We start from the raw sequence: 57671 nt of genomic DNA, 5'->3' as shown, positions 1-57671 counted from the left end.
AAAGCCCCATTTGTCCATGTAGTCCAGCGCTTTTACCATTCCGGCATCCTCGTCCATGCCACTCATATTGGTTTCATCATTCTGAACATCCGACGGATTACCTTCATTTGCAGTTATTAAGTCTGCGGGATCCCATGAAGTATACTCTGTGAATGTCGCACCCTTGTCCGCCATATCTTCAGGGACAGGATCCGTCACCGCAAGCTGGATAGAAAATCCCTCATCTGATATCCACGACAGATCATAAAAATACAGTATGTATTCAACTCCATCTATCTTCCCAATAAAATAATCCTTGCTATAATCCACATCGGCACCCTTATGAGCGAACAGTTCATCTCTCTGCTCCTGTGTCACACTGTCCTTCATATCATATGGATACTCGAAAACTCCATCCTCCTCGTCAAATATGCTTTTGAGTATCGTCTCCCTGTCTTCAGCTCCTATGCTGCCCATGGTGAACTTCTTCGTATACATCTTATCGGCATCCGGAGTCTTGATCTCCGACGCTTTGATGCTTGCAGACTCCAAAGTTCCGCAATTTTCAACAGGAATATCAACATTTACACTGGTCGGAATGCTGAGTGTTCTGGCAAGTCCGCCCACACTGTCATCATAATCTGCATCCTTCTCGGTGTCCCCGGACGTGTCCGTTCCGCTGCTGTATTCCTTGATATCATCGCCCTCTATGACCGCCGTGTTTGCTTCCTTTTTCTTATCCGCGCAGCCACCGCACGCCATCGCAAGGCAAACCAAAGCTGCACATATCATCCATCTTCTTTTCCTCATATTTACTCTCCTTCACCAAGATATATTGTCATATACTCATAATAACCTGCCATTGAACTGCTCGGACTTACCTGCATGTAACAATCCTCAAGCTCACTCTCGTCAACAAGGAAATACACCGTCAGCAAATGTTCTTCGCCATCCCTCTTCAGGCAGCAGTAGCCATCCACGCTCTTTTCAGCAATCTCTGTGCCGTCATCTACTACATACGCAGGTACTCCATATGTCATCCGTCTTTCATAACTCGCACGAGGCTCACCATCTCCGCAATAATAATTCGTGTCAACCGGTGGCGCCAGCTTGTCCCCCGAGAGTTTTTCTCCCCTCTCAAGATCTATAACTATATCGTCATACGGATATGCTCTGTAGTCCGCTTTATATGTGATATCCACCGCAACCATCCGCAAGCTGCTGTTATTATAATCTCCCCAGCTTGTAAAGCTGTTATCTGTCGCTTCGTTCATCCTCCGACATCTGACATCCACAAAGTTTCCGTCCGTATCCACCAGACCTTTCTCCTCGAGATCTCCCACAACACAGAGCATATCCGCAGGATCTATTCCCTGGGTGTCATCGTATACGTTCACACTGTTTACAGTCATCTCTACGCCATCCACAACAAACGGCTCGTCCAATCCTATAAATGTGTACTTGTCATCCACCTGGATCGTATCAACATTATCCGGATTGTCATCATAAAATGTTGAGTCAACTCCGACCCAGTTAGATGGATCATCGCCCTCAGCATCCTTGACATTTATTCCGGTCACGATCTTGTCCAGCTCCTCATCCGTTATATCGCAGCCGATATACACAGTCAGAATAACGGACTCTTCTTTTATCGGAACGTACAGCACTCTATCAAATCCCCAATCAACTCCTCCCCTCTCAAACAACAGGTACTCATAACTTCCCGCCTGTCTGACTGTGGCATCCTCGATGCTTCGGTTTATCACAGTATTCGACTGTCCATTCCACTGGGTTGCCGCTATGGATATTCCCATATATCCTTTCCTGTCCGGGCTGTCATACTTACTTTCCTCGACCTGAACCACGCCTTCCGGCAGATAATCAAGAGTGATCTCCACGTATCTTTTGCCCGAATTTATCATGTATGAATTACCATCGCTTCCTTTCATTATGCTCTGTGTTCCATTTTCTTCTTCCTCCGCCATCCTCTTTTTCATCGCGTCCAGAGTCTCCGTGCTCTCGGTGTCATCTGCAGCTGTGGCAACACCATCGTCATTGAGCTCTATCGTTCCACTTGCATAACCACCATTCTTCTCGATCGTAAATCTATACACGCTGACCGCAGCATGGATCGATACCGGTATAAGGATCACACCACACAGCAGCAGTGCTGCAACCTTGATAAATCTCTCCATTCCTCCATGTCTTTTCCTGAGGCCTGTCGGTCTGCCGGACTCCTCCATGTCTCTCATTCCGGCGAGCAGACTTTCCTTTTTAGCTTTGTATTCTGCCGAAAATTCATGTTCAGACAGCTTGTCCATATTATCCGTATTGTCCGCGTTATCAACATTCTCCATATTCCTATTCTCCATCCAGCATCATCTCCTTCATCAGCAGTTTTCGCGCTCTCTTTACTGCGCGCTCATATTTCTTCCGGACCGCAGCCTCTGTCAGCCGCATCAGATCAGCCGTCTCTCTTACACTGAGCTGCCGCACTATCCTTAGCTGGAGCACTAGGGCATCATCATCAGATAATCTTCCAAGTATGCCTGTTATCAACTGCCTGTTCTCCACCTCATCAGCCATATTGCTCTTCACCGACGGATCGGCATGACTCCACAGGATGTTGTCTGCAAGTTCCGAGGAATCGTCATCCCCCTGCAGACTGCACACAGCCTCTTTATCTCTTTTATTTTTCCTGTACATATCAACAGCGATATTTCTTGCAGTCTTGGTTATGTACGCCGATCTCTTCTCCTCCGGCATCCTTTTTATCATATTCCTGTATCTTATGACTTTCAGAAATGTCTCCTGTACAGCCTCCTCCGCCTGCCATATATCTCCCAATACGGCATACGACAGCCTGTATAACTTCTGTTCGTACTTGTCATAATATTCTGCTATCAATTCGCTGTCTTTCTTATCATTATGCATAATTTCCCTATCCTTTTTCATGTGTTCCCCGCCATGAACACCCCTTGATATTCTGTCTTTTTGAACGTTCACTATATATAACGATTACATTATCATAAATGTGACACTTTTTCATAAAAAAAGAGGTTAAAGATTTCTCTTTAACCTCTTTTATGGGAAATATCACTATCTTCAGGCTTTATGCCTGTTCCGAATCCAAGTCTTCTTTATTCCCTGTATCCTCTTTATTCTTTTCTTCAGCTTCAGCCTCGGCTTCTAACAGTTTCGCAGCAGCTTCAGCCTCCTCCTTTGCCTTCTTCGCCTCTTCCTCGGCTTTTCGGGCGGTTTCCTCCAGTTTCTTCTCGTTGAGTCTGAATATCTTCCTCATCGTCGTACTGGTTCCGTATGCAATCGCACCAAATATGAATAAAACCCACAGGTACCATATATTCACAAATATAATAGGGTATCTCACGCATATAAATATAGGTGCAAACCATGCGATAAATACTTTTAACCATGATCCCTTATATGTGATAGCCAAAGCCAGTGAGTTTCTCACCGTGGTTCCCAGCTTATTGTTGTATCTGGCTATCAATGGGAACAAAAACGGAACAATAAGTCCCATAAATATAAGTTCTGTCACAAGAATTCCTGTGTAGAATGTAGATATGAATCCCGTCACTCTCTTGACAAGCAGGAATTCAAAATACATTACAAATATCGCAAGCAGAATAAAGAAATACGCTATGGTCGACTGTTTAAAGTTTCTCTTAAACTCATGGATAAATCCGGCGACAACCGTCTCTTCCTCATCCTCCTGCAGTCTTATACACATAGCATAAAGAGCTGACAGCGATGCTCCCACTGTAAATATAGGTATACAGCCAACTACAAAGCACACATTAAGTGCAAATATAGTTCCAAACGCATCCATTGCCCGTCTCAGAAGTGGTTCTTTCTCTTTTCCCCTGTCATTCTCTCTGCTCTCTTCCCTGTTGTTTGATATCTCGCTCATTCAAAATGTCCTCTTCGCTTATTGTCTCGTTAGAAAAAAAAATAATATAATGTGGGTATCGATCAACCCGAGAGTCATCGATACCTACATTATATTTAATTGATTACAATATATATTACTCCTTTACACCACCAAGTGCAACACCTGCAATAATATACTTAGAAAGGAAGAAGTACATTACGAGAATTGGAAGAACTGTTGTGAAAAGTCCACAATAGATCTGACCCCAATCTCTTGACTTATCATTTGCCTTTAACGCCTGAACGTACATTGGCATTGTCTGCTTCTTTCTCTCTGTAGCAAGTATGATAGAAGGTGTATACAGGTTATTCCATGATGCAACGAATCCGAAGATTGCCTGAGTTGCCATAGCCGGCTTCAGAAGAGGAAGTACGATCGTGTTGAACGTATGAATTTCTCCTGATCCATCAATTCTGGCAGCCTCTACGATCTCTGTCGAGAGACCTGTCTCCATGTACTGCTTCATAAAGTAAACAGTTGTTGGTGCTGCGATCGCTGGAATGATCATTGCAAGATATGAACCATAAATATGTGTGAGGTTACATACCTTGATAAAACCTACGATAGATACCTGCTGAGGAATCATCATGATAGCATATATGAAGCCCCATGCAAACTTCTTTGCCTTGAAATTGTAAACTGTAACTGCGTAAGCTGTCAGAGAACCGAAGTAGATCTGAAGAGCTGTTGCAGGTACTGTGATAATCAATGAATTGAGCATAGCCTGAAGTACGTTTACTCCACTCGTCTTAGCACTACCCTCTAAAAGTCCCTTGAAGTTAGTGATGAACTGTGATCCAGGAACAAGCTTTATTCCTGTAAGAATATCACTGGACTTAAGTGTTGAGTTTATTACCAAAATATAAAACGGTATGATTGACAGGAAACAAAGTATGATACAAATGACATATCTAAAAACTCTCGTTCCTGTTGCTTTTGATTCTGTCTGATCCAACTTTGTTCACCTACTTTCCTTGTTTTGCTGTTTTCTCTGATGTCAGCTTATAGAACAGTAAGCTTATTATCAATGTGAATGCGAAAAGCATTACTGAGTAAGCTGCAGCTTTACCATAATCCTGTGTAGGACCTGCACTTACATACTTCTTGATAAGCATAACTACTGTTGTTGTAGAATTGACATCTGATCCACCTACTCTTACAACTGGGTTACCTTCGTTGAACAGCTGTGGAATATCGTACATCTGCAGACCACCGATAGCTGATGTTACGAGTGTGTACTGTAAGATCGGCTTGAGCAGTGGAAGTGTTATTTTGAAGAACTGCTGCTTTGATGTAGCACCATCAACACTGGCTGCCTCGTAAAGTGATGGATTGATACCGAGAATACCTGCACAAAGGACAATCATTGTATTACCATACCACATCCAGAACTGGATAAAAGCAATGATTATAAGTGATGCCCAGCCGTGATTCAGGATACCACCATCATCACACCATCCCCAACTTCTGAACAGGCTCGTGATAGGTCCCTGAACCTCGAACATACTGTAGAAGAGAACGGCGATTGTAGCTGCTGTAATGATGTTAGGCATGTACATGATTACCTTGAATGCACCCTGACCCTTTAACTTAACCTTGATGTCTGTGAACCAGGCAGCAAGAACAAGTGCGAGAAGGATCTGAGGGATGAAGTTTACTATCCACAGAACAACTGTTATAGCAAGTGCCTGCCAGAACTCACTTCCGGTCTTTGCAAACACATAATTGGTAAAGTTACCGAGTCCTACGCTTGTTGTCACATATCTACCATTCTTAGCTGAGTAGACAAGTGAATTGTAGAACGTATAGATAAGTGGATACAGCTGAAAGATAAGGAAAACAAGGAAGAACGGAATGAGGAACATCAAACCATACTTGCCGTATTCAACTGTCTTGTTCTTTTTCATAGTGTGATACGCCCCCCTTAAAATATTGGTCTATAGTACACACGCACCAGCAACTTTCATTACTGATGCGTGCATTTTGTTACTTTATAGTTTTATCCTTTATTTTAGGGATAGATTACTTTGAGATACCAAGCTCTGAAGCACACTTGTCCTCGATGTACTTAACAGCATCATCAACTGATGTGTATGTACCTGAGTTGTAAGCTGTAGCTGCCTCATCGATGAATCCCTTGATTGAAGCGTCATTGTATGTTACGTTGCTGAGGTTGATTCCCTCTGCTGCTGCTGCCCATACCTCGATTGGGTTCTGTCCGCCAAGGAATTTCTGAGCTGCATTGTCGCTTGAAAGCTCACCATTGATAAGTCTCTCGTTAGCTGCCTTGTTGTTTACACAGTCACCTGTCTTGTTTGTGATCTCAACACCAACATCTGGATCACATGTTAACTCGTAAAGAAGGAATGCACAAAGCTCTGGGTTTGGTGTATCCTTACCAACCATTACGTATGTACCGCCCCAGTGGTATGATGTAGGGCCTGTAACAGCTCCCCAGTTACCATCTACAGCGCCGTTACCCTGCATTGAACCGATGAACCAAGGACATCCGAAGTAGCAGAATACCTTTGAATCATTTGTCATATCAGCAGCCCATGATGAATCCCAAAGGGCTGTGTTGTTTGAATATCCACCATCATAGATCTTCTTACCTGTCTCAAGGTACTCTGTAACTGCACCATCAAGTGTAAGCTTCTCTGATGAACCGTCATCTGTTACCCAAGGCTGTGACTGAGTATCCCAGATAGCGTACTTAACATCTGAAGGACCAGATACGATCTTGTATCCAGCATCCTTTAACTTGTCTGCTGTCTCGAAGAACTTGTCCCAATCAGCAAGAGCTGCCTGAACTGTCTCAGGATCATCTGATCCAAGAACTTCCTTAGCAATGTCTCTTCTGTAGAATACAGAACCTGCTGTAGCCTGCCATGTAACGCACTTAAGCTGTCCATCTTTTGTTCCATACTGCTTAGCGAAGTCGTATGAATTAGCCATAACATCATCTGTAAATCCAAGATCTGTAAGGTTTGCTGTTGCGTCTGTCTCTGACCAGTACTTAGCTACATCGTTATCAGCTGGGATAAGTGAAGGATACTTGTCTCCACTTTTAAGAGCTGTGTCGATAGCTGTCTTGTACTCATCTGATGTTCCACCAACACCAAGTGTTACGAACTCAACATAATCCTTGTACTCTGGGAACTTGTCAAGAACGACGTTCATCTTCTTTGAGAAATCCTCATCCCATGAGTAAGCGTAGATCTTCTTGCTGTCATCCCAGCCATCTGTGCTAGGTGCTGCAATTGCTCCTGTTGCTGAAGCGCCTGCCTCTGTTGCCTCTGTAGCATCATCTGATGCTGCGTCTGTTGCCTCTGTTGCCTCTGTCTTAGCCTCTGTCTTAGCCTCTGTTGTAGCATCATCATTTCCGCCACATGCAACGAGTGATAATCCCATTGCCATAGCTAATGAAAGTGCTAACGCCTTTTTGATTTTTCTCACAAAAAAACCCTCCTTTTAAATATGTGTGCTATTCCAATGTTATGCTCTAAAATCGCCTTATCGAGCATATCCGGAATGCCGTGTCATGCTTTTCCATGACCTCTGTTGTGATTTTATTGACAACGTCCTTGTCAACATAGGCTTATTATAGGGCATATTATCTAATTTGGCAACCCCTTTTTTGAGTTTTTTTATCTTTTTTGCACATTTGCCTTTTTTTAAGCTTAAAAAATAACTAATTAAACTTTATCTATAAGGCGTGTATTTTATCATTTTTGTCAAATAGCCTATTTTTCGTACATTCCGTGCGCCTTTCCGGCTAATATGGCAACTGTACTTTATATATAGAAAACAGCTTATTTACAAGGTTTTCTTTTAGTCATTATGTATAGTGCATGCAAAACCGATCTGTTTTATTGTGCAATTTTAAATTTTAGACTTTTTTCACTATTGGAGGGGTTCTGTTCTACTCTTCTATATGTTAGTATACTATTATTAAATATATTTGACGCGGAAGACCGGACGCCCTCCGGCTCTTTTCGTGCAGAGGAGTTTTGAATGAGCAAAAAAGATAATACACAGGAAGAGGTGCTGGAAAGCACACAGAAGGATGCCCCGGATGACATTTTGATCCAGCCAAGGGGTGTCAAGCGTGAGGTGGCCGACGGTTTCTCAGATCCTAGATCTGCAGCGCCCAAAGCGGACCTTGCGACCGAAAACAGTCTTGAGCTTCACGCCATGACGAGATCAGAGCGCCGCAGATACAGACGGGCGCAAAAAAAGGCTGAGACAGCGGACATGACACGCTCACAGCGTTTTCATTATTTTATAGACTGCAACAAATGGAAGATCACGGGAATACTGATGATCGTAGTGTCACTGGCCTGGATCTCACTGGCGGTATATTCCAATACCCGGCCGACGGTATTTGCATATGCGGTGGTCAACAGTCCTGATCCATGGAGCGTGGACACATCCGTTATAGACGACTATAAGAGCTACTATAATTATAAGGACTCGGACAAGATCAAATATATGCAGAACCTGCATTACGATCCGACTACATTTGACGCTGACTACGATGCAAATGGAACGGAATACTCTTCCTTCCCGCTGCTGTGCGAGGACAATGTATATGATGTGCTGATATCCGACAAGGCCGGAGTTGAGTGCTGCAGTTGGATAAATCTGATACATCCGCTTGATACATATGATGGCACTCTCAAAACTCTCTTCGAGGGAGAGCTCAAGGATCGTGTAGTAACGGCGCAGGATTCCGCAAATCACACTTCCGCATACGCAATAAACATCAGCGGAACGGATTTTGCCAACCGCATGAACCTGGGATACAACGATGTGTATCTCTCATTCCCGGGCAACAGCGAGGAGAATGTTGACCACATTATCAAGCTGTTGAATTACATTTTTGATCTTGGTATAGAATAAGAAAAAATGGCTGTGACATATTGTTGTGTCACAGCCATTTTTTCTGTCATGATCTGTATTCAGGTGATCATATATCAATATATCAGTCCTCAGAATCCATATTCATAACCTGTCTCTTTCTTGCAAGCTCGTCATTAGCAAGATACTCATCATATGTAGTCTGCTTGTCTATGAGACCGGTGTTTGTTATCTCTATAATTCTATTGGCTGTTGTCTGTACAAACTGGTGATCCTGTGAGGAGAACAATACGACTCCAGGGAACTTGATAAGTCCGTTGTTGAGCGCTGTGATCGACTCCATATCCAGATGGTTTGTAGGCTCATCAAGAATCAGGGTGTTTGACCCCATGATCATCAGCTTGGACAGAAGACATCTTACCTTCTCTCCTCCAGAGAGGACTTTGACCTTCTTAACTCCATCCTCACCTGCAAAGAGCATTCTTCCAAGGAAACCTCTTACATATGTGGCATCCTTCTCATCTGAATACTGAGTGAGCCAGTCTACTATCACAAGGTCGTTGTCGAACTCCTTGGTGTTGTCCTTAGGGAAATATCCCTGTGAAGTTGTAACACCCCACTTGTAACTTCCCTCATCAGGCTCCTCCTCGCCTGCAAGTATCTTAAAGAGCATGGTTGTTGACTTTGTATTTGGTCCTACAAATGCTATCTTGTCGTCATGTCCAACTGTGAATGAGATATCATCTAGAAGCTTCTCACCGTCAACTGTCTTAGAAATATGTGACACGGTAAGCACTTCATTTCCGATCTCTCTCTTAGGTCTGAAATCGATATATGGGTACTTTCTGCTCGATGGCTTAATATCATCCAGCTCGATCTTCTCAAGGGCACGCTTACGGGATGTCGCCTGCTTGGACTTTGAAGCATTTGCCGAGAATCTCTGAATGAACTCCTGAAGCTCCTTGATCTTCTCTTCCTTCTTCTTATTCGCTTCCTTCATCTGCTTGATCATAAGCTGACTTGACTCATACCAGAAATCATAGTTTCCTGCGTAGAGCTGGATCTTGCTGTAATCTATATCTGCTATATGTGTACATACCTTGTTAAGAAAGTATCTGTCATGTGATACAACGATGACTGTGTTCTCAAAGTTGATGAGGAACTCCTCAAGCCATGCAATAGCATCCATATCAAGGTGGTTAGTAGGCTCATCTAGAAGAAGCACATCTGGATTGCCGAAAAGAGCCTGTGCAAGAAGTACCTTGACCTTGAGTCCGCCGTCCAGATCCTTCATCAGGCTGTAGTGATACTCTGTGCCTACACCAAGGCCATTCAAAAGTGTTGAGGCATCTGACTCAGCCTCCCAGCCGTTCATCTCAGCAAATTCAGCCTCAAGCTCTGCAGCCTTGACTCCATCCTCGTCTGAGAAGTCCTCCTTCATATATATAGCATCTTTTTCCTTCATTATCTCATACAGACGCTTGTTACCCATGATTACTGTGTCAAGCACCTGGTACTCATCGTATTTGTAGTGATCCTGCTGGAGGACTGAAAGTCTCTCTCCATCATTCATGGTCACATCACCCTTTGACGGCTCTATCTCTCCTGACAGGATCTTCAGGAAAGTTGACTTGCCGGCACCATTTGCACCGATCAGTCCATAACAGTTACCCTCTGTAAATTTGATATTTACATCCTCAAATAAAGCCTTCTTACCAAATCTCAATGTTACGTTATTCGCACTAATCATCGACGTATATACCTTTCACTATTTACTCTGTCTGCACACGCAAACGCCTCCATTTTCAGTGATTAAGTATATCAATACATGTCAGATGTGTCAACTTTACTTTATGTACAGAGCGGCGCTTTTCCTGCCCCGCTCCACTCTTCCATTCTGATATCCTTTACCAGAAATTTCTGGCTGCCAGCTAGAGATTCTTGACTATAGGATCATACAGATCAAGCTCACAGTACTCTGTGTCTGTAAAATGATCGCAGTTAAGACAACTCTTACCCGTCACATCGTTTGAAAGACCCTTACAAGAACACTTCTTCTCATACGCACTGCATCTCTCTGCAACTTCTTTGTAGGTTTCTGTTGAACTTCTCATGATGTTCTCTCCTTTTTGCTATGCATTTTTCTGCTGCCTTATTATTGTGTGTCTTTTTCTGCTTTTTATTCCCCATTTCATTCTTCGCTGATTCTTTGCCACATCAAGGTACGGATTCTTGACAATATGCTATATATTAAGTACAATCAGAATTAAAAATTTTTTAAATGATTGGAGATGAAATCTTGGACGCAGGTTCCATAATAAACATTATCATTCTGGTGGTGCTGATTGCACTGTCCGCATTCTTTTCTTCAGCTGAAACAGCACTCACAACGGTGAGTAAATTCTCGCTCAGGTCTCTTGCAGACAACGGCAACAAGCGGGCCTCACGGGTTCTCAAGGTCACAGAGAATTCAAGCAAGCTGATAAGCACTATTCTTATAGGAAATAACATTGTCAACATATCAGCATCTTCTCTCACGACCACATTCGTAACAAAGGCATTTGGAAGCTCTGCTGTCGGTATTGCAACCGGAGCCCTGACACTGATCGTTCTCCTCTTCGGAGAAATCACGCCAAAGACCCTGGCTCAGCGTTATAACCTGAAGATATCGCTGTTATACATTGACATAATCCAGTTCCTTATGATAGTGCTCACACCTGTGATATTCATAGTGAATAAGATCGCTGATTTTATATTCTGGATCATAAGGCTCGACAAGGACGGCGGGAACCAGAAGATGACCGAGGATGAACTCATAAGCATGGTGAACGTCAGTGAGGAGGAAGGCGTCATCGAGGACAAAGAGAAGGAAATGATAACCAATGTGGTGGACTTCGGAGATTCCATTGCAAGGGATGTCATGATCCCAAGAGCAGATATGACCATCGCCTCTGTTGATATGGCTTATGATGATCTGCTGAAGCTCTACATGGAAGTACCGTATACGAGAATTCCTGTATATGAGGACTCCAGAGATAACGTGATCGGTATCCTTCATGTTAAGGATCTCTTCTTCTACAAGGCAACCCATGATATCAATAATTTCAGCGTTCGTAACATCATGAGAAAGCCACTGTATGTATATGAATATCAGAAGACCAATGATCTTCTGCACTCCATGAAGTCGGATTCCAATACCATGGCCATCGTGCTCGATGAGTACGGAATCTGCATAGGACTTATTACCATTGAGGATCTCATTGAGGAAATCATCGGAGACATCAAGGATGAGTACGACACGGAGGAACACAACAACATCATCAAGATTGACGACACCCACTACAACGTCGATGGCTCCATCAAGCTGGATGATCTGAATGATGCACTGAATCTAAAGATAGAATCAGAGGACTACGACTCCCTCGGCGGTTACATAACCGAGCTGCTGGATCACATTCCAGCCAAGGGCGAGTCCGTCACCGACATCTCATGCATCTACAAGGTACTTGAGATGGACAAAAAGCGAGTCGCCAGAGTGCTTATCACGCTGGCTCCGCAGGAGCCAGGCGACGCCGACGGCGAGTAAGCCAGCGCCGGGTGGCGGGGTTATGCGCAAACAGACATTTTCGTTGAAAAAGATACAATTTTGTGATATTTCTCGAAGGAATTTACGAAAAGCACACAGGCTTGCGAAAGCTTGTGTGCCTTTCTCTTTTTTCGGCTCAAAAAGATACAATCGTCAAGCTTGCAGCCAGCTAGCGTCCTGAGCATTCTCTTTCCTCTTGATTTTTTAACAAATTAATACGTTTTATAGTAAAACAACCTTGTAATGTAGTTTTGAATACTATATAATATGTCGTGTTGATTCAAAATCAACTGTTTATATGCAGTATTACACACTGCATAAACAACACATACTGCACAAAACAGCACATGCTGCGTAAACAATGCATACTGCATACACAGCACGTACAACTGTTGGAATATGTCAATTTGTGAACGGTATTTATGAACAGCATTTTCGCACAGCAGTTCCTGTGCGTGCTCCAACTAATATAAGAGGTGTCTATATGGATAAAAAGACAAATATTAAAGACATAATATCAATGGCCGGCGGCCTTGATTATATAAACCCTAAGGATATTCCTTCCATTGACCTGTACATGGATCAGTTGACCACCTTCATGGAGGATCAGCTTGGAAAGAACAGGCGCAATGACGAGGACAAGGTGATGACCAAGACCATGATCAACAACTACACGAAGAACAATCTTCTGCCATCGCCTAACAAGAAGAGATATTCTAAGCAGCACCTTATACTGCTCATTTATATATACTACCTGAAGAACATGCTCAGCATCAACGATATACAGACTCTGCTTGAGCCTCTTATAGATGGTTATTTTGATTCCAACAAGGACGGAAAGGATATTTCTGATATATACGCCCACTTGTATGAGCATCTATCCCAGCATTACGGTGACATCATCAAGGATATCGTGAGAACAGCCAACAAGGCTGATGCCATGTACGATCCTGAGAAGGACTCCTATCTCCACGATCTCAGCATGATCTCACTTCTCTCAGTTGATATATATGCCAAGAAGAAATATGTGGAGCATCTGGTAGACAAACTCAGACAGGAATCTGAGGAAGATGCCAAGGCGAAGGCTAAAGCCCAGGCACAGAAAGCCAGAGAGCAGGCAGCAGCCAAAGCCGCAAAGGCTAAGCAGCCACAGGCAAACGCCGCAGCCGAGGGCAAGAAAAAATAGTCAGCTTACGCACAACCAACAAGTATTGCGACCAGATTTCACAGGACTCCAGCCTGTAACACAAATAAAACCCCTGAACGATAAAATATAATCGTTCAGGGGTTTTGTCTGACTACTTGTCGGTTTTCTCGTTGCTCTGCTTGTCATTCTGCTGGAAGCTCTTCATTCTTGAAAATACAAGCTCATATCCGTCCTTGCCATAATTCAGGGATCTGTTGACCCTGCTTATCGTGGCTGTGGATGCTCCGGTCTTCTCCGCAACCTCCAGATATGTGTTGTCTTCCTTCAGCATCTTGGCCACTGCAAAACGCTGTGCTATAGATAACAGTTCATTCACCGTGCATACATCCTCAAAGAAATTAAAGCACTCCTCTTCTGTCTCCAATGTAAGTATTGCCTCAAACAGATCCTGTACTGCCTCTGTATGTACTGTTTTTCCCATGTCTAAGCTCCTTTTTGACTTTCACGACTTTAGCGTGATAAAGTAATATATACTATATACCACTTTCTTATAATTTGCAATCTTTTTTGATCCAGACTGAAAGGCCTCTTCTGTTGACATAGAACTCGCCACAGCCCTCGTCATCTATCTTGATGTCATACTTGGCATTACCCATGACATCTGCAAAATGTGCTCCCGCAAACTGTCTGCCCACATACATTCTCTTGGTGCCGCCCATTCCATCGGACATGACAACCGCAAGTCCTGAATCCTTGTGCTCCTCGTCGCCCTCTCTGGTCCATCCAACAACCTCGCTGTGATCAAAGTAGTCGTGCTGAGTTCCGTATGCATATTTCTTTCTGAGCTTGAGCAGCTTATTCAGTATCGTCTTCTTCGACTTTACCTTAACCTGTGGTATTCCCGCATAGTCGCCGATATACAGGCACGGATAGCCCTGCTCTCTGAGCAGTATGACCGCATACGCCAGAGGCTTGAACCAATCCTCAACGTACGATTCCAGAACTCCTCCGACCTGGGATTCGTGGTTATCTACAAATGTAACAGCCTTCTCCGGATTGCTCATCATAAGTGAACCCTTAAGCAGATCTGCCATGTTATACTCTCCATCTGCCACAGATGCATCGTGGAAATTGAAGTGCAATGGCACATCGAACATGGATGCCTCATTGTCTGTGGCCTTGATATAGCCATTCAGATATTCTGTATTCCAGTGCCAGAAATCACCGACAGCAAATATGTCCTTATGTACATATTCCGGAGCCTCATCTGTGCCCTTCTTCTTAGCGGCTGCAGGGACATCAGATGTCGCTTCAATAAAATCCTTCACAAACCATGCAGGGATAGCCTCCGCCTCCTGGAATCTGAATCCGTCCACATCAGTGGTCTTCTCGTACCACTGAGCCCACGCCATGAGCTCGTCATACACTTCCTGATTGTAGAAATCAATCTCGCTTCCAATTATATAGTCATACTTGGAATATTCCTTGTCCGCCTCGTCATAATCCTTGCCCTCAAGAGCGCACACACGCTTCTTGAATTCTTCCTGCTTCCAGTCTATTCCCGCAAAATGCTTCCAGTTCCACTTGAACTTGGAATACTTTGACTTTCTTCCAGGGAATGTAAACTTTGAAAGTGCTCCCACAGTCTTCTTATTGCCGATCATCTGTGGAATATCTTTGGTGTTGAAGTCGGCTGCTGTAACCTTCTCTATCCTGTCAGCGCCGAGCTTCTGTCTGACCGCAATGTCCGCATAGACATTTATCCCCTGATCCTTCATAGCCTTTATAGCAGCTATATACTCATCCTTAGTTCCATATCTGGTTCCAACTGAACCCTTCTGGTCAAACTCTCCCAGATCATACAGATCGTACGGAGCATACCCCATATCTTCTTTGCCCTGTGCTCCCTTTGTAGCAGGCGGAAACCATACAGCCGTAGCCCCCATCTTCTTCAGAACCGCAGCGTCCTCTGCTGCCTTTTTCCACAAATCCTGGCTGTCGGTCGTATTCGCTGTAAAATACTGTACCAAAAGTCCGTTATCCTTCATCTCAATACCTCCGTTATTGGCTTTTAATCACCCTTATAAGTCATTATATCAAATCTGAATATATGAGTAAAGACCGACAAATAACAAAAAACATGCCCGCAGACTCCCCTTACCGGAGTGCCTGCAGGCATGCCAAAGACACTATGTACTGTAACGTATATATCTCGGATCACACACGCTGATCCATGCATGTATACACCACAGCTTATAGCTGTATTACATATTCTTGATTCTCTCTATAGCCTCAACTGTATTCTCATAAGTTCCGAATGCAGTAAGTCTGAAATATCCCTCACCGCTTGGTCCGAAGCCTGAGCCTGGTGTTCCGACTACATTTGCATTCTCAAGCAGATAATCGAAGAAATCCCATGATGACATGTTGTTCGGTGTCTTAAGCCAGATGTATGGCGCATTTACACCGCCTGATACAGTGTAACCCGCATCCTTGAGTCCCTGTGAGATAACCTTTGCGTTGTTCATGTAGTATGCGATCTGAGCCTTTGTCTGAGCCTTGCCCTCGTCTGAGTACACTGCGTCTCCTGCTGCCTGAACAATGTATGGAGCGCCATTGAACTTTGTTCCATGTCTTCTTGCCCACAGGCTGTGCATTGACACGCCATCTGCGTCCTTCAGATCCTTTGGAACTACAGCATAGCCAAGACGTGTTCCTGTGAATCCTGCGTTCTTAGAAAAGCTCTTGAGCTCGATAGCACATGTCTTTGCGCCCTCGCACTCATATATTGTATGAGGAACATCCTCCTCGCTGATATATGCCTCGTATGCAGCATCGTAGATGATGACTGCTCCGACCTTATTTGCGTAATCTACCCACTCCTGAAGCTGATCCTTCTTGATCGTTGCTCCTGTAGGGTTGTTTGGGAAACACAGATATATGATGTCAGGTGTCTCCTTTGGAAGCTCTGGCGCAAAGTTATTGTCCGCAAGACATGGCATGTAAATTACATCGCTCCACAACTCTGTGTTCTTGTCGTATGTTCCTGTTCTTCCTGCCATTACATTTGAATCAACATATACAGGGTATACAGGATCACATACTGCGATCTTGCTGCCTGCTGTAAATATCTCCTGGATATTTGCTGAGTCACTCTTTGCCCCGTCGCTGACAAATATCTCATCAGCAGATATGTCCACGCCTCTGTCAGCATAGTCGTTCTTTGCTATGGTGTTTCTGAGGAACTCATAGCCGAGATCAGGAGCATATCCCTTGAATGTCTCCGCAACTGCCATCTCGTCTACAGCCTTGTGAAGGCGCTCTATGATAGCCGGTGCAAGTGGCTGAGTCACATCACCGATACTGAGTCTTATAACCTTCTTGTCCGGGTGTGCTGCGCTGTACTCTCTCTGCTTTCTTCCAACTGTTGAGAAGAGATAACTTCCCGGAAGCTTTAAATAATTTTCATTTGCCTTAAACATATCTTTCCTCCTAATATATATCAGTCCAGCCTTCAAATACTTCCCTTGCCGGTCCTGTCATGTACATAGTTTCATTCTGCCTGTCGTAATCAATATCCAAAGTTCCTCCAAGCAATGAGACCTTTACCGAATCTCTCGTCCTGCCGGCAGCTATCCCCGCCGCCACAGCCGCACACGCGCCTGTACCGCACGCAAATGTCTCGCCGGATCCGCGTTCCCACACGCGCATCCGCATATGATCTTCGTCAACGATCTGGACAAATTCTACATTTGTCCTGTTCGGGAACATGGGATGCGCCTCCATCTCAGGCCCCAAAGTCTCCATCTGACAGACATATATATCATCCACCCACACAACCGCATGGGGATTGCCCATGGATACCCGGACAAAATCCACAGTTTCATCAGGCAGAACAGCCGTCTCGACAGCCGCACCTATATCAGGTCTGCCCATATCCACACACACCGCAGCCACTCTTCCATCCTGCAGAATGCATCTGAGCCGTTTTATACCCGCCTGTGTCTCCACAGTAAATTCCGTCTTCTCCGTCATTCCATGGTCGTATACATACTTGCCAAGGCATCTTATGCCATTTCCACACATCTCTGCCCTGCTGCCGTCCGCATTGTATATATCCATATTAAAATCAGCCCTGGCCGAAGATCCTATAAGTATCAGTCCGTCGCCCCCAATGCCCCTGTGCCTGTCACTGACAAGCCTGGCAAGGATCTCCGGATCATACACCTTTTCTCTGAAGCAGTTCACGTACACGTAGTCATTTCCAAGTCCTTCCATCTTCGTGAATCGCAATAGAAAGCCTCCCTCTTGATCTGTTTTAGAAACAATCTGAATTATCCAGTATCATATATGCCATCTCGACTATATTTATACCGTTATCCATGCTCTTCTTTTGCAGATATCTGTGAGCGCCCTGTTCATCATACTCAAAGTCATGCATAAGCTTGAGCTTTGCCGCCTTAATGACCTTCTTCTCTTCCTCGGTTCTCTCCTTTGGCCTGGACTTTCTCTTTTTTCTCTCCCACAGAAGATTCTCTATTGTGAGACTTACGGTATTCACAAAGTCCATGGACTTTATCGGCATAGACAGACATACCACGCCGCTATCCCGGACTTCCTCATAATTCTTCTTGCTGCTGAGCACGATCATGTCAAAATATTTTGGAATATAATTCTCAAGATCTGAATACATCATATCCAGGAATTTATATCCACATATTATGACTCCATCGTCACACGCATCCGCAGCCTGCGCCGCCTGGGCTCCGGTTGTACACACCTTTGTAACACTTATACCATTGCGAATGAGCAGGTTCTTTATACTCTTTGCTTCCTCTATTTTCGGAAAAACTATTATAACATTTACCAAATCAAAGCCCTCTCAATCGTGTACGTATAGCTATTATCAAATATATAGGTAAGCAGACCTTTCGCTCCGCTTACCTATACTACTCATCATTTTATATTGTTCGTGTATAAGATCAGACTTTGTACAGATAGTTTGAGATCTCCCAGTCTGTAACCTGTCTTGTGTACTCATTCCACTCATCCATCTTGGCACTTGTATATCTCTCGAAGATGTGTGAACCAACTGCCTCCTTCATGAAGTCGCTCTCGCTCATGGCAAGAGTTGCCTCTCTGAGGTTTGCAGGAAGGCTGTGGATATGACGTGCCTTCTTCTCCTCTGCAGTGAGGTTGAATATATTTGTATCTACACTTGATGGAACTGGAAGCTGACGCTTGATTCCGTCAAGTCCTGCTCTAAGGCATACTGCCATGGCAAGGTATGGGTTAGCTGTTGGATCCGGACATCTGAGCTCAACTCTTGTTCCTGCACCACGTGCACTTGGAATTCTGATAAGTGGACTTCTGTTCTTTGCTGACCATGCGATGTAAATAGGAGCCTCATAGCCTGGAACAAGTCTCTTGTATGAATTTACAAGTGGGTTGGTGATGGCTGTCATCTCCTTCATATGCTCCATAATTCCGGCGATGAACCAGTAAGCCTCCTGGCTAAGTCCGAGCTTATCGTTCTCATCTGCAAATATGTTCTTGCCATCCTTCTGGAGCGACATGTTCATATGCATACCTGAACCGCATACGCCATACTTTGGCTTTGGCATGAATGTTGCGCAGAGACCATGTCTCTTGGCAATAGTCTTTACAACCAGTTTGAATGTCTCGATGTTGTCGGCGGTTCTCAAAGCCTCACCGTACTTGAAATCTATCTCATGCTGTGCAGGAGCTACCTCATGGTGTGATGCCTCGATCTCAAATCCCATCTGCTCAAGAGTAAGAACCATATCTCTTCTCGCATTCTCACCGAAATCCAGTGGTCCGAGATCAAAATAGCTTGCTCTCTCGTATGTGTTAGTTGTAGGCATTCCGTTCTCATCTGTCTGGAAGAGGAAAAACTCACACTCAGGACCTACATTCATAGTGTAACCCATCTCTTTTGCCTCAGCCAGAGCTCTCTTAAGTACATATCTTGGATCGCCCTCAAATGGTGTTCCATCAGGCTTATATACATCACATATAAGTCTTGCAACCTTTCCCTGCTGTGGTCTCCAAGGGAATGTCTCATATGTATCATAATCAGGATACAGATACATATCTGACTCCTCAATTCTCGCAAAGCCCTCTATAGAAGAACCGTCGAACATGATCTTGTTGTCAAGTGCCTTCTCTATCTGGCTTGAGGTTATCGCTACGTTCTTAAGGTCACCAAAAATATCTGTGAACTGAAGTCTTATAAACTCAACATCATCTTCTTTGACCTTTTTCAGTATGTCTTCCTTTGTGTATTTTCCCATCGTTATACTCCTTTTCTACACATTGTTTGATCCTCTGCATGTAAATCCCTATGAGTTTTTCTCATAGCTAGAGTTATAATAAACTTTGACAGAACTTTTGTCAACACAGATGAACGGTTGAGCAAATGTATATTCTGTCATAATTCTCTATCGAAGATCTCTCTTTCTGAATGTCAGCCATGTTGCCACGATCATCACCGTGCCGTATGCAGCAGCCACCGCCAGCGATATTCCAGCATGGCTCCAGTCTATATCGACCTGGCTCATCTCCCTCACAGAGCTGAACGGCATATAGCCCAGTATTTTCTCCAGAACATCCGACTGGAACAGCACAGGCATGATCTGCACGCCGAGATCCACCAGGAAAAACAGCAGCAGATTCACGGATACGGACGCTGCCTTGGACGTCAGCGCAAACGCAAGGAATACGCATGTCATATATAACATCGTAAGCACAAAGCCCTCGCACGCTATCGATCTCAGCATATATCCCGCCACATTCAGGGTAAATGCCTTTCCGAAGCCTCCACAAATGCATCCTCCTACGGTATATACAAGTATGTCCTCAAGAGAGAGTATCCATATCGCCACTATATATACTATGATCTTCGAAAACATTATATGTGCCCTGCTGTGTCCCTGGGCTATCGCACACTGGATATCCCTGGACTTGTAATCGCTGGTGATGAGCGACGCCGCAATAAATCCAAACAGCATGCCGGACACCGAGCTTCCAGAAAACGAGCCCAACAGATACTGGAACTGAAAATCCCCCGTGAGTTCTATTCCGAGAATATCTCCAACCAATCCCACCGAGATCAGATATATTATATCCTGGACAAAGAAAACTATCAGGCACACCCTGAAGCCCAGGCTCTTATACAGCTTATAAAATTCAGCCGACAACAGTTCACGCATAATGAGCACCCCCTATCCTGTGAATAAAGTAGTTCTCAAGGCTCTCCTCCTCGAGATGGTACTCACTGACAAACACCCTCTCATTGTAGAGAACCCATGCCAGCTCGTCTGAATTTACCGGCTGGTCCACGATTATCTCATCACCATTCACATACACATTCACTATATTGTATCTCATAGCAAGTATATCAAGCACCTTCTTCACATCATTGGTGCGCAGTCTCAGTCTTCTGTGACACTTCGCATCAAGCTGCGCTGCGGAGAGGCAGTCTATGATCTGTCCTCTGTCTATCATTATGTAGTCCGTTGCCAGCTCGTGAAGCTCTGTGAGTATATGGCTGGATATAAGTATCGTCACGCCAAACCTCTGATTTATCTGCTTGAGAAGATTTCTTATCTCAACTATTCCAACCGGATCAAGCCCGTTTATAGGCTCATCCAGGAGCAGAAGATCCGGACCTGACAGCATGGCACAGCCAATTGCCAGTCTCTGCTTCATTCCCATCGAATAGTTTCTGAATTTCTTCTTACCAACACCCTGCAGTCCAACGTTTGCTATGGTCTGGTCGATGAGCTTGTCGTTCTTTATCCCCCTCAGCTTCATATTAAGCTTTATATTGTCTCCAGCATTATAATTGTCGTGCAGTCCGGCATGTTCACACACCGTTCCTATCCTCTTTCTGGCATTCACCAGCCCCTTACTGTCACTGGCGCCAAATAACTCTATCTCTCCCTCGTCAGGAAACAACAGACCATTGATATGATTGATCATGGTCGTCTTTCCTGCCCCGTTCTGTCCTATAAAGCCATATATCTTTCCCCTTTCAAGAGATATATTGACATTGGACAAAACAGTATTCTTTCCAAATGTCTTCGTGAGTCCGCTTACTCTCACAACATTCTCTGCCATTTATTCCCCACCTTTCTGTCCTCATAAAATACGCCTACAGGAAATAATATTCTATGAATTTACACAAAAACCCGTCATCCAGCACATAGCTGAATAACGGGTCCTTTATATACTTATCAATGATAAGAATTAATCCTGAACGTATGGTAATATTGCGATCTGTCTAGCTCTCTTAACAGCAATTGTGATTGCTCTCTGATGCTTAGCACATGTTCCTGTGATTCTTCTTGGAAGGATCTTACCTCTCTCTGAGATATACTTTCTGAGTGCGTTTGAATCCTTGTAATCGATCACAGCCTCTTTATTAGCACAATACTCGCAGACTTTCTTTCTTCTACGGATATTTCTTCTCTTCATTGGAGCGTCAGCTCTATCAGTCTTATTGTAAGCCATTGTATTTACCTCCTATTTTACTTGAATGGTAAATCGTCCTCAATACCTTCCGGTATACTCATGAAGCCCTCAGCTCCTGCATTGCCAGGTGCCGGTCTTCCTGCTGGCTGATATCCACCGCCTGATGCCTGTCCGCTTGCAGCCTTGCTCTCAGCAAACTCCTGCTCCTCAACAACAACATCAGTTGTGTACACCTTGTTACCATCCTTATTCGTATAGCTTCCAGTCTGGATTCTACCTGTTATAGCAATCTTCGTTCCCTGCTTCAGGTACTTCTCTGCAAACTCAGCGCTCCTGCCAAATGCAACGCAGCCGATGAAGTCTGCACTCTGGTCGCCATTTCTATTGAATCTTCTGTCTACAGCCAATGTGTATCTTGCAATAGCCATCTGGCCATCACCTGTGTTTGACTGTGAATATCTAACTTCCGGGTCTCTTGTGAGACGACCCATCAATATTACCTTGTTCATTATAGAATACCTCCTATTACTCGGCGTCTAATCTAACGCAAAGATATCTAAGAACTGATTCCATAATACGAATGTTAGCCTCAAGCTGAGCTGGAACTCCAGCCTCTGCATCAAACTGAATGAAGTAGTAGTATGCTTCGCCCATCTTCTGAATCTCGTAAGCAAGCTTCTTGAGTCCACACTCGTTAACTTCTGTAATTGTTGCGTTAGCCTTCTCAATATAAGACTTAACCTTATCAACTACAGCTGTTCTGGCTTCCTCATCAATCTTTGCACTAACAACTAAAGTTAATTCATATTTGTTCATTACATTGCACCTCCTTATGGTCTCTGGCCCACAGTCATCTGTGAGCAAGGAAAATATGATTAATACATCACAAGTTCAGATACTATCATATTTTTCCAGCCAATTCAAGCATTTTTTCTATGATCATCCCAAAAATTCTGTGGCATGCTTTCTCGACCACAAAGGGAACATGCTTCTCTGGCATCTGTAGTTCTCTCTCTGCTCCACGCTCACCGCGCTGAAGAATGTTCTCCACATATCTGTGTAATCATCCTCCATATATTCTGCACTGCCCAGCGTCTCCATCTCCTGATCTGTAAGCCGCCTCACATACATATCCGAATCCACCGGATGCACCACGGCGTAACGTCTGCCATCATCCACTATCAGCCAGTATTCTGACGGCATCCTGTCCGCAAAATGACTGGCGACAAGAAGCGCAACATCGTCCTTTGGTTCTATATGACATACATACACCCGCCCCTGGACAGCAGTGAATCTGGCTATCTCCCTGAATAGATGTGCCTCGTTGCTCACACTCCGCCCAAGCTCCATGATACGCATCACCTCCGGACTTATGAGCATATGTTCCACCTTTCGGCCCTCGGCAAATGCCAGTATCAGATATCTGTACACAGTGTCCAGTGCATCCTCCTGATGCGACAATAGTGCATTGAATACGTTGCGGTACACCAGCCAGGATACCTTCTTCACAGACCGGGTAAACTTCTGCACCTTGTCCGCATCCGGCTCGACATGTATATAGTCAGCGAACATATCCAGTTGTTCCACAGGCTCCTTCATAAGCATCACATGGTCGTGTCCGACCTGCAGTGCCATACTCCACGCCTCATATATGCATGTAGCCATATCGTCATATCTGTCTCTGCATGTGAAAACCTTCATATTGTCCATAACTTCCACCTTCACGCCTTCATTCCTATATCAAATAAAGTCATCTGTCTATACTGTTCATTGCCGTGTGATGCCTGCCAGTTCTCTCCCCGGCTCAGATCCGTCATCTCCCTGACAATGTAATCCCTCTCTATAGGGATCCTGTACATCATACGTCCGCCACACGTTATAAAATAATGTGCTCTCTTAAGCACCACCCCCATCTTCTTCAGATTATCGAAATCCAGACTTCCGTATCTGCGGGCTCTCACTATCCTGCCCGCCGACTTCGGCCCTATGCCGGGAATCCTGAGAAGCAGATCATACGGTGCCGTCTGCACCTCCACCGGGAACTGGTCAAGATGCCTCACTGCCCAGTTGCACTTCGGATCCATTCTCTGATCGAGGTTCGGCTCGTTCTCAGACAATATCTCCTCAGCGTGGAATCCATAATATCTGAGCAGCCAGTCCGCCTGATACAATCTGTGCTCACGGAGCAATGGAACCGCCGTATCCAACGCAGGGAGTGCCGAGTCCTCGTTGATCGGTATATACGCGGAGTAGAACACACGCTTCAGATCGTATCGCTGATACAGTCTCTGGGCTGTGTGTATGAGCGTGTAATCCGACTCTCCGCTGGCTCCAACTATCATCTGTGTGCTCTGTCCCGCCGGGGCAAATGCCTGTCTCCTGTCTGTATCTCCAAACATGACAGGGAGGGGCGAAGAGGCAGCACCGATGTCTCTTTTATCAGAGGTCATTCCATCTGTGAGTGCCTCTGCTGCTGACATCTGCAGAGCACCATGTCTTTCCTGCCCTGCCAGCTCTGCTTTGTATGCGGTCAGATCCTTCTGCAGATTCTTCTCGTTGAATATGCTTCCAGTAAGGTATCTGTTGATACCGCTCCTCTCCATACGCGCAGTCTTGCCCACCGCTAGTCTGTGAGATTCTATAGTGCTGGTCAGCTTGCCCATGGGATCAAGTATGGTGTCAAAGCTCTTGTTCGGGGCAAGCTTCTTCAACCCCTCCTCAGTCGGCAGCTCCATATTAACACTTATCCTGTCCGCTAAATATCCCACCATGCTTATAAGCTCATCCGATGCCCCCGGAATGGTCTTCACATGGATATATCCATTGAACCTGTACTTCGTCCTGAGAAGATACAGAGTCTCACACATCCTCTGCATGGTGTATGTCGGATCCCTGAGCACACCGGAGCTCAGGAACAACCCTTCTATATAATTCCTCTTGTAGAACTCTATGACCAGATCGCACAGCTCCTCCGGTTCAAATGTCGCTCTTGGCACATCATTGCTTCTGCGGTTCAGACAGTACTTGCAGTCATATACACAGTGGTTCGTCATAAGGACCTTAAGCAGCGATATACATCTTCCATCCGCTGCAAAGCTGTGACATATACCACATGATACACTGTTGCCCAGGGCTCCCTTCTGTCCCTTCCTGTCCACTCCACTGGATGTACACGCCACATCATACTTCGCCGCATCCGCCAGTATATTCAGTTTTTCTTTCGTTGTAAGTCCTGTAATTATCTCGTTCATGCATAATATTATACGAACATTTGTTCGGTATTGCAAGAGGTAATTTCTGGTTGCCGGTTAAAGCATAATATTACTTATGGATGGCGCAGACAAAAAAGACCAGACACACTCTGAACGAATGTATCCGGTCTTCTCTATGCGAAAGGCTCTGGACTATGACAGTTCCTTTCTTCTATATGATCCTAAGCTATATCTTAGAGCTGTGGGCCTGCTGCAACTAATGCCTTACCTGCTGCATTCCCCTCGTACTTAGCAAAGTTCTTCTGGAATCTTGCTGCAAGATCCTTAGCCTTTGTCTCCCACTCTGAAGCATCAGCGTATGTGTCACGTGGGTCAAGGATTGCTGGATCTACGCCAGGAAGCTCTGTTGGAACCTCGAAGTCGAACATAGGGATCTTCTTTGTAGGAGCCTCATTGATAGCACCACTGAGGATTGCATCGATGATTCCTCTTGTATCCTTGATTGAAATTCTCTTGCCTGTTCCATTCCATCCTGTGTTGACAAGGTATGCCTTAGCACCGCTCTTCTCCATCTTCTTAACAAGCTCCTCTGCATACTTTGTAGGATGCAGCTCGAGGAATGCCTGACCGAAGCAAGCTGAGAATGTAGGTGTTGGCTCTGTGATACCTCTCTCTGTACCAGCAAGCTTTGCTGTGAATCCTGACAGGAAGTAGTACTGTGTCTGCTCTGGTGTAAGGATTGATACTGGAGGGAGTACTCCAAACGCATCTGCTGAAAGGAAGATTACGTTCTTTGCAGCTGGTGCTGATGATATAGGTCTTACAATGTTCTTGATATGATCTATTGGGTAAGATACACGAGTATTCTCTGTTACGCTCTTATCAGTGAAATCGATCTTGCCGTTTGCATCAAGTGTAACGTTTTCAAGAAGAGCGTTTCTCTTGATAGCGTTGTAGATGTCTGGCTCTGAATCCTTGTCAAGATCGATAACCTTAGCATAGCATCCACCCTCGAAGTTGAATACGCCGTTGTCATCCCAGCCGTGCTCATCATCACCGATGAGGAGACGCTTTGGATCTGTTGAAAGTGTTGTCTTACCTGTTCCTGAAAGGCCGAAGAATATAGCTGTGTTCTCACCGTTCATATCTGTGTTAGCTGAGCAGTGCATTGAAGCCATTCCCTTAAGTGGAAGGTAGTAGTTCATCATTGAGAACATACCCTTCTTCATCTCTCCGCCGTACCATGTGTTAACTATAACCTGCTCATGGCTTGTGATGTTGAATGCTACACATGTCTCTGAGTTAAGTCCTAACTCCTTGTAGTTCTCAACCTTAGCCTTCGAAGCATTGTATACTACGAAATCTGGCTCGAAGTTCTTAAGCTCTTCCTCAGTTGGCTTGATGAACATGTTTGTTACGAAATGAGCCTGCCAAGCAACCTCAACGATGAAACGGATAGCCATACGAGTATCAGCATTTGCTCCGCAGAATGCATCAACTACGAAAAGTCTCTTGTTTGAGAGCTCCTTCTTTGCAAGATCCTTAACTGATGCCCATGTCTCCTCTGTCATTGGATGGTTATCGTTCTTGTACTCATCTGATGTCCACCATACAGTGTCCTTTGAATTCTCATCTACTACGATATACTTATCTTTAGGTGAACGGCCTGTATAAATACCAGTCATAACGTTAACTGCGCCAAGTTCACTAACCTGTCCCTTCTCGTATCCCTGAAGGTCAGCCTTTGTCTCTTCCTCGAATAACAATTCATATGAAGGATTGTGTACGATCTCTGTTGTGCCTGTAATGCCATACTTAGTTAAATCAACTGTTGCCATTTTTCTTAACTCCTTTTCTTTAAATGTATTTCATTGATAGGTGCATGTCGCCTGTACCCTGCCGGCACCGCAACTATACAGCACTCAATAATCTGAAAATAAATATGAACACTTTCTCTCATATTCAGTTGAAAGTATACCCAATTAGTCAAAATAAATCAATATGATTATTGAGTTTTTTTTGTAGTTTACAGAAACTTCTCATTTATAATCTCAATTTTATATTTATTACTTGCATAAACTAAGATAATGAGCTTCCACGTCTCTTCTCAAGGAATTTTGACTTCACTATCAGAATATCACCTGTCTGTATCTCCAGATCACCTGTCGGCAGTATAGACATATTATCCCTGAGTACCATATATATATTCACACCATACTCCTCCGTAGCCTGGAGTATGGTCCTGCCGCAAAACTTGCTCACATCATCTACGAGCAGTTCTCCAATCTCGTCCACATCAACAACTTTGGACTCCTCGTTGGCATTGTTCTGATACTGCTCTACAAATCCGGCGCTTATGATACCTGTAGGTATCGCTACCAGCAGAACTCCCATAAATGCTATGACTATCGCCATGCATTTGCCCAGCAGCGTGATCGGGTAAATGTCTCCATACCCCACGGTAAGGACTGTCGATACCGCCCACCATATGCCGCTGAAGGCGTTGCTGAACACTCCCGGCTGTGCGGCATGCTCAGTGCTGTACATACACAGGCTGCTCGCCATCATCAGTATAAATATGATGAACATGGACGATATGATCTGTCTGCTCTTTCTCAGCAGGACTATCTTGATGACATTGAAGCTGTCGTACTTTGAATTGATCCTGAAAAGATGGAATATACGGATCACCCTGAGCATCCTGAACGCCACGAAGCCAGACAGAAAGAACACTGGTATGATCGTGAGCAGATCCACAACTCCGTCATATGATATGAGGAACTTTCCTATAGCCTTTCCTCTGGTGCATGTGGGATACAGGAAATCCGCCGTCCATATGCGGAGAATGTACTCAACACAGAATATGCCTGTAGTCACCCACTCGATAACACTCAGCAGCCCATAATATGGTTCAAGCTGATCGTAGGTCTGCAGGAACATCACCGATATGTTCGACAATATGACACCCACTATGAATATGTCAAATGCCCTGCTCGCCAGATTGCTTTTGTCCCCTATCTGTATTATGTCAAATATTTGCTTTTTGAATTTTGTCTTGTTTACCGCCATTGCTCTCCTCTTATATATCTATTTGTCCTTGAGAATGTCCATCATCTCATCTATCATCTCTTCGTCCTGAATCCTGAACTTGATCTCCACGCGTCTCGACGCTGCCATGTCCACTGCTTATGATGCCGTTGCTCTCCGTCAGACAGTACTTTGCCACTGAGAACGCTCGCTGCTGTGAAAGTTCAAGATTGTATATGTAGGAACCATTCGTATCCGTGTGTCCCTCTATGATTATCTCCGAAACGTATTCCCTGTAATCATCGCGCAGAAGCACACTGCAGTACTTCGGCAGGAACTGGTTGATGGTAAGCATACACGAATATACCACCCGTTATGGCAAACATACACACACTTATAATCGCCCTATCTCCTATCATAATTAAAAAGAGGCTGTTTTACCAGTTGAAATACTTACTCCTTTACCTGTTATTTACATATTTACGCGGGATTTACATGTTTTTACAAGGCTCTGTGCATACAGCACAAATGGCCATTTTCTTTTTGTGCACTTTGAAAAATGTGTCATAAAATCTTTAAATTTTGAAGATTTTATTTTGCAAAACGTTTTTTTTCTGTACATATTCTGTTCATATTTTGTGTATATACTGAACTCAGTTGTTCAAGAGAAAGTAATTTACTCTTAGTTGTTTAAGTTGTTGTTTAAAAAAGAACCGCCTAGCAATTCAGGTGGTTCTTTTTTTGCGCACAAAATTATCTCTTATTTAGCAAAAAAGGCTGAAAAGATACAATTTCTTCAGATTTTGTATCTTTTCAGCCTTTTATTTTGATTTAGAGATAATTTTGTGTGCAGACGAACTCATCCGCCACCAAAAGATCCCAGCTTTATAACTAACTCTACACTGCAAATTACTCCGTAGGAAGCTTAGCCTTCTCGAATATCTCAACAACCTTGTCGTCAGGCTTCTTTGTGAGAAGTGATACGACGATAGCTGTAATGAACGCTGCTGCAAATCCAGGAACGATCTCATAAAGTCCTGTTGGTGTTGCAAGGAACTTGTACCAGAGCATGTCAACAGCAAATCCGACTATGATAGAAGCAAGTGCTCCATTGTAATTCAGTCGCTTCCAGTACAGTGACAGAACGATAACCGGTCCAAATGCCGATCCGAATGCGCCCCATGCATTTGACACGAGTGCCATGATACCCTCGCAGTCTGGATTCATCGCTATGGCAAGTGCCACAACTGAGATGATGATGACCACAATTCTTCCTGCCCAGAGCATCTCCTTGTCGGATGCACTCTTTCTGAATATAGGCTTGTACACATCAGACGAAAATGCTGATGATGAAGCAAGGAGCTGTGAATCAGCTGTACTCATGGACGCTGCAAGGATAGCTGAGAGAAGTATACCAGCTACAAGTGCAGGGAACACGCCTCTTACAAGTCTGATGAATACCTGTGAGTTATCTGTAAGTCCACCGCCAAGATACTTAAGGCCGACCATACCAACTACGGATGCCATAACGAGGATGATTCCCGTCCAGCAAGTACCGACTATTCTGGACTTCTTCATCTCCTTCTCTGACTTGATCGAAATGTATCTTATAAGAATATGTGGCATACCCATATATCCAAGTCCCCATGCAAGTCCTGATATGATATTGATCACACTGTTCTTGTCAAATGAACCACTTATAAGGGCATTGTAATAATTGTCTGGAATGACAACATCAGGTGCTATAAAGCCAGCGCCCTGCATGGTGATGACCGCAATGATAGGTGCGATCATGAGAGCTGCAAGCATCAGAAGTCCCTGGAAGAAATCCGTCCAGCACACTGCATTAAAACCACCAAGGAATGTGTACACGATGATGATGACTGCAGCGCCAATCATGGCTGTATTCCTATCGATGCCCATAACAGTGTTGAACAGGGTACCGCAGGCCGATATACTTGACGCAGCGTATATACAATATGCAACCACAAATATAACTGCACATATTATGAGAAGCAGCTTATTGTCTGACTGAAAACGATTTGTCAGATACTGAGGTATAGTGATCGAATCGTTGTACGCTATCGAGAATCTTCTGAGTCTCGGTGCTATGAATATCCAGGCACATGCTGTTCCGATGAACAGACCAACTGATATCCACATGTTGCTGAGTCCTGTCGCATAGAATGCTCCGGGCAGTCCCATGAGAACCCACGCACTCATATCAGATGCTCCGGCGCTGAGTGCAGCCACCAGACCATTCATATCTCTTCCTCCAAGAAAATAATCCTTCTCTCCGGCATTCCCCTTGGATTTGAAGAAGAAATAAATTCCTACACCGATTACCAGGACAAAATACGCTATAAACGCAATCATCTCGTAAACATTCATTAGTTAATCCACCTTCCATAATAATTATAATTTATCTGCTCCGCACCAACTTTACCACTGCAGTGCAGTATCTCACTGTCAGTGCACATAACAAAGCAAATTCTACACGGAAACTTGCCAAAATGCAAGATTTTTCAGCATTTGGCTATTATAAACTGAGGCCAGCGCTCTCCAGAATAAAAAAGCGGCCCATGGTGGCTTGTCCGGTCATGATCCCGGAAAGCCCACCATCGAGCCGGCTGTTTATATTTGACTACCTGATCTTATAGATTAGAATCCGATATGTCTGTTATCTGTGATTCTCTTTGCCTTGCCCTCTGAACGTGGGATGGTCTTAGGCGGAACCAGCTCAACCTTTGCGCTGATAAGCAGTGTCTGCTTGATATCAGTCTTGATGCGGGCTGCAATAGCCGCAAGCTTTGCTGCATCGTTCATATCCACATCTTCCTTGAGCTCTACCTGAACTGTCAGCTTGTCCTGTGAATTCACACGATCAACCACGAGCATATAATGAGTTGAAGCCTCCTCCACACCGAGGAGAACTGACTCTATCTGACTAGGGAATACATTTACACCACGAATTACAAGCATGTCGTCTGTACGGCCTGTGATACGACTCATCTTGACAGTTGTTCTTCCACATGCACATGTGCCGTGTGTAAGTGTACATATATCATGTGTCCTGTATCTGATCATAGGAGTACCAGTCTTAGTAAGAGTTGTAAATACAAGTTCTCCCGGAACTCCGTCCGGAAGCGGTTCTTCTGTGACAGGATCAATAATCTCCGCGAGGACATGATCCTCGTTGATGTGCATTCCATTCTTCTCAAAGCACTCAAATGCAACTCCAGGTCCACCTATCTCAGTTAATCCATATATATCAAATGCATCAAAGTCGAGGAGCTCCTCAAGATGCTGTCTCATCTCCTCAGTCCATGGCTCAGCGCCAAAGCATCCGGACTTAAGCTTAAGTTCGGACGGATCAATACCCATCTCTCTAATCGTCTCTGCAAGATATGTAGCATATGATGGTGTACAACAGAGCATTGTAGCACCAAGCTCTTTCATCATCGTGATCTGTCTCTGTGTATTACCTGATGACATCGGTACCACCATGGCTCCAACCTCGGTAGCCCCCTGATGAGCACCGAGTCCGCCTGTGAACAATCCATAACCGTAAGCTATCTGGATGATATCATCCTCTCCGGCTCCGGCACACCTGAATGCCCTGGCAACCATCTCTGTCCATACATCAATATCATTACGTGTATATCCTGTTACGATAGGCTTTCCTGTGGTTCCTGATGAACCCTGTATTCTGATGATATCCTTCTTGTCCGCAGCAAACAATCCAAATGGGAAATTATCCCTGAGATCTGTCTTCTGTGTAAACGGAAGCTTTGTTATATCATCTATTGTCTCTATATCCTCCGGCTTTACCCCAGCTTCATCCATTCTGGCTCTGTATGCCGGAACATTTGCATATTCAAGTTCTACTGTCTTTCTAAGTCTCTCCCCCTGAAGCTTTCCTCTCTCCTCAGGATCCATACACTCCATCTCTTTATTATAGATGTAATGAATCTTCTTCTGTCTCATAACTTCACTGTCCTCCATAAGATAAATCAAATCAGCATTTGTGCAACCTGCTGATTTTGTATGACACTTTAGCGCGCCAAACAACTAAATTGTACATACATATGTGGGCTGTGTCAAGGAAAAGCCATCAATCGCAGTACATTTTCCGTATATTTTTGAGAGAGCTTCGAATATTTGCGGTCAAATGGCATATTTGCCTGATAGATTACTCTTGCATTCCGGGTTTTCAGGTCGTATATTATTATCTGACAACAAAAAGAGGACGCGGGAGCTTGTAGTACAGGCTGAGAGGAAGGTGTGACCTTCGACCGGAAACCTGATTTGGATAATGCCAACGTAGGGAAGCCTGATAGCAGTCGTTTGTTAAAGTGCAGACTTTATTGGAGTTACCAGATCGGTAACTCTTTTTTTGTGCAGATAAAAGACTTTGGAGGAAAGGGCTATGGTAACAGTGAACGGAAAAGATCTCGACGTTGCCGGGCAGAATCTGGCGGCATTTCTTGAAGAATCCGGCTACAAACCGGTGCGCATAGTTGTTGAGATCAACGAGGAGATCATACCGAGAGAGACATACGCAGACATTACATTTAACGACGGCGACTGTGTGGAGGTCGTGAGTTTCATGGGAGGAGGAGCATTATAATGAAAGAAGACAAGCTGATAATCGGAGGACATGAATTCAATTCAAGATTTATTCTGGGTTCAGGAAAGTATTCCATGAAGCTGATCGAATCAGCTATAAAGGACGCAGGAGCAGAGATCATCACTCTGGCCGTCCGCCGTGCAAATACAAAGGAAGAGGAAAATATTCTCGATTTCATCCCGGAGGGAGTTACTCTCCTGCCAAATACAAGCGGCGCGAGGAACGCCGAGGAGGCCGTGCGCATAGCAAGGCTTGCAAGGGCTCTGGGCTGTGGAGACTTCGTCAAGGTGGAGATCATGCGCGACAGCAAATATCTCCTTCCCGACAACCAGGAAACGATAAAGGCAACCGAGGCACTGGCAAATGAAGGATTTGTGGTACTGCCTTACATGTACCCGGACCTGAATGCCGCCCGTGATCTGGTAAATGCGGGAGCCGCAGCGGTCATGCCACTGGCATCACCTATAGGTTCCAACAAAGGACTGGCTACCAAAGACTTCATCCAGATCCTCATCGACGAGATCGAGCTTCCGATCATAGTTGACGCCGGTATCGGAAGGCCATCCCAGGCATGTGAAGCCATGGAGATGGGCGCTGCCGCCATCATGGCCAACACTGCCCTCGCCACAGCCGGAAATCTGCCACTCATGGCATCGGCATTCAAGGACGCGATAAATTCAGGCCGAAAGGCTTATCTGGCAGGTCTTGGAAGAGTTCTCACCAGAGGGGCATCCGCTTCAGATCCACTGACCGGATTCCTGCATGACTAAGGGGGTGCACTCAGATGGAAAACCACTTTCTGATAGATTCGGAATATCTTTCGCCGGAAGCGCTGCAGATCAAACACCGTCTGGAGACAGATCCATCGTCAAGGAAAAGCCATATGGAATACCTTCCGGGCATGGAGGTTATTGAATCTGACATCCGCAGCAAGGTCATGGAGCACATGAACAGCTACGACTACAGCAGTTACACAGGCAGAGACGTCATGGCTGCCCTTGAACACGAGACGTGCAGCATAGAGGACCTCAAGGCTCTGCTCTCCCCCGCCGCCGAACCATTTCTTGAGATGATGGCGCAGCGCGCAAGCCGCGAAACAAGCAGGCACTTCGGCAACACGGTCTACATGTTCACGCCGCTCTACATAGCCAACTACTGTGAGAACTACTGCGTATACTGCGGCTTCAACTGCTACAATCACATCAACAGAATGAAGCTCTCAGCAGAGCAGATCGAGAAGGAAATGAAGGTCATCGCCGACAGCGGCATGGAAGAGATCCTTATACTGACCGGCGAGAGCCGCAGCCAGAGTGACGTAACGTATATCGGCGAGGCATGCAAGCTTGCAAGGAAATACTTCCGCATGGTAGGCCTTGAAATATATCCGGTGAACACCGATGAGTACCGCTACCTCCATGAGTGTGGTGCGGACTATGTGACAGTGTTCCAGGAGACCTACGACGCAGACAAATACGAGACTCTTCACCTGATGGGTCACAAGAGAGTATGGCCATACCGTTTCGACTCGCAGGAGCGCGCCCTCATGGGCGGAATGCGGGGCGTTGCATTCTCAGCACTGTTAGGGCTCTCCGACTTCCGCAAGGATGCACTGGCAACAGCCCTTCACGCGTATTTTCTCCAGAGGAAATACCCACACGCAGAGATGTCACTCTCCTGTCCAAGACTGAGACCGATCATCAACAACGATCAGATCAATCCTCTGGACGTACACGAGAAGCAGCTCTGCCAGATACTGTGCGCATACAGAATATTCCTGCCATTTGCCGGAATAACGGTATCTTCAAGGGAGAGTGCAGACTTCAGGAACGGCATAGTGAAGATCGCAGCGACCAAGGTATCGGCGGGCGTGTCAACCGGAATCGGCGATCACGAAAGCAAATACAGCGGCAAGACTTCCTGCAGTGAGCAGGGCGACGAGCAGTTCGAGATCAACGACAACAGAAGTCTTGAGCATATGTATTCAGACATAGAGGGCGAGGGGCTGCAGCCCGTACTCAATGACTATCTGTATGTGTAACAACAACTATCAGATCAAAACGATCTGAACTATACAGCATACCGCCGTCTGCCGGCGGAGAAAGAAGTTTGAAATGTATACATTTGATCCTACTTTATATTTTATAACGGACAGCACAGGGTTGTCCGAGGAGGAATTTCTGTACAGAGTGGAGTGTGCTCTGGACGGCGGTGCGACACTCATGCAGCTTAGAGAAAAGGAAAGAACTACCCGTGAGTACATACATCTTGCGGACAAGGTGCACTCAATTGCGCGCCGCTACAACGTGCCACTCATCATAGATGACCGGGTAGATGTGGCGCTGGCAACTGATGCCGAGGGTGTCCATGTGGGACAGACAGATATGCCAGTCTCCATAGCCAGAAAACTCATGGGGCCCGACCGCATCGTGGGTGCAACCACCAAGACTGTTCCTCAGGCCGTGGAGGCGTATGAACAGGGAGCTGATTATCTGGGAGTTGGAGCCATCTACCCAACCACCACCAAGGTCAAGACAGTGCTCACATCCACGGATACACTGAGAGACATTTGCAAGGCAGTTCCCATCCCGGTAAATGCCATCGGAGGACTCAATCCGACCAACCTGGATGTCCTCTCGGGCATACCTATCGCCGGCATCTGTGTGGTGTCCGCCATAATGAAAGCTGACAATCCAAAGGATGCTGCCAGCCGTCTATTGGCATTATCCAGGCAGTTACAGTCAAAAATCTCTCTCAAATAAGCAAAAAATTGCAAAAATACGCAACTTATTTTAATTTTAATGAAAAGAAAGGTTGCAATTAAATGATTTTGCAATTACAATCAATACAAAGTATAACTATTTTTTGTATGAGGTGGTTTTAATGGAAAACGTATTAAGTAGCATAGCTCCTGGCAATGTTCTGATTCAGGATCCAACTAAAGACGCAGCAAAAGAAGCCGCAATTGAGGCAGTACATGCAAGAGTCGTTGCAAAGCCGAACTTTATCAGAGGATCCGTGGAACTCCTTGTGCTCTATCTGCTCAGCCAGAAAGATTATTACGGCTACGAATTGTCACAGCTTATGGACTCACTATCCGACGGCGTAATAAAGATTCCTATCGGATCACTCTACCCTGCACTGTACAAACTGATTGAATATGGTTTCATCTCCGATCACAAAGAGCAGGTTGGAAAGAGAATGACCAGAGTATATTATCATCTGGAGCAGCCTGGATTCCAGCGTATGCATATTCTTATAACTGAGTATACAAAGGTTCACAAGGCTATTTCATCCATACTTGACTATACTCCAGAGCCTGAGAAGAAATAACTTCTTTCAGAATTAAAAATACCGTTGTCCATATTTTTTTATGAACAACGGTATTTTTTTATTTTACTATTCTGTACTTCTTTGAAACTGTGCCCTTATACCTTCCGGAAAACTTTATCTTCACCGTATATGTTCCGGCTTTCTTTCTCGCCTTAGGGTATGTCACCTTGTAGTATTTTGATGATATTATCTTACCATCGCTGTCCTTCACAGTCACCTTAGGTGTCTTTGTCTTGCCATCATACTTATATCTCGTCTGTGATAATGTAACTCTCTTTATCTTCTTGACAACGATATACTTCTTCTGGCCGCATTTTCTGCATGTATGTAACACCTTGCCATCGTTTCTGGTAGTTGCTGTTTTTACTACCTTGCCGGAATATACATGCGCACATTTTCCTGTTACTGTTACCGTATATGATGCTGAACGTGATCCAACAGTGGCTGTGATCTTCACAGTTCCCTTTCTGAGACCTGTTACCACTCCTGTAGATGACACCTTTGCAATAGCGGAATTCGATGTTTTCCACTTAGCTCCCGCAAGCACCTTATACGATGTACTTCCATACTGTCCAAGGACTGCCTTGAGTGTGAGGGTTATCTTCTGTCCCTCCTGCACGTTCTTATTTCCGGTCATCTTAACCGATGTGATATTGTCCTTCTGCACCTCCACCGTAACATCGCTCTCACCAGTGGACTTAGCCATAGTCTCAGCCTGACTGCCGCTTCCCATGAACTGGGCTGCAGTCGTGTTCGGATAAGATGCATTCTTATTTATAAATGTACCAACGCCCACATACCTGTTAGCAGGTTTTATCATGGATGTGTAATGTCCGGTCACCGCTCCAGGAGTTCCCTTCACATAGGCATCCTTCTCGCTGTACCACTGCTCAATACCCATGAGCATGCTCTCTGACCAGTTCCACGCAAGCACCTCGGAAGTCGGCCAGCCATTTCCCGGATATTTGAAATCAAATACAGACTTTCCGTTGAGTCTTGAGTGATACATTGTAACACTCGCCTCCGCAGCTCTGATCCTTGCTATCTTCTCAAGTCCTGCCGACCACTTGATCGGCACATAGTCGTCAAGCGTCAATTTCCGTCCATCAATCTTAACGCCCTGCTTACATGCTTCATAACGGATCTGATTGATCCTCTTCACTGCAGCCGAAGCCTCCGACACATACTTGCCCTTCATTGCTATAAACACGCAATTGGCAGATGTTTTTGTCACATCCGCAGGTATTGTCGCCGCTTCAGCACTTGTTCCTCCCGGCACGATCACTGACAGTCCAACCGCAACTGCGATCGCCAGAGCCATTATCCGGTGTAACAACTTCTTCTTTTGTACTCCCATAGTTTGAATTTGTCCTCCTCTTATAATATATATCAGCCTATTGATATTATTATAACTCACTATGGGATTTATTGCATGCCTATTTGTCTTCCGTGACACATTTTATATAATATTTATGTGTCAGTCAGTTAGATACTTGTTCGTAAAGATATACTCTTCCTCATCTATATAACCGACGCAATATACTTTTTCTATCTGTTCATGATTGAATAGAAAATTCTGATCGACTCTGATATTTCCCTCTGGATACAAACAGCCTATATAATCCCATATTTCATCTGTATCCGCTTCTTTCTGCTTTCTACCATAAATCATCAGCCTTTTCTTTGCACCTTTTAACAATACGATTGAACCTAGCGGTAGATATTTTTCATATTTAGCCATATCACCCTCTATACTTTCTCAATTATGTTCAACAATTACCTGTCTATCAGCTCAATACATTAGCTGGCAATCCGCCAATAGCCGATATATTGCTTTTTTCTGCTGCCGAATATCTTTTGGCAGTTTCAAGAAGGTCTGTCACATGATTATTTATAAGTTCTCCCATTTTGTCCATATCTTTCTGAAGGCCCTTAAATTGGCCTATGTACTCTTCTGATGCTGAACCTGTCCAAACAGACGATAACCCCATTATCGTTTTCATCATATCTGCAGTAAGTGTATTTGTCTGGTTCATAACATTTCGAAACTCATTTGCCCTAGCTTCCAACTCAGCAGGTGTAACCTTTATATTTATATCTGACATATTTATATCTCCTCTCTATCCTCTTTTTGCCATCTGATTAGCGTTTTCTGCCTCTGCATTCTGATAATTTGTCATAATATTTTTTAATGCCGAACAATACTGCTCAATAAGTTTCATAAAATTATTCATCTTTGCCACATCATTGTCCACTGTCGCACTAAAGGTATTCTTCGCAACACCATCCCATGTTGCGTTGAGCGCCTCTTTACTCTCCTGCATCTTTTTTATCTGAATTCCAAGTTCTTCATTTCTCCTTGATAAACTATCGATTCCATTCATCAGTCCCGTTGACTCTACTGAAAATGATTTCATTAAATATAACCTCCTGTTTCTAATCTACATATTGGTTGTTAATCTCTATCGACATATTTTCCACAGCTTCATACACAGATTTTACCGTGTTCAATATCCAATCTCTTAAAGCTTTCATTCTTAAAATATACTCATCCGATGCCTCACCCTGCCACACTTTGGTCAATTTTTCTACCATCTTATCCAGTTCAGCAACCGTATCATTCTTCATTTCGTCTGCAGCAAATTCAATCTGATTTACTACTGACATTATTTCATTATATTCATCCATGCTCATTTTTTCTTTCGTATCCATATTCTTAAAATATTATATGCAATCTCAACACACTCTCTACAACAATAAAGCTGTAATCTACTGCATTTTAGGCGATCATGTTTAAATATATTTTTGCTTTTCTAAATCTTTTTATCTGACAAATTATAGCTATTAGCTACAATTTGTCAGTTTTTGTTATTTCATGTCTAAAAAATTATTGATTTTATGATATTATAGTATAAAATAATATTAGTTTATGTAGAAAATATAATAAAAGGAGAACAAAATTTGAACGAAGAGCTGATATTTAAAGAGAATGTAAAAACAATAGACAAATATATTAAATCAATTAAAAAAGAGTTTCCAATATGTAGAAAGGGGGAAAGAAAATATTTAAAGCTGTTGCGTAGCAATATGTATGACTACGCAATAAGCTTGGGCGACAAGGCAGTCACAGCATCCAATCTGGATACAGAGTTTGGCAGTCCTAAGGAATGTGCCACTGAATATGTCCAATCTTTAGGAACAGACACCATATGTACCAATATGAATGGAAGGAAATATGGAAAATATCTTTTTATTGCAGGACTCTCTGTTATAGCTGTTTTTGCAATATGTATATCAGTTATGTTGTATAAGGAATGGCAGATATCCAGGCGTACTGATATTGCATCAACTACTATTGTCATTCAAGATAGTGTAGCGCCAAATGATCTATCTGATAAATCATGGATGGATTCTGTTGAAGACGCACCATTAAATAATAGCTCGGAAACTCAGAATAATGATAATAACAATAATACAGATACGGAGGAGTAAATATGAATAAAAAATTACGCAGATTATTAGCTATATGTTGTATGATTTTCATCTGTTTGTCTACAATAAACGTTCCAACTGTTAAGGCCGCAGAAGAAGATACGAGCGATGACTCTCTTACATTTGTGGAAGTTATCGAGGAAATGCCAACTCAGCCATCTCTGAGTAGAGCCACAAAAACAAAAACTGCTTCCAAGACTGTATACTGTAATGATTCCAACGGAAATACTCTCTGGAGTCTTCAGATTGTCGCAACATTCAGTTATACAGGTTCTTCCAGCAAATGCACATCCGCTAAAGCTGCAGCAACTTCTAATAGTTCATATTGGAAGACGTCTATGTCCAGTTGCACAAGATCCGGCAACAAAGCAACCGCAACTGCAGTTGGAAAAAAGTATTCCTCAAAGGGCGTACTGCTTCAGACAGTAAATAAATCAGTTACTATATCATGTTCAGCTAACGGAACTATTTCCTAATTTACTAGTTAGTTATACAAGATAAAGAACAAGGCCACATGCCGCATGAAATATCTTTTAGATTTTTCATATGGTATGTGGCTTTATTTTATCTGTACCGGCCAGACACCCCTGCTAATGCAGATCTTATAACCAGCTCCAACGCAGTAGCAATAACATACAATGCTATGCATATTACCAGCTTCACGCCCGTAGAAAGCTTCTCACTTTTAGCAACCATAAACGTCACGACTGCCGCAGTTCCGAGCAGCAAGCCTCCTATGGCACCACCCATTATTCCCCAATAGTCTATAAAATATAATACATAAAATACTACTATCCAGGCAGGAGCTTTTTGATTAGCTCCTGCACCATCTGGATATGTTCCCAGATCCATTCCATCCATAATGAGACTGATACCACTCACTGCGCTTATAACCAGATTCAGTTCTTTTCCTGCTAACGGTACTGTATAGCTCAACTGTTTATCCTTTCTTAAGCTACCTGTTCTCTCCAGCGATCTAAGTTTGAATGCCTCACCACCATTTATATATATACTCCCCTTCATATACTCCAACAAATACTCGGTGTCATCTATCTGGACATTCCAACTATATCTGTCTGTATTTGCCATACCAGATCCTCTCTTACACTTTTCTCTACTTATTTATATACTTTCTTGACTCGACCCCATTTTTCTTGAGATATACCTCTGTGTAGCACTTGTATATTCCTCTATATGACGGTGTCTTTATCACTACCTTGCGGCTATTTTTCACAGCCTTGGTACGTGTTGTATAAAGCTTCTTCTTTGAAGCTGAAGAATACACTTTCACTATCAGTGTAGAGCCCGGCGTAGGATTCGTAACAGTCACTGTGGTTCCGGTTGTCAGGGCCTCAATTTTCGCTTTCTTTACTACAGGCCTAACATAATATGTGACTTTTATACTCTTTGACTCATATTTACTATTTTCTGCAGCCTTTATTGTCACCACAGCCTTGCCTGCACCCTTCATAGTCAGTTTGCCATCAGATGATACTCTAACTACACCATTATTAGATGAACTGTATGTGAGTTTCGCTCCACCGCCAGCCTTGGCTCCTATACTCTTCTTAGCTCCAGACTTTAAATCCATATATACCGTACTCTTTGGTACAGTGATATTCTGCACATATCTTGCTTTTACAGATATTGTACGAGTGACCTTCTCGTAGTTTGAACCAGCCTCATCATTTGCGGTGATCGTAATCTTAGCGTTGCCTGCTTTGCAAACCACCATGGACCATGTGTCTGAATTCTTGTCATATTTTACATCAACAATATTCTTGTCTGAACTTACAACCTTCACCGGCCCGCCATTGGAAGTGCTTATCTTAAGCTTCGCAGTTACTGATGAACTGGATGTCTTTAATGAATATGTATAAGAAGATTTTGCCGACTCATTGCCGTTATAAATAATATTGAGGCTTGAAGGAGCTTTATTTATATCATATGTGAAATCTTTTGTTCCCCAGATATTTCCTGTTCCTGTTACCTTGGCAGTGGCCTTTCCTGCATTGATATTATTCTCATATACTATGCTCATATCACCCGAATGATAACCCGTTGCTCCATCTTCATTCTCTGCAAGCCAGTAAATATGTGGCTCTATCGGCTCCCCAGTATACACACAATTTTCAAAATCAGTTGTTTCAAATCTCAGATCATTTATTGATACTGCTTTAACTATTTTAACAGTCCCTGATTCTGTATATATCTTCTCCAACACCTTAGGATCATCCCATGTGCACAAACTTACGTCTCCATAGAAGGCACCTGATCCAATCTTAAGACCCGAACGCACCATACTGAACAGCACATAATGAAGATTTGCGCAATTTGCAAAACAACATTCGCCAATATACCTTACTCTCCTTGGAATCACTATCCTGTCGAACAGCGTACAATGGTCAAACGCATTGTCTCCTATATATGTCAGAGTATCAGGAAACTTCACCGACTCTAATGCACTACATCCGTTGAAGCAATTAGCCCCAATACGATACATGTTTGAATAAAATTTTATCTCCTTCAACGAACTGCAACCAGCGAATGTATAATCACGCAACTCACTTACCTGTGCATCTGACAGATCCACACTAGTCAGACTGCTGCAATTATAAAATGCATATTCACCTATACTATCTGTTCCCTCAGAGAATGATATGCTTTTCAGACTTGTACATCCGGAAAAAGCATTTTTACCAATTGTCATAAATGAGTCACCTTCTACGACAACTGATGTAAGCTTATCACACCCGTCAAAAGCATAGTCACCTATATGGGAAACTCCCTGTTTTACCACAACACTTCTTACAATATAATATTCCCAAGGACGCTTTTCATTTGCACTATAATCCGCCATAACCGATGACGTATCTGCATACAGCGTAAGCTCACCCGTCTTGTAATCAAAAGTGTAATTAACTCCACCACTATCCGACGCATACACCCGCCTTATTCCGGGAATAACACACATGGCACACACCAGCGCTATTCCCATAATTCCAAGTAACAATCTCTTTAGTAATCCCTTTTTCATAATAAACCTCCTTTTTGTATAATGTCTTACTAATGCATTGTTAATTTATATGAACATAAAGATATGTATTGCACCTAATGATATTATTGTCAACGCACTGTTAAGTTTTTCTATTTTATAACATAAAATTATATTTTAATTACAACAAAAAGCTCCATACGCTGTGAAATATCTCAAGATATCACACAGTATGGGGCTCTATATTAGTAGTGACCGTGCTTCACGTAAATTCCCATCTCGCTATTTATAAACAAAATAATACCTATTATAAAAAAAGCTATCACAATAGTCACGCTTATTATAACTCTTTTCCTCATAGAGTATTTTTCATTTATTGACAGCACAGAAATACGCGGTATCAAAGCAACAGCCGACGTTCTGTATACAAATCCTACTATACCTGACCATGGAAAAATAAATTCAAGACTTAAGATTACAACAAGCACATTTACCCACCACGGTTTTTTTATTTTCTTAACTACCGGCTCTGGTTCACCAGTCTCAAGATCTATACCATCTACCAGAAGATGGGCTCTAGCGTCTTGCGTTGTTTCCCATGAATACCGCTTATATTCCACCATCACCCCATCTACAGGGAACATTGGTTTCCTACGCTCCCGATAGAACAGCTTGCCATTATGACATATCTGTAATTCTCCCATTTTCCACAAATCAAAAAGGTTAGCTACTTTTTGTCCATCGACGATGATATCATGCCACACGTCTATCTTTATCTCATGCATCTTACCATTTATCTCTACATTCCATGTATTCTTTTCCTGATCATATGTTTTTACCTCAAGCATCTTCCTAGCAAACTCCCTTTCAACAACATACTTATATACAATATTACCCTTTGCAATATTTGCAGTCAATAGCATTTTAGTTATTCTATCTTATTCGCATACAAAAAGCCCCACACCCTACGCAATATCCTGAAGATATCTCATAGTGGTGTGGGGCTTTTGTGTGACTGATGTTCAGGTCAACCGGCTTTTATACGTAGCTTGTTGTGTTAATCTTTACACCAGGGCCCATTGTTGAAGCAATTACAACGCTCTTAAGGTACTGACCCTTAGCAGCAGCTGGCTTTGCCTTAACAATAGCATTTATTAAAGTCTGGAAATTCTCGTTTAACTGTTCCTCTGTGAAAGAAACTTTTCCCACTGGCACATGGATAATGTTGGCTTTGTCAAGTCTGTACTCTATCTTACCAGCTTTGATATCTGAGATAGCCTTAGCTACATCCATAGTAACTGTTCCAGCCTTAGGGTTTGGCATGAGACCCTTTGGTCCAAGTACACGACCAAGACGTCCTACAACGCCCATCATGTCAGGTGTTGCAACAACAACGTCGAAGTCTAACCATCCCTCGTTCTGGATCTTTGGCACGAGCTCGTCTCCACCAGCGTAATCAGCGCCTGCTGCAAGAGCCTCGTCAACCTTTGCACCCTTAGCAAATACGAGAACCTTAACAGTCTTACCTGTTCCGTGTGGAAGAACTACGGCACCACGAACCTGCTGATCAGCGTGACGTCCATCAACACCGAGTCTGAGGTGTGCCTCTACTGTCTCATCAAACTTAGCTGAAGCCATCTTCTTAACTAAAGCAACTGCCTCAGTTGCCTCGTAAGCAGCGGTCTTATCATAGAGCTTGCTTGCATCTACATATTTCTTACTCTTTATCATTATTATAAACCTCCTGTGGTCATATCGGGAGCGACCCTCCCACTAAATATCTGTATTACTCTTCAACTGTAACGCCCATTGAACGAGCTGTTCCAGCGATCATGCTCATAGCTGACTCAAGGCTTGCAGCGTTCAGATCCTTCATCTTAAGTTCAGCGATCTCCTGAACCTTAGCCTTAGAAATTGTTGCAACCTTAGTCTTCTTTGAGTTTGCAGAACCTGACTTGATGTTACATGCCTTCTTGATAAGAAGTGATGCAGGTGGAGTCTTTGTAATGAAGCTGAAGCTCTTATCCTGGTATACTGTGATAACAACAGGAATGATCATGTCACCCTCATTAGCTGTTCTTGCATTGAATTCCTTTGTGAAAGCAACGATATTTACACCGTGCTGACCAAGAGCTGGTCCAACAGGTGGTGCAGGAGTTGCCTTTCCTGCAGGTATCTGTAATTTGATGTATCCTTCTACTTTCTTTGCCATTTTAGCATTCCTCCAAAATACTGTGGTACAATCCACTTGATAATTACAACTTCTTGATATCAGCAAACGCAATATCAACAGTATTCACACGACCAAACATTTCTACTTCGATGGCTACGGTCTGTTTTGCAGTATTAATTGCCTTAATTGTTGCTACTGTGCCTTCCCAGGCACCTGAAGTAACCGTTATTGAGTCTCCCACTTCAACATCGATGACAACCTCCTCTGAGGTCTGATACAGATTGCTCAGCTCCTCATCAGTGAGTGGTACAGGCTTTCTTGGATCTGATCCGACAAATCCTGTAACTCCTCTGGTATTACGCACAACATACCATGTAACATCGTTCATGATCATGTTGATGAGAACGTAACCAGGAAGTATCTTTCTCTCGATCGACTTTGGCTTACCATTCTTAATCTCTGTGGCATCTTCAACCGGAACGACTACCTCTAAAATCTGGTCTTGTAAATTTCTGTTTTCTTTTGTTTTCTCAATATCAGCCTTTACTTTGTTTTCATATCCTGAGTAGGTATGAACAACATACCATCTTGCATTCTCTGCCTCTGACATATTCTTCACCATCCTTTACCCAACTATGAAATTCAAACCAATCTGGATCAACCAATCTACGATAGCTATGATACAGCCGAGTACGACTGAGGAAACAACTACCGCAAATGACTGTCTTGCAAGGGAGCTCTTATCAAGCCATGTAATCTTCCTGAACTCTCCCTTTAATTCCTGAAACCAGCTTCTCTTGAGAGTATTTGACTTTTCTTCTTTACTAGATTTAGACATAACTCTATTCCTCCTTACTGGTTCAGACTATTTTGTCTCCTTGTGTACTGTATGAGCCTTGCAGAATCTACAGTACTTCTTTGTTTCCATTCTGTCTGGATGCGTTTTCTTATCCTTTGTCATATTGTAATTACGCTGTTTACAATCCTGACATGCCAATGTTATTTTAACGCGCATTTCCACTTACCTCCATTGTTATTTTAAGGCACAAAAAAAAGACCTCTTTCATCGCAAAGTCTACAATAACACAATCGACCTATGCAAGTCAAGAAGTCTTTTATATAATTTCTAGTATATTTGATCCTGTCCGTCTATCTTCCGTTTGTGCTCATGTCTTTTATGACATCTATGAGATCCATGTCGGAATCTGTGAGCTTCACATTGGTACAAATGGTCTTGCCCTCTGTATCTGTGATCTTCACTTCTATTATATAGCCTTCCTTTATTCCTGTGGCAGCGGCTGCTCTGAGGAACATAGGGAACTTTGGATGATTCTGGACGAACCGCTCCCAGGCTCCTTTGATCTTAAACATCATTCCCGGATTAAATGCCATATTTATCAACCTCTCTGTAAATCTTACTTATATCAGTATTATTTCAAAAGACCTATCGCTCCGAACAATCCTATACTTCCAAGGTACATAATCACTCCTGCCATGATCACTCCCAGCATGACCATGATAACGCTTTTCTTCCAGTCAAGCTCAAGGAAGCTGGCTGCCAGTGTTCCTGTCCACGCCCCGGTTCCCGGAAGTGGTATTCCCACGAACAGCAGAAGTGCGATATACACTCCAGTGCCGGACTTTGCCATGAGCTTCTGTCCGCCGTGCTCTCCCTTCACAAGACACCATGTGAAGAATTTGCCTATGAATCTCTTGTCTTTTCCCCACTCAAGCACACGTCTTGCAAACCAGTATATAAATGGAACCGGTATCATATTGCCTATGACGCACACTATAAATGACGGTATACTCGGAAGTCCAAAGCCCACCGAATACGGTATGGCGCCTCGAAGCTCAAGTATTGGTACCATGGATATAAGAAATATAGTCAGATATTTTTTTAACATAACGATCCTCTCATTTAATTTTCAAGTCCAGCTCTAACATAGAACGGCTCTGTTACCTCTGTCACTTTCTTACCAAGCATGTTGTCTGCTCTGACCAGTGCCACCTCGATGCCAAATGAATGAGGCTTCATAAGAGGTATGAGTCCGGCAAATACAGGCTTCTCGTCTCCGTTTACCTCAAGAGCAACAAGATACTTATCCTCCTGTCCCTGCTCCTCCATCATCTGTATATACGCTCTGTCAACATTCTCTTTGTCTGCCAGATACTCTCTTGCAGCATCAAGCATCTGTACCGGCTGATACTTTGGTGTTCTGAGCTTGACTGTTGCGCCTGGCTTGATCTTGCTCTGTACAAGTCCTGTACGTGAGCTCTCTCTGTACTGACGGATAAACTCTCCTGATATAAAGCAGTTCTCAGTGAAAGGATTCATAGCTATTCCGCTTATGTTTCCATTTGAATTGAACACAAGATCCTCAAGCTGCTTATATGGAAGTATGATCCTCTGGAAGCCATCGTTAAACTGTGATGAAGCCATCGACTCATAATCTGTGAAGCATGGAAGTACCTTGTCTCCCTGCTCATTTGTCAAAAGTGAGAAGTTGATCTTCACTCCGTCCTGGAATGTAACCTTTCCATTCTCATCAGGCTTTGGCTCCTGGTCAAACTTTGCAGGAACTATAAATACTGCATGAACCACTGACTCAAAGAGCTGCTTAAGTGTATCCTTGTTCTCATTTTCTCTAACTGCGTGCATAGCCTCAACAAGCTCCACGTTCTCAATCTTTTTTCCAATGTCTTTTACGTCCATCTCGTTATCCTTTCATTAATTAATTGTGTATTATCTCTTCTCACCGTAATGCTCGTTGTAAAGCTTCACCGCTTCCTCATAGTGCTCTTCATCAGCCTTTGCCTGATCTGATCTCTTGGACAACACAAGATCCGGTCTCACATCCGGCATGCTCTGGCCTATCCTTGAGGTAAATTCCGTAAAGAACTCCTGGCCACCTGCATATGATGCCATCGGTATAGCCACCATTCCCTTTGAGGTTGCAAATATGTATCCTCTGTTCACGTGATAGAACGGCTCTACAACGCGCTCATTCTCTACTATATCATCTATCTCGTATTTTCTCCACATAAATGGTATCTTACTGAAATATATCGCCTTGTCATCCATCTTCACCGCCGATGATACCGCTATCCTGCAGAATATCGCAAGTATAGCGCTCACACAGAATGCAAGTATGACTGCAATCCTTCCCATACCTTTATTGAGACTGTCCACTCCAAATACAGCCACCACAATGAGGAACAATATGAGCAGGCTTACTATGAATACCATAGGTCCAACTGTGGAATAACCTCTCATAACTCCGTTCTTATTCTTGCGGCATTTTCCGTAGTAGCTTATTCTTGAAGGCTTCATACCGAGATCCTCTCCACACAGAGGACAATACTTCTGGTTGACCGTACAGTTTGCCGGTATTGATTTGCCGCAGTGCGGACATCTGAAGAATATGGTGTTTATAATGCCTGATATAAGCGCAAGCACTACGAACAGAATCCAGCCCATGCTTATATTTCCTGCAAATGCAAATCCAAATATACACAGCACTCCTACTATTGGCAAAGCTGTAGACAGTAACTTTGATATATAAAGCTTCATCTTTCTCCTCCAAATCTGACAGTGGCATCTACACTGTCACCATCTCTGACCTGTTAAGTATAACATAATTCATCTTTTTTTCAATATTCCAGCGAAAAGAGCTGTCTGCACAGCATTTTGCCGGATTCCGTGGCAAATATATTATCGTATGCCGTCCTTATAGTATCTGCGTCCGCCTTATCCTCATACATGTTGACGAGGAAATCGGCCTCCACCAGTATCTGATAATCCAGACCGTCTATATTCCTGTAGGTGTGGTGATGTGCCACCAGATAACATGCCCTCTCCACTGCGGCATCTTCTGCACCTGCCTCTCTGAGCAGCCGTCTTGCCTCAGGTGGTCCCTCCTGTTCCTGCAGCTTGCCATTATTATATCCATATTTCAGTTCTGCGTTCTTTATGCCTATATCGTGGGCAAGTGCTGCGATCTCCAGGACCTGCATCTCGTCGGGCTCCATGCCCTCCATCTCAGCTATCAGCTTCGCAAATGAATGAACCTTCAGGAAGTGATGTACCCGTCTGGAATCCCCGGCATAGTATTCAATCATTTTCTCTTTTACTATAGAAACCAAATCTCGTGCCATGTCATCATCCGCCTTTCTTTGTGACTCGTATCATTCTAACACCACTATTTGTGAATAGTCTATACAGTTTATAAACATTTAATCTTCCTTACGCCCGGATTTTCTGTTACTTCTATAATATATACTTCCGTAAGTTGTTTTTTATTGACTATAATAGTATAATTTTGGGTTAGAGATAAACCATCAATACAAGTGATACAAAACATTGGAGATTTTATTATGGACACACGTTCAATTGGAGTATTCGACTCAGGGCTAGGCGGAATAAGCGTTCTCCGCGACATCGTGGAGCTCATGCCCTGTGAAAATTATATATATTTTGGTGATTCAGCACACGCACCTTATGGAACAAAGACCAGAGAGGCCATTCTTGAGAGATCGGAGCAGTGTACCAATTTTCTTCTCGCAAAGGATGTTAAGGCGATCGTCATCGCCTGCAACACCGCCACAAGTGTTGCAGCATCCACGTTGAGACAGCAGTATCCCTCAATTCCTATCATAGGCATTGAGCCGGCTCTGAAGCCTGCGGTTCTGTGGAAGGAGCACGACAAGGTTGCCGTCATGGCCACCCCTGCCACACTGGCTCTACCTAAATTTCATGAACTCATGAAACATTATTCAAAGGAGTCCGATATCTACCCGGTTCCATGTCCGGGCCTTGCAGATTATGTTGAGAGAGGAATATTCGACGGTGAGGAGATCACTGAATTCCTGAAGGGACTGCTCGCCCCATCTCTGGAGAAGCATGTGGATGCAATCGTTCTCGGCTGCACTCATTATCCTTTTGTGGAAAAGGTTATACAGCGCATAGCCGGACCTGACGTGAAGATCTTCAATGGAGCCCACGGCACCGCCCTGGAGCTTCAGAGGAGACTGCGCATCGCTGAGCTTCTCACGCCTTCCATAGAGAAGGGCACTGTGGAGTTCTACAGCAGCAGCACAAACCCTGAAACCATTAAACTTTGTCACCAATTGTTTGAAGCGTAATTGACGGACGGCTCAAAACATATATCCAACATAAAAAAGTCCGTGTATGTACATGGTCAATCACGTTCTACAGCTGTCGCTTCAAGCATTTCTATATGCATGCGGCTCCGCACGCGATAAGGGCGTTTGCGTGCTATGCCTTAGCACAGAAATGCTCGAAGCTCGGCTGTATTCACTACCGATTGTCCATGTACATACACGGCTTTTTTGCTGAATATATGTTTTGAGCCTGACTACGACTTATTATTCAAAGCTGGTTCTCAGAATTGTCAAAATGCATATGGGTGATCCCAGACTTTGAGTTTCGTGCCGATATCATGTACAAGGGCGTAGGTGTAACACTCATATGCCCAGGCGACGTCCTCTGTCGGCATTCCCTCTATGGACACGAGGATGATCTCGTCGTCGGATTCACGGCCGGGCTTCTTGCCGCGGATTATCTCTCCGAATGTAGTAAGGGAATCCCTCTCGATCAATCCATCCTGCACCATATAGACGAAGTCCTCTCCCATGCAGCCTGTGTGGAGTCTATCGCCATTTTCATCATATCCAACATTATCTTCCTCTGCATAATTCTCATACATTCCGTAGTTGTCTATAACTTTTTTCAGGTCAACAATGCTCTTATGCTCCATATTGAAGGTACTTGTAGATATGACCAGCGCTCCGGGCTTGAGCCACTCTCGCTTGTACTCTGGCCACTCGCCCTCCTTGCATGAGACTGCCTCAGTTATGATGTCGGCATCCTTAAGTGCCTCCTCCATATCCTTGCACAGAACTATATTTTTTACCTGAGGATAATTTTCCTCTATGTACCCTTTCATCTTAATCGCATTTGCCGATGTCGGTGAGCTGCCCTTTATCTTGATGGTGTCTATGTCAAATCTCTGTGACATGATGGCTCTGAGACTTGATCTGCAGGCATAGCAATGAATCTTCTGTCTCTTGCATTATTGACAGGGAAATTCTCTATAGGCGACTTCTTAGGGAAATATAACATAAGTCCATGGGCATCATTATACGGGCCGCCCATGAGGAAATCCCCATCCTCCATGAGTCCCATTGTCTCTTCCATCACATCAACGCATCTTCCAGGATGAAGCACTCCTGACATTTACGACCTCCGCCTCGCACACCTCATGTCCATCACGGCCAAGTGCCACACCCTTTGTTCCTTTCTCAGGAATAGGCAAGAATTCATACGGAAGTGTAACCGTTCCATAGCCATCCCCGGTATCCTCGTCCACCAGAAATATCGCCTGTCCTGAACAGCTTGCAACACACATACCACATCCTATACATGGATTCTCCGTCACCGTTGGAAGTGATGTAATATTTGCGCCTATGCTTATACATCCCTTCGGGCACGCATCCTGACACGGGTTGCACGGAATGTATGTGGTCAAATACATGCAGAGCCACAACACCAGGATTGACACAATAGGTGCTTGCGACTGCTATACCCTTGACATCCCCGGGAGCAATCCCAAGTCCAGGTATTACCGTACCAAGAACGTATTCTTCTTCGCCCCATACCTTGAGAACTCGGACTGCAACTATGTACTTCCAGCAGGACGATACCTCTCCATGACATACAGGGGTGACCTGACCAAGACAAAGGAACTGCTGCCACAACTCTATACATACGCACAGGATCATCAGCTTGAGATTGCCAGTGACCCTGTTGAAATGTGTCATATAGATGATTATGAGACCAACGATGACAGTGAGTACATAATTGAGCTGCAGTTCATGATAAAATAACCATTTTGCCGCAGCTCATTCTGTTCTCTAAAAATGTAATTACAGATACTCACCCATGAACAGCTCCGTGTCGTATGGGGTTATCACCATTTTATCACGCTCATTCTCCACTGTGTCATTATTCAGATACAACTCAGTGTCAAACACAATGTCAGCATCCTCCCTGTTGTCCACCAGCACTCCTCTGCCCATGACATTGAGCGCGATAAGATCATAGAGATCTGGTTTCTTCACATTCACCATGGAATAGCATACCGCTGCAACTCCAGATAGATTGCTCTCCAGATTATTACCACCGATATTCGCATGGATGCCACTGAGCGACATATTCATGTCACACCAGATGAACTCCCTCTTCACACAGTCAAATATGACAGGAATGCACACCATGCTGTCCGCCGTCAGATCAAGCTTCTGTTCCACCGTCTTTGGCTCATATATCTCGCCCGAATCCACATCAGCTCTCTCCATCCATCCAAACATTGCGTGAGGCATATCCGCATAGGTCTGACAGGTAAAGCTGTACACCTGGTACACCACATACCTTGCCCCACATCTCACAACGGAATCCACGTCCACATCAAGGAACTCACTGACACCATCGCCGTCCACCGGGCCGCCATTTACAATGTCGCCCGAATGGCATGCCTTATATTTTGCAGATTTCAGATTGGTATATGACACGTGCTCTATGTAGTTCCAGTTCTCGTCAAATATAGCCGCCGACAGATCTATATCGATCCTTCCGGAATCATAGGACTCAAAATCGCATTTGTCCATATTCGTCCACCATATAAATGCCCTCACAGCATTTGTCTGCGAATCCATAGGAAGTCTTGAACCCCTGACTATGGTCTTCATCGCCTTGCTGGCGCTTCTCTGGCTGAATGGTACCACATAATTCCTGTAGTCCTCAGACAGGTACACCTTACCCATAGGCTCCCTCTGTCCATATATCTTCACAAGCGCATTTTCGCAGATCCGAATAACTTCCTGACAGTATTTCTCATCTATATCTGGCAGATTGTTTCGCTCGCTGTGGCACTTTGCAAGACTCCCCTTTGGGAAGAACACTCTTACATCCGCCTGCTCAGCTCTGTGCAGGAAATGCTCTCTCACCTGAAGCAGCACCGGTGTCGACACCTTCTCCGCCACAGACGCAAAGCTTCTTATAACAGGCTCTTTATATGTCTCTCTGAGCAGCTGATCCAGTCTCCTTGCCAGTTCACCCGGTCTCTTCACCAGCTCGGCAAGCGCACTTTCATACTCACCGTAAGCAAGGTCAAACTCAACCTTTCCCGCAAATGTCTCTATCTTCCTGTTATTTCTCAGCTTGTCAAATGCATTTATCGCCCTGTCATACTCCAGAGTGTATCTGCTGCAGTCAAACTCAGAAGGATGGATCCTCTCTCCAATCCTGATCCATCTCTCCTTATATCTCAGCATGTCCTCCTCTATATTCGGACAGCCAGACAGAAGCTCCATGATCATCCTTCTCTGTCTGCGTGAAAAGCTTCTGTATCTCGTATTCTCCGCAAGGCTCACATCACCATCGCTCATTGCTGTGACGAGTCTCAGCACATCAGTTGCTGTCTTTATATACTTTCTGAGCCCGCTGACACTTGCCAGAGGATTCTTCTGCAGATAGAGCGCAGAGATGTACGCAGCATTCTCCTTGTGTGGTATGTTATCAGGCAGCTTCATATTCTCAGTCTCGAATAAATATGCTATATCCTCCCTGTCAGTTCTTGATATGGATGTTCTAGACGTACAGATATTGTCAAATATCTGTCTCACATCAGCCTCACTTCCAAGCTGCAGAACTTTGACCTTCGTCTCATCAAAAAGTGGCAGTCTGTCATTTACACGCTTTCTGTGATTCTTTGGATACAGGATACCATCCGACCAGTAATGCACCATCGCATTTATATACAACTCAGAAAAATGTGCATCCATAACGCCCTTAGGGAAATCGGCATACATAGGCATATACACAACATTTGCATCTTTCAGCTTCATAAGCGCAGCTTTGAGTTCAAGATAAAATTCTGTCAGTTCATTGACGCTGTATGTTCTGAGAACGTCAAACACCTCTCTGGAAAATGTATATCCAAGTTCTTCGATGTTCTTCATAATGGTCGTTATGCAGCGGTCATTTGCCACCTTTGCAGTACCAATGCCAAGTATCACTTTGTTCTTACGCCTGAGCAATATCTCGTTCATAACATTTCTCCCTATTAATGAGGAAACCGGTGGCGGTAAGCTTTTACATTTATCATCCCAATTAAGAAGGAACCACCACCATAGCCTCTTATGATCCTGTATTCAGGGCCTCAATAACTTATGAACCCAATATATCAAACCATGATCGTCAAATCAATGAACCGCTAGTTTAGAAGTCACGCAGTGGGCTATCCCTCAAGCGCGACCTTCACAACCTTTTTCTTTCTGGGAAGGCAGAGCTGGAGCACCACCGCTATGGTTGCACCAACTGCAGTACCTGATGACATGAAGTAGTTCAGGAACTGAGGCATTTCGTTCATCACATCTGTAGGAATGACTATAGTTGCCACAGCAGCCACGACTGAGATTCCAACGATAAGTGATGATCTCTCATCAAGAGGCTCACTCTGTATGATCTTGATTCCATTTGATATGAGCAGGATACATACAACCGCAAATACACCATTTACGACAGGTGTCGGTATACATGATATGACGGTCATAAGCTTTGGACATACGCCGAGCACCATGAGTATCATACCACCCGCAATGATCGCCATACGGCTTCCAACCTTTGTTATCGCAAGTACTCCGGCATTTGACGAATATCCTGTCATCGGTGTTCCTCCGAACAGTGAACCGACAAGACATCCAACGCCCTCACCAATAGTAGCGCGATCTATTCTCTTATCGCTGAGATCCTCGCCTGTGATGGCACTGATCGTCACCCATGTTCCTGTTGTATCGAGAAGTACGATAAGGTAAATGAACATCATGAGTATACAGGACTTGATCTCAAACTTTGGAAGTCCAAAGTGGAAAAACTCCGGAAGCTCGAACCATGCTGCATCGTGTACAGAGCTGAAGTCCGCAGCTCCCATTGCTGCAGCAACCACGGTTCCGGCAACCAGTGCAAGTATTACTGATACCATGTGAAGTATCCTGTTATGCTTAAGCTTGTACTGAAGTATCATACATACGATGAGCACTCCTGCAGCAGTAAGACCTGATGCTACATTTGCACTTAAGTTTCCATCTGAGCTTGCGATCCCTTTGGCCGCTGTAGGTGTCAGTGATATTCCAACTATAAGTATGATGATACCACCGATAAATGGAGGTATTGCCTTTCTCACAAATTTTGAGAATCCCTTGAATATACCCAGCAATATGATCATGATCGCTCCGGGGATCAGACTTCCTATCATTGCACTGACTCCCATGGTCCCGCCTATCGTACACAGAGCTCCAAGCGGTACATATGATGGACCCTGTATGATAGGGTACTTCATGAAGAATCCCGCCTGCAATATAGTTGCAATTCCACATGCAAAGAAACTCATCTGAAGGAAAAATGATAACTCTCCTCCTGCCAGTCCTATCGCCGCTCCAAGTATCAACGGCATGATATACAGATCCATTGACAATACATGCTGCATTCCGAGAAATGCCGCCTTGCCACAGCTTATCTTCTCATTTACGCCAACTATGAGCTGGCTGTCATTTTCTATTATCTTCTTATCTTCCATATAAACGCGCCTCCTTATCTGCTGTCACATAATCCGCATTTTCATCCTACAACTTATCTGCAAGCTGCTTTCTGAGAACCACAAGCTCGCTGTTTATTTCATCTATCAGGCTTCTCTCATCTATACCGCAAGCGAACTTTCCGCCCTGATATACTACCTTTCCATTTACTATCGTTGTATCGATATTTTCCTCGGATGACGCATATACGACCGTCGCCTTTGCATCATGCATAGGTGCCGACTTCAGATGATTAGGGTCAAATATTATTAAGTCCGCATTCTTGCCGGACTCCAATGTTCCCAGCTTGTCAGCCATTCCTATTGCCTTTGCTCCCCCAGCCGTCACCATGTGTATGATATCGTCTGCGCTGATGACTGCCGCATCTCTGTGTATTCCCTTCTGTATGAGAGCCGCCAGCTTCATGCTCTCCAGCATATCCGTGCTGTTGTTGGACGCCGCACCATCTGTTCCTATAGATACATTTACCCCGGCTGCAAGGCTCTCTGGAATAGGTGGTATTCCTGAACCAAGATAAAGATTAGGTGCTGGATTGTGGCTTATCGACACTCCATATTTTGCAAATCTCTCTATGTCATGAGGTGTGAGGTTTACACAGTGGACTGCCAGGAATTTGTCTGTCAGGAATCCTATCTCCTCAAGCATATCCACTATATCCTTGCCGTAATATCTTCCGCACATCTCATTGTCGACCTCGGTCTCTTTGATGTGCATTGAATACCTAACATTCTCGCTGAGACAATACTCAAGCATCTCCTGATAGCCTTCCTTTGTGGTTGACCAAGTGACATCCGGACCTGTCCAGATCGAAAGCATATCATTTTCTTTATAAGCTTTCTTCAGTGCATCGACTTCCTTCATGGCCTTGCCAGCAGGCTCAAGGAAGCACTTCGGCATTCCGTATTCCTCTCCGGTATCCTGAAATGTTCTGATAAATACACTACGGATACCAGTTGATACCATTCCATCTATACAGGAATGAGCCAGCTCAGGATCCTGATTGGTGTAGAAGAACTCACTCATCGTCGTACATCCACTCTTTATTGCCTCCATACATGCAAGCTGTGCTGCCAGCTCATGCTGATGTGGTGTCATGTACTGTCCATATGGGAGTGCTGAAAGATTCAACCACTCTATCAGTCTGTGATCAGCTCCAAGTCCTTTCAGGAATGACTGGAATATATGTATATGTGTATCTATAAATCCCGGAAATACTACCTTGCCCTCGGCATCTAGCACACGTCCGGCGCCCTCACATTCCTGAAGCTCATCCGGTGTCAGCTCGTTCATTTCCTTTATCAGAGTTATCTTCTCTCCCTCTATTCCTATGATTCCCTTCGCATACACTTTTCTGTCCTCATCCATTGTGTGTATCTGCGCATTTTTGATTATCAGATCATAACTCTTCATAGCTCTTTCCTCCTGACTTTGAATATCCACTAAAAAAGGAGTCCTTCCCCGGCAGTGTGTGTTAAAACATTCCACACAAACTACTTTTGAAAAGACTCCTTTGTCCTGTTCTAAATCTTCTGTATTACATTTTCATTTTCCGCGGTATAAACAAAAAAAGAACCATACAGCTATCTGTTTTGGTGTTAAGGAAAACAGATAAAACTTTTGGTTCCTGATGGCTCGTATCTTAGCACTATCCCGTCAAATGGTCAATACTCATAACCTCTGTTGTTATATTTTTATTTTTTTAAAGGACTTTACCTTAATATCTTATGTTTATGCCATTTTTGCTTAATATTTTAAGGTAAAGAAAAAAGCCTGAACCCCTTGATTTTCCTTAGGTTTCAGGCTTTTAATTTAATGCCGGCGACCGGAATCGAACCGGTACGGGAGGTTAGTCCCGCAGGATTTTAAGTCCTGTGCGTCTGCCAGTTCCGCCACGCCGGCATTCTGCACCTTATTAAAAGGTTTAGAAAATGGGACCTATAGGGCTCGAACCTATGACCCTCTGCTTGTAAGGCAGATGCTCTCCCAGCTGAGCTAAGATCCCATTTGTTAAAAAGTATTCTATTGTGAATACAGCGACCCGGATGGGGTTCGAACCCACGACCTCCGCCGTGACAGGGCGGCGCTCTAACCAGCTGAGCCACCAGGCCATATTCA

The 57671-nt window shown here is 44.0% G+C and carries 63 protein-coding genes, 3 tRNA genes and 1 riboswitch (1 of these 67 only partly in view); of the genes, 12 read left to right on the top strand and 54 right to left on the bottom strand.

Translation table 11 applies throughout. The features are described 5' to 3' along the window. The 7 genes from DW025_RS12400 to DW025_RS12370 form a co-directional block, all read right to left on the bottom strand. On the bottom strand, positions 1-789 hold the 5' portion of the coding sequence (locus DW025_RS12400; protein WP_120000122.1) for a hypothetical protein. 606 nt of this gene lie to the left of the window's left edge; 789 of the gene's 1395 nt are visible here — the first part of the coding sequence; its start codon is at positions 787-789; the stop codon falls past the left edge of the window. Positions 790-791: 2 nt separating this feature from the next. After that, positions 792-2351: a hypothetical protein gene (locus tag DW025_RS12395; RefSeq protein ID WP_120000120.1), complete on the bottom strand. Its 1560-nt coding sequence runs from the start codon at positions 2349-2351 to the stop codon at positions 792-794. Further along, positions 2341-2913, bottom strand: a complete 573-nt coding sequence (locus tag DW025_RS12390) for an RNA polymerase sigma factor (protein WP_117548557.1) — start codon at positions 2911-2913, stop codon at positions 2341-2343. Before DW025_RS12390 ends, DW025_RS12395 begins: the two co-directional genes overlap by 11 nt. A gap of 178 nt (positions 2914-3091) precedes the next feature. Continuing rightward, complete coding sequence (locus DW025_RS12385; protein WP_117548556.1) at positions 3092-3910, bottom strand: YesL family protein; 819 nt, start codon at positions 3908-3910, stop codon at positions 3092-3094. A gap of 115 nt (positions 3911-4025) precedes the next feature. Beyond that, complete coding sequence (locus DW025_RS12380; RefSeq protein ID WP_117548555.1) at positions 4026-4886, bottom strand: carbohydrate ABC transporter permease; 861 nt, start codon at positions 4884-4886, stop codon at positions 4026-4028. Between the two features lie 10 nt (positions 4887-4896). Next, on the bottom strand, positions 4897-5838 hold the full coding sequence (locus DW025_RS12375; protein ID WP_117548554.1) for a carbohydrate ABC transporter permease: 942 nt from the start codon (positions 5836-5838) through the stop codon (positions 4897-4899). Between the two features lie 115 nt (positions 5839-5953). Next, positions 5954-7387 (bottom strand): ABC transporter substrate-binding protein, encoded by a 1434-nt coding sequence (locus DW025_RS12370; RefSeq protein WP_120000118.1) that lies wholly within the window; start codon positions 7385-7387, stop codon positions 5954-5956. A gap of 558 nt (positions 7388-7945) precedes the next feature. Here DW025_RS12370 and DW025_RS12365 point away from each other — a divergent pair. After that, the gene (locus tag DW025_RS12365) at positions 7946-8833 is read left to right on the top strand and encodes a hypothetical protein (RefSeq protein WP_120000117.1); all 888 of its coding nucleotides are present in this window, start codon (positions 7946-7948) and stop codon (positions 8831-8833) included. Between the two features lie 82 nt (positions 8834-8915). Here DW025_RS12365 and DW025_RS12360 read toward each other — a convergent pair whose 3' ends face one another. Continuing rightward, positions 8916-10541: an ABC-F family ATP-binding cassette domain-containing protein gene (locus tag DW025_RS12360; RefSeq protein WP_117548552.1), complete on the bottom strand. Its 1626-nt coding sequence runs from the start codon at positions 10539-10541 to the stop codon at positions 8916-8918. Between the two features lie 181 nt (positions 10542-10722). After that, positions 10723-10905 carry a hypothetical protein gene (locus DW025_RS12355; RefSeq protein ID WP_015533298.1) on the bottom strand — a complete coding sequence of 61 codons (183 nt, stop codon included), beginning with the start codon at positions 10903-10905 and terminating at the stop codon, positions 10723-10725. Between the two features lie 185 nt (positions 10906-11090). On the opposite strand from DW025_RS12355, the gene DW025_RS12350 reads away from it, so the two are divergent. Both DW025_RS12350 and DW025_RS12345 read left to right on the top strand, forming a co-directional pair. Next, positions 11091-12377 carry an HlyC/CorC family transporter gene (locus tag DW025_RS12350; RefSeq protein WP_165854787.1) on the top strand — a complete coding sequence of 429 codons (1287 nt, stop codon included), beginning with the start codon at positions 11091-11093 and terminating at the stop codon, positions 12375-12377. Between the two features lie 484 nt (positions 12378-12861). After that, positions 12862-13563, top strand: coding sequence for a DUF1836 domain-containing protein (locus DW025_RS12345; RefSeq protein WP_055143830.1), 702 nt, complete (start codon positions 12862-12864; stop codon positions 13561-13563). 112 nt (positions 13564-13675) lie between these two features. Here DW025_RS12345 and DW025_RS12340 read toward each other — a convergent pair whose 3' ends face one another. From DW025_RS12340 to DW025_RS12255, 18 genes are all read right to left on the bottom strand, one after another. Further along, positions 13676-14005, bottom strand: a complete 330-nt coding sequence (locus tag DW025_RS12340) for a YerC/YecD family TrpR-related protein (RefSeq protein WP_015533300.1) — start codon at positions 14003-14005, stop codon at positions 13676-13678. A gap of 67 nt (positions 14006-14072) precedes the next feature. Beyond that, positions 14073-15572, bottom strand: coding sequence for an alpha-amylase (locus DW025_RS12335; RefSeq protein ID WP_120000115.1), 1500 nt, complete (start codon positions 15570-15572; stop codon positions 14073-14075). Between the two features lie 216 nt (positions 15573-15788). Continuing rightward, entirely contained in the window at positions 15789-17006 is a 1218-nt protein-coding gene (locus DW025_RS12330; protein WP_118016782.1) for an LL-diaminopimelate aminotransferase, read from the bottom strand. A 10-nt stretch (positions 17007-17016) separates the two neighbouring features. After that, positions 17017-17817 (bottom strand): diaminopimelate epimerase, encoded by an 801-nt coding sequence (gene dapF / locus DW025_RS12325; RefSeq protein ID WP_118016783.1) that lies wholly within the window; start codon positions 17815-17817, stop codon positions 17017-17019. A gap of 25 nt (positions 17818-17842) precedes the next feature. After that, positions 17843-18394, bottom strand: coding sequence for an ANTAR domain-containing response regulator (locus DW025_RS12320; protein WP_070098466.1), 552 nt, complete (start codon positions 18392-18394; stop codon positions 17843-17845). 112 nt (positions 18395-18506) lie between these two features. Next, on the bottom strand, positions 18507-19838 hold the full coding sequence (gene glnA / locus DW025_RS12315) for a type I glutamate--ammonia ligase (protein WP_120000114.1): 1332 nt from the start codon (positions 19836-19838) through the stop codon (positions 18507-18509). Between the two features lie 147 nt (positions 19839-19985). Then, positions 19986-20756, bottom strand: a complete 771-nt coding sequence (locus tag DW025_RS12310; protein ID WP_120000113.1) for an ABC transporter permease — start codon at positions 20754-20756, stop codon at positions 19986-19988. After that, positions 20749-21666 (bottom strand): ABC transporter ATP-binding protein, encoded by a 918-nt coding sequence (locus DW025_RS12305; protein ID WP_118016786.1) that lies wholly within the window; start codon positions 21664-21666, stop codon positions 20749-20751. Before DW025_RS12305 ends, DW025_RS12310 begins: the two co-directional genes overlap by 8 nt. A 129-nt stretch (positions 21667-21795) precedes the next feature. Further along, on the bottom strand, positions 21796-22059 hold the full coding sequence (gene rpsR / locus DW025_RS12300; protein WP_015533306.1) for a 30S ribosomal protein S18: 264 nt from the start codon (positions 22057-22059) through the stop codon (positions 21796-21798). Positions 22060-22076: 17 nt separating this feature from the next. Next, positions 22077-22529 carry a single-stranded DNA-binding protein gene (locus tag DW025_RS12295; RefSeq protein ID WP_022216615.1) on the bottom strand — a complete coding sequence of 151 codons (453 nt, stop codon included), beginning with the start codon at positions 22527-22529 and terminating at the stop codon, positions 22077-22079. A gap of 16 nt (positions 22530-22545) precedes the next feature. Beyond that, the gene (gene rpsF, locus DW025_RS12290) at positions 22546-22836 is read right to left on the bottom strand and encodes a 30S ribosomal protein S6 (RefSeq protein WP_015533308.1); all 291 of its coding nucleotides are present in this window, start codon (positions 22834-22836) and stop codon (positions 22546-22548) included. Positions 22837-22959: 123 nt separating this feature from the next. Then, a complete protein-coding gene (locus DW025_RS12285; RefSeq protein WP_308936792.1) occupies positions 22960-23730 on the bottom strand; it encodes a TIGR03915 family putative DNA repair protein in 771 nt (256 codons plus the stop codon). 11 nt (positions 23731-23741) lie between these two features. Then, positions 23742-25271 (bottom strand): putative DNA modification/repair radical SAM protein, encoded by a 1530-nt coding sequence (locus DW025_RS12280; RefSeq protein ID WP_120000111.1) that lies wholly within the window; start codon positions 25269-25271, stop codon positions 23742-23744. Positions 25272-25465: 194 nt separating this feature from the next. After that, on the bottom strand, positions 25466-27070 hold the full coding sequence (pckA, locus tag DW025_RS12275) for a phosphoenolpyruvate carboxykinase (ATP) (protein WP_004849399.1): 1605 nt from the start codon (positions 27068-27070) through the stop codon (positions 25466-25468). A 241-nt stretch (positions 27071-27311) separates the two neighbouring features. Further along, positions 27312-28301: an ion transporter gene (locus DW025_RS12270; RefSeq protein WP_120000109.1), complete on the bottom strand. Its 990-nt coding sequence runs from the start codon at positions 28299-28301 to the stop codon at positions 27312-27314. 46 nt (positions 28302-28347) lie between these two features. Then, positions 28348-28614, bottom strand: a complete 267-nt coding sequence (locus tag DW025_RS12265; protein ID WP_243104984.1) for an OmpA family protein — start codon at positions 28612-28614, stop codon at positions 28348-28350. A gap of 554 nt (positions 28615-29168) precedes the next feature. Further along, positions 29169-30650, bottom strand: coding sequence for a sodium/proline symporter PutP (gene putP / locus DW025_RS12260; RefSeq protein ID WP_118016788.1), 1482 nt, complete (start codon positions 30648-30650; stop codon positions 29169-29171). Positions 30651-30920: 270 nt separating this feature from the next. Then, complete coding sequence (locus DW025_RS12255; RefSeq protein ID WP_118016789.1) at positions 30921-32246, bottom strand: phenylacetate--CoA ligase family protein; 1326 nt, start codon at positions 32244-32246, stop codon at positions 30921-30923. 254 nt (positions 32247-32500) lie between these two features. After that, positions 32501-32606: riboswitch (TPP riboswitch) on the top strand. Between the two features lie 82 nt (positions 32607-32688). On the opposite strand from DW025_RS12255, the gene thiS reads away from it, so the two are divergent. The 5 genes from thiS to DW025_RS12230 all read left to right on the top strand — a co-directional run bounded on the left by thiS (position 32689) and on the right by DW025_RS12230 (position 36219). Continuing rightward, positions 32689-32889, top strand: coding sequence for a sulfur carrier protein ThiS (gene thiS, locus DW025_RS12250; protein ID WP_015533314.1), 201 nt, complete (start codon positions 32689-32691; stop codon positions 32887-32889). Beyond that, positions 32889-33659, top strand: a complete 771-nt coding sequence (locus DW025_RS12245; RefSeq protein WP_015533315.1) for a thiazole synthase — start codon at positions 32889-32891, stop codon at positions 33657-33659. The genes thiS and DW025_RS12245 overlap by 1 nt, the downstream gene beginning before the upstream one ends. A gap of 14 nt (positions 33660-33673) precedes the next feature. Continuing rightward, entirely contained in the window at positions 33674-34927 is a 1254-nt protein-coding gene (gene thiH, locus DW025_RS12240) for a 2-iminoacetate synthase ThiH (RefSeq protein ID WP_120000107.1), read from the top strand. A gap of 73 nt (positions 34928-35000) precedes the next feature. Continuing rightward, on the top strand, positions 35001-35648 hold the full coding sequence (thiE, locus tag DW025_RS12235; protein ID WP_120000105.1) for a thiamine phosphate synthase: 648 nt from the start codon (positions 35001-35003) through the stop codon (positions 35646-35648). A gap of 121 nt (positions 35649-35769) precedes the next feature. After that, positions 35770-36219, top strand: coding sequence for a PadR family transcriptional regulator (locus tag DW025_RS12230; protein WP_120000103.1), 450 nt, complete (start codon positions 35770-35772; stop codon positions 36217-36219). Between the two features lie 58 nt (positions 36220-36277). Here DW025_RS12230 and DW025_RS12225 read toward each other — a convergent pair whose 3' ends face one another. From DW025_RS12225 to DW025_RS12205, 5 genes are all read right to left on the bottom strand, one after another. Further along, entirely contained in the window at positions 36278-37576 is a 1299-nt protein-coding gene (locus tag DW025_RS12225; RefSeq protein ID WP_120000101.1) for a CAP domain-containing protein, read from the bottom strand. A gap of 120 nt (positions 37577-37696) precedes the next feature. Then, positions 37697-37960 (bottom strand): DUF4176 domain-containing protein, encoded by a 264-nt coding sequence (locus DW025_RS12220; RefSeq protein ID WP_120000099.1) that lies wholly within the window; start codon positions 37958-37960, stop codon positions 37697-37699. A 46-nt stretch (positions 37961-38006) separates the two neighbouring features. Beyond that, complete coding sequence (locus DW025_RS12215) at positions 38007-38324, bottom strand: WXG100 family type VII secretion target (RefSeq protein WP_120000097.1); 318 nt, start codon at positions 38322-38324, stop codon at positions 38007-38009. Positions 38325-38339: 15 nt separating this feature from the next. After that, entirely contained in the window at positions 38340-38636 is a 297-nt protein-coding gene (locus DW025_RS12210) for a WXG100 family type VII secretion target (protein WP_117548537.1), read from the bottom strand. A gap of 19 nt (positions 38637-38655) precedes the next feature. Continuing rightward, positions 38656-38907, bottom strand: a complete 252-nt coding sequence (locus tag DW025_RS12205) for a hypothetical protein (protein ID WP_133302889.1) — start codon at positions 38905-38907, stop codon at positions 38656-38658. A 273-nt stretch (positions 38908-39180) separates the two neighbouring features. Here DW025_RS12205 and DW025_RS12200 point away from each other — a divergent pair, with 273 nt between their 5' ends. Both DW025_RS12200 and DW025_RS12195 read left to right on the top strand, forming a co-directional pair. Then, positions 39181-39711: a DUF6120 family protein gene (locus DW025_RS12200; protein ID WP_120000093.1), complete on the top strand. Its 531-nt coding sequence runs from the start codon at positions 39181-39183 to the stop codon at positions 39709-39711. A 2-nt stretch (positions 39712-39713) separates the two neighbouring features. Continuing rightward, the gene (locus DW025_RS12195; RefSeq protein ID WP_120000091.1) at positions 39714-40187 is read left to right on the top strand and encodes a hypothetical protein; all 474 of its coding nucleotides are present in this window, start codon (positions 39714-39716) and stop codon (positions 40185-40187) included. A gap of 88 nt (positions 40188-40275) precedes the next feature. Here DW025_RS12195 and DW025_RS12190 read toward each other — a convergent pair whose 3' ends face one another. The 13 genes from DW025_RS12190 to DW025_RS12130 all read right to left on the bottom strand — a co-directional run bounded on the left by DW025_RS12190 (position 40276) and on the right by DW025_RS12130 (position 49037). Next, the gene (locus DW025_RS12190; protein ID WP_120000089.1) at positions 40276-40800 is read right to left on the bottom strand and encodes a hypothetical protein; all 525 of its coding nucleotides are present in this window, start codon (positions 40798-40800) and stop codon (positions 40276-40278) included. Between the two features lie 25 nt (positions 40801-40825). Beyond that, on the bottom strand, positions 40826-42748 hold the full coding sequence (locus tag DW025_RS12185; protein ID WP_120000087.1) for a leucine-rich repeat domain-containing protein: 1923 nt from the start codon (positions 42746-42748) through the stop codon (positions 40826-40828). A gap of 203 nt (positions 42749-42951) precedes the next feature. Then, positions 42952-43554, bottom strand: a complete 603-nt coding sequence (locus DW025_RS12180; protein ID WP_133302888.1) for a hypothetical protein — start codon at positions 43552-43554, stop codon at positions 42952-42954. 190 nt (positions 43555-43744) lie between these two features. Beyond that, positions 43745-44437 carry a 50S ribosomal protein L1 gene (rplA, locus tag DW025_RS12175; protein ID WP_015533477.1) on the bottom strand — a complete coding sequence of 231 codons (693 nt, stop codon included), beginning with the start codon at positions 44435-44437 and terminating at the stop codon, positions 43745-43747. Between the two features lie 55 nt (positions 44438-44492). Then, positions 44493-44918: a 50S ribosomal protein L11 gene (gene rplK, locus DW025_RS12170; protein ID WP_015533478.1), complete on the bottom strand. Its 426-nt coding sequence runs from the start codon at positions 44916-44918 to the stop codon at positions 44493-44495. Between the two features lie 43 nt (positions 44919-44961). Continuing rightward, positions 44962-45489 (bottom strand): transcription termination/antitermination protein NusG, encoded by a 528-nt coding sequence (nusG, locus tag DW025_RS12165; RefSeq protein ID WP_015533479.1) that lies wholly within the window; start codon positions 45487-45489, stop codon positions 44962-44964. A 15-nt stretch (positions 45490-45504) separates the two neighbouring features. Continuing rightward, positions 45505-45717 (bottom strand): preprotein translocase subunit SecE, encoded by a 213-nt coding sequence (secE, locus tag DW025_RS12160; RefSeq protein ID WP_015533480.1) that lies wholly within the window; start codon positions 45715-45717, stop codon positions 45505-45507. Positions 45718-45744: 27 nt separating this feature from the next. Then, positions 45745-45894, bottom strand: a complete 150-nt coding sequence (rpmG, locus tag DW025_RS12155) for a 50S ribosomal protein L33 (protein ID WP_004849439.1) — start codon at positions 45892-45894, stop codon at positions 45745-45747. Positions 45895-46028: 134 nt separating this feature from the next. Next, positions 46029-46271 (bottom strand): hypothetical protein, encoded by a 243-nt coding sequence (locus tag DW025_RS12150; protein ID WP_055280684.1) that lies wholly within the window; start codon positions 46269-46271, stop codon positions 46029-46031. 38 nt (positions 46272-46309) lie between these two features. Continuing rightward, entirely contained in the window at positions 46310-46786 is a 477-nt protein-coding gene (locus tag DW025_RS12145) for a COG2426 family protein (protein WP_022216200.1), read from the bottom strand. Between the two features lie 14 nt (positions 46787-46800). Further along, on the bottom strand, positions 46801-47595 hold the full coding sequence (locus tag DW025_RS12140) for an enhanced serine sensitivity protein SseB (protein ID WP_117548521.1): 795 nt from the start codon (positions 47593-47595) through the stop codon (positions 46801-46803). Positions 47596-47625: 30 nt separating this feature from the next. Continuing rightward, the gene (locus DW025_RS12135; protein ID WP_022216199.1) at positions 47626-48453 is read right to left on the bottom strand and encodes a zinc ribbon domain-containing protein; all 828 of its coding nucleotides are present in this window, start codon (positions 48451-48453) and stop codon (positions 47626-47628) included. Positions 48454-48533: 80 nt separating this feature from the next. Continuing rightward, positions 48534-49037: an HD domain-containing protein gene (locus DW025_RS12130; RefSeq protein WP_117548519.1), complete on the bottom strand. Its 504-nt coding sequence runs from the start codon at positions 49035-49037 to the stop codon at positions 48534-48536. A gap of 219 nt (positions 49038-49256) precedes the next feature. Between DW025_RS12130 and murI the strand changes: the two genes are divergently transcribed. Further along, positions 49257-50024, top strand: a complete 768-nt coding sequence (gene murI, locus DW025_RS12125; protein ID WP_117548518.1) for a glutamate racemase — start codon at positions 49257-49259, stop codon at positions 50022-50024. Positions 50025-50293: 269 nt separating this feature from the next. Here the strand turns inward: murI and DW025_RS12120 are convergent, their stop codons facing one another. From DW025_RS12120 to DW025_RS12115, 3 genes are read right to left on the bottom strand one after another with little or no spacing between them, the layout of a single operon-like run. Next, positions 50294-50920, bottom strand: a complete 627-nt coding sequence (locus tag DW025_RS12120; RefSeq protein ID WP_243104983.1) for a hypothetical protein — start codon at positions 50918-50920, stop codon at positions 50294-50296. Beyond that, positions 50899-51138: a hypothetical protein gene (locus tag DW025_RS15215; RefSeq protein ID WP_242992581.1), complete on the bottom strand. Its 240-nt coding sequence runs from the start codon at positions 51136-51138 to the stop codon at positions 50899-50901. The genes DW025_RS12120 and DW025_RS15215 overlap by 22 nt, the downstream gene beginning before the upstream one ends. Continuing rightward, positions 51104-51436, bottom strand: a complete 333-nt coding sequence (locus DW025_RS12115) for a 4Fe-4S dicluster domain-containing protein (RefSeq protein ID WP_330423977.1) — start codon at positions 51434-51436, stop codon at positions 51104-51106. The genes DW025_RS15215 and DW025_RS12115 overlap by 35 nt, the downstream gene beginning before the upstream one ends. Here DW025_RS12115 and DW025_RS12110 point away from each other — a divergent pair. Next, on the top strand, positions 51435-51788 hold the full coding sequence (locus DW025_RS12110) for a GyrI-like domain-containing protein (RefSeq protein WP_243104982.1): 354 nt from the start codon (positions 51435-51437) through the stop codon (positions 51786-51788). The genes DW025_RS12115 and DW025_RS12110 overlap by 2 nt on opposite strands. Before the next feature lie 39 nt (positions 51789-51827). Here DW025_RS12110 and DW025_RS12105 read toward each other — a convergent pair whose 3' ends face one another. From DW025_RS12105 to DW025_RS12080, 6 genes are all read right to left on the bottom strand, one after another. After that, complete coding sequence (locus tag DW025_RS12105; RefSeq protein WP_120000083.1) at positions 51828-54011, bottom strand: TerD family protein; 2184 nt, start codon at positions 54009-54011, stop codon at positions 51828-51830. 188 nt (positions 54012-54199) lie between these two features. Beyond that, the gene (locus DW025_RS12100; RefSeq protein ID WP_120000081.1) at positions 54200-55537 is read right to left on the bottom strand and encodes a uracil-xanthine permease family protein; all 1338 of its coding nucleotides are present in this window, start codon (positions 55535-55537) and stop codon (positions 54200-54202) included. Between the two features lie 46 nt (positions 55538-55583). Next, positions 55584-56966: an amidohydrolase family protein gene (locus DW025_RS12095; protein ID WP_120000079.1), complete on the bottom strand. Its 1383-nt coding sequence runs from the start codon at positions 56964-56966 to the stop codon at positions 55584-55586. Positions 56967-57369: 403 nt separating this feature from the next. After that, positions 57370-57455: transfer RNA gene (locus DW025_RS12090), tRNA-Leu, on the bottom strand. Between the two features lie 30 nt (positions 57456-57485). Beyond that, positions 57486-57558 (bottom strand) — tRNA-Val (locus tag DW025_RS12085). A gap of 32 nt (positions 57559-57590) precedes the next feature. Further along, a tRNA-Asp gene (locus DW025_RS12080) sits at positions 57591-57664 on the bottom strand. Positions 57665-57671 lie beyond the last annotated feature (7 nt).

The sequence above is a fragment of the Coprococcus sp. AF38-1 genome (genome assembly GCF_003603945.1).
Lineage (GTDB): Bacteria > Bacillota > Clostridia > Lachnospirales > Lachnospiraceae > Coprococcus > Coprococcus aceti.
Note: the sequence above shows the minus strand (reverse complement) of the source record. Positions and strands in the feature narration are given on the sequence as shown.

What these genes read in the sequence shown, in the direction of transcription:
- DW025_RS12395 (WP_120000120.1), bottom strand. Translation starts at nt 2,351, where the DNA reads ATGGAGAATAGGAATATGGAGAATGTTGATAACGCGGACAATACGGAT.
- DW025_RS12390 (WP_117548557.1), bottom strand. Translation starts at nt 2,913, where the DNA reads ATGCATAATGATAAGAAAGACAGCGAATTGATAGCAGAATATTATGAC.
- DW025_RS12385 (WP_117548556.1), bottom strand. Translation starts at nt 3,910, where the DNA reads ATGAGCGAGATATCAAACAACAGGGAAGAGAGCAGAGAGAATGACAGG.
- DW025_RS12375 (WP_117548554.1), bottom strand. Translation starts at nt 5,838, where the DNA reads ATGAAAAAGAACAAGACAGTTGAATACGGCAAGTATGGTTTGATGTTC.
- DW025_RS12365 (WP_120000117.1), top strand. Translation starts at nt 7,946, where the DNA reads ATGAGCAAAAAAGATAATACACAGGAAGAGGTGCTGGAAAGCACACAG.
- DW025_RS12360 (WP_117548552.1), bottom strand. Translation starts at nt 10,541, where the DNA reads ATGATTAGTGCGAATAACGTAACATTGAGATTTGGTAAGAAGGCTTTA.
- DW025_RS12355 (WP_015533298.1), bottom strand. Translation starts at nt 10,905, where the DNA reads ATGAGAAGTTCAACAGAAACCTACAAAGAAGTTGCAGAGAGATGCAGT.
- DW025_RS12345 (WP_055143830.1), top strand. Translation starts at nt 12,862, where the DNA reads ATGGATAAAAAGACAAATATTAAAGACATAATATCAATGGCCGGCGGC.
- DW025_RS12340 (WP_015533300.1), bottom strand. Translation starts at nt 14,005, where the DNA reads ATGGGAAAAACAGTACATACAGAGGCAGTACAGGATCTGTTTGAGGCA.
- DW025_RS12335 (WP_120000115.1), bottom strand. Translation starts at nt 15,572, where the DNA reads ATGAAGGATAACGGACTTTTGGTACAGTATTTTACAGCGAATACGACC.
- DW025_RS12330 (WP_118016782.1), bottom strand. Translation starts at nt 17,006, where the DNA reads ATGTTTAAGGCAAATGAAAATTATTTAAAGCTTCCGGGAAGTTATCTC.
- glnA (WP_120000114.1), bottom strand. Translation starts at nt 19,838, where the DNA reads ATGGGAAAATACACAAAGGAAGACATACTGAAAAAGGTCAAAGAAGAT.
- DW025_RS12310 (WP_120000113.1), bottom strand. Translation starts at nt 20,756, where the DNA reads ATGCGTGAACTGTTGTCGGCTGAATTTTATAAGCTGTATAAGAGCCTG.
- DW025_RS12305 (WP_118016786.1), bottom strand. Translation starts at nt 21,666, where the DNA reads ATGGCAGAGAATGTTGTGAGAGTAAGCGGACTCACGAAGACATTTGGA.
- rpsR (WP_015533306.1), bottom strand. Translation starts at nt 22,059, where the DNA reads ATGGCTTACAATAAGACTGATAGAGCTGACGCTCCAATGAAGAGAAGA.
- DW025_RS12295 (WP_022216615.1), bottom strand. Translation starts at nt 22,529, where the DNA reads ATGAACAAGGTAATATTGATGGGTCGTCTCACAAGAGACCCGGAAGTT.
- rpsF (WP_015533308.1), bottom strand. Translation starts at nt 22,836, where the DNA reads ATGAACAAATATGAATTAACTTTAGTTGTTAGTGCAAAGATTGATGAG.
- DW025_RS12285 (WP_308936792.1), bottom strand. Translation starts at nt 23,730, where the DNA reads ATGGACAATATGAAGGTTTTCACATGCAGAGACAGATATGACGATATG.
- DW025_RS12280 (WP_120000111.1), bottom strand. Translation starts at nt 25,271, where the DNA reads ATGAACGAGATAATTACAGGACTTACAACGAAAGAAAAACTGAATATA.
- pckA (WP_004849399.1), bottom strand. Translation starts at nt 27,070, where the DNA reads ATGGCAACAGTTGATTTAACTAAGTATGGCATTACAGGCACAACAGAG.
- DW025_RS12270 (WP_120000109.1), bottom strand. Translation starts at nt 28,301, where the DNA reads ATGGCGGTAAACAAGACAAAATTCAAAAAGCAAATATTTGACATAATA.
- DW025_RS12265 (WP_243104984.1), bottom strand. Translation starts at nt 28,614, where the DNA reads ATGCTTACCATCAACCAGTTCCTGCCGAAGTACTGCAGTGTGCTTCTG.
- putP (WP_118016788.1), bottom strand. Translation starts at nt 30,650, where the DNA reads ATGAATGTTTACGAGATGATTGCGTTTATAGCGTATTTTGTCCTGGTA.
- DW025_RS12255 (WP_118016789.1), bottom strand. Translation starts at nt 32,246, where the DNA reads ATGAGACAGAAGAAGATTCATTACATCTATAATAAAGAGATGGAGTGT.
- thiS (WP_015533314.1), top strand. Translation starts at nt 32,689, where the DNA reads ATGGTAACAGTGAACGGAAAAGATCTCGACGTTGCCGGGCAGAATCTG.
- DW025_RS12245 (WP_015533315.1), top strand. Translation starts at nt 32,889, where the DNA reads ATGAAAGAAGACAAGCTGATAATCGGAGGACATGAATTCAATTCAAGA.
- thiH (WP_120000107.1), top strand. Translation starts at nt 33,674, where the DNA reads ATGGAAAACCACTTTCTGATAGATTCGGAATATCTTTCGCCGGAAGCG.
- thiE (WP_120000105.1), top strand. Translation starts at nt 35,001, where the DNA reads ATGTATACATTTGATCCTACTTTATATTTTATAACGGACAGCACAGGG.
- DW025_RS12230 (WP_120000103.1), top strand. Translation starts at nt 35,770, where the DNA reads ATGGAAAACGTATTAAGTAGCATAGCTCCTGGCAATGTTCTGATTCAG.
- DW025_RS12225 (WP_120000101.1), bottom strand. Translation starts at nt 37,576, where the DNA reads ATGGGAGTACAAAAGAAGAAGTTGTTACACCGGATAATGGCTCTGGCG.
- DW025_RS12220 (WP_120000099.1), bottom strand. Translation starts at nt 37,960, where the DNA reads ATGGCTAAATATGAAAAATATCTACCGCTAGGTTCAATCGTATTGTTA.
- DW025_RS12215 (WP_120000097.1), bottom strand. Translation starts at nt 38,324, where the DNA reads ATGTCAGATATAAATATAAAGGTTACACCTGCTGAGTTGGAAGCTAGG.
- DW025_RS12210 (WP_117548537.1), bottom strand. Translation starts at nt 38,636, where the DNA reads ATGAAATCATTTTCAGTAGAGTCAACGGGACTGATGAATGGAATCGAT.
- DW025_RS12205 (WP_133302889.1), bottom strand. Translation starts at nt 38,907, where the DNA reads ATGGATGAATATAATGAAATAATGTCAGTAGTAAATCAGATTGAATTT.
- DW025_RS12195 (WP_120000091.1), top strand. Translation starts at nt 39,714, where the DNA reads ATGAATAAAAAATTACGCAGATTATTAGCTATATGTTGTATGATTTTC.
- DW025_RS12190 (WP_120000089.1), bottom strand. Translation starts at nt 40,800, where the DNA reads ATGGCAAATACAGACAGATATAGTTGGAATGTCCAGATAGATGACACC.
- DW025_RS12185 (WP_120000087.1), bottom strand. Translation starts at nt 42,748, where the DNA reads ATGAAAAAGGGATTACTAAAGAGATTGTTACTTGGAATTATGGGAATA.
- DW025_RS12180 (WP_133302888.1), bottom strand. Translation starts at nt 43,554, where the DNA reads ATGCTTGAGGTAAAAACATATGATCAGGAAAAGAATACATGGAATGTA.
- rplA (WP_015533477.1), bottom strand. Translation starts at nt 44,437, where the DNA reads ATGATAAAGAGTAAGAAATATGTAGATGCAAGCAAGCTCTATGATAAG.
- rplK (WP_015533478.1), bottom strand. Translation starts at nt 44,918, where the DNA reads ATGGCAAAGAAAGTAGAAGGATACATCAAATTACAGATACCTGCAGGA.
- nusG (WP_015533479.1), bottom strand. Translation starts at nt 45,489, where the DNA reads ATGTCAGAGGCAGAGAATGCAAGATGGTATGTTGTTCATACCTACTCA.
- secE (WP_015533480.1), bottom strand. Translation starts at nt 45,717, where the DNA reads ATGTCTAAATCTAGTAAAGAAGAAAAGTCAAATACTCTCAAGAGAAGC.
- rpmG (WP_004849439.1), bottom strand. Translation starts at nt 45,894, where the DNA reads ATGCGCGTTAAAATAACATTGGCATGTCAGGATTGTAAACAGCGTAAT.
- DW025_RS12150 (WP_055280684.1), bottom strand. Translation starts at nt 46,271, where the DNA reads ATGGCATTTAATCCGGGAATGATGTTTAAGATCAAAGGAGCCTGGGAG.
- DW025_RS12145 (WP_022216200.1), bottom strand. Translation starts at nt 46,786, where the DNA reads ATGTTAAAAAAATATCTGACTATATTTCTTATATCCATGGTACCAATA.
- DW025_RS12140 (WP_117548521.1), bottom strand. Translation starts at nt 47,595, where the DNA reads ATGGACGTAAAAGACATTGGAAAAAAGATTGAGAACGTGGAGCTTGTT.
- DW025_RS12135 (WP_022216199.1), bottom strand. Translation starts at nt 48,453, where the DNA reads ATGAAGCTTTATATATCAAAGTTACTGTCTACAGCTTTGCCAATAGTA.
- DW025_RS12130 (WP_117548519.1), bottom strand. Translation starts at nt 49,037, where the DNA reads ATGGCACGAGATTTGGTTTCTATAGTAAAAGAGAAAATGATTGAATAC.
- murI (WP_117548518.1), top strand. Translation starts at nt 49,257, where the DNA reads ATGGACACACGTTCAATTGGAGTATTCGACTCAGGGCTAGGCGGAATA.
- DW025_RS12120 (WP_243104983.1), bottom strand. Translation starts at nt 50,920, where the DNA reads ATGTCACAGAGATTTGACATAGACACCATCAAGATAAAGGGCAGCTCA.
- DW025_RS15215 (WP_242992581.1), bottom strand. Translation starts at nt 51,138, where the DNA reads ATGTCAGGAGTGCTTCATCCTGGAAGATGCGTTGATGTGATGGAAGAG.
- DW025_RS12110 (WP_243104982.1), top strand. Translation starts at nt 51,435, where the DNA reads ATGCAGAGCCACAACACCAGGATTGACACAATAGGTGCTTGCGACTGC.
- DW025_RS12115 (WP_330423977.1), bottom strand. Translation starts at nt 51,436, where the DNA reads ATGTATTTGACCACATACATTCCGTGCAACCCGTGTCAGGATGCGTGC.
- DW025_RS12105 (WP_120000083.1), bottom strand. Translation starts at nt 54,011, where the DNA reads ATGAACGAGATATTGCTCAGGCGTAAGAACAAAGTGATACTTGGCATT.
- DW025_RS12100 (WP_120000081.1), bottom strand. Translation starts at nt 55,537, where the DNA reads ATGGAAGATAAGAAGATAATAGAAAATGACAGCCAGCTCATAGTTGGC.
- DW025_RS12095 (WP_120000079.1), bottom strand. Translation starts at nt 56,966, where the DNA reads ATGAAGAGTTATGATCTGATAATCAAAAATGCGCAGATACACACAATG.